The organism is Desulfoscipio geothermicus DSM 3669 (genome assembly GCF_900115975.1).
GTDB classification, from domain to species: domain Bacteria; phylum Bacillota; class Desulfotomaculia; order Desulfotomaculales; family Desulfallaceae; genus Desulfoscipio; species Desulfoscipio geothermicus.
Genome location: NZ_FOYM01000009.1, coordinates 1 through 57,671, shown reverse-complemented (window position 1 = coordinate 57,671; position 57,671 = coordinate 1). Strand labels below are relative to the sequence as shown.

Sequence of the window (57,671 nt, the reverse complement as noted above, 5' to 3'; positions counted from 1 at the left end):
GGACAACCCCCTGCCCAATTCCTATCGGGTCAAAACCAGGGAAGCCCGGATGGTGCCGGATGCGGCGCAGCAGCTGGCTGAACTGGATGGCGTGGAACAGGTGCGCTACGGGCAGGGTGTGGTGGAAAAACTGCTGGCCCTGACCCACTGGGTGCGCATTTGGGGTACGGTGCTGCTGGTGGTGCTGGGGGCCGCGGCGGTATTTCTCATCGCCACCACCATTCGCATGTCGGTGTTTGCCCGGCGGCGGGAGATCGGCATCATGAAGATGCTGGGCGCCACCAATTTATTCGTGCGCATGCCGTTTATGCTGGAGGGGATGATTATCGGACTGGTGGGCGGCCTGGTGGCCGTGCTGATCATCAATTTCGGCTACCTGTCACTGCTCAACAAGGTGATAATCACCCTGCCGTTTATTCAACTGGTTGACGATCCGGTAACGCTTTACCGGGTGCTCGGCGGCATGCTGGGGCTGGGCTTCGGCATCGGTGCCGCGGGCAGCGCCATTTCGCTGCACCGTTTTTTGCGGGTGTAATATTAAAATCCGGGTATATGGAGGGGCTTGTCTTGCGATCTGGTTGGAAGAGGAAAGTAACGGCCATCGTGTTGACCGCCGCCCTGGTTACAGGTTACGGTACGGCTTACGGGGCCGACCTGGAGAATTTGCTGCAGCAGACCAGGCAAAAGCTGGACCGGACCAAGCAGCAGGAAAGGGAAAAGAAGCAGGAAGTAAGTTCTTATTCCAGGGAGGTTCAGGCCCTGGACAGGGATATTGCATTGAAAAACCGTGAAATTAACAATCTCAGTGCGCAGCTGGATTTAGCCCTGGCCGGGCTGGAAAAAAACAAGCAAGAACTGGCGCAGGCCGAGGCGGAACTGGAGGACAGTACGGAGGAACTGCACCGGCGGGTGCGGGGTATGTATGAAAACGGAACCGTCAGTTACCTGGAAGTTTTGCTGGCTTCCCGGGATTTCGGCGATTTTTTGAACCGCTACGAATTGCTCAAGCGGGTGGTGACCAGGGATGTCAGGGTTGTGGAAGAAGTGGAGTCCTTGAAGGAGGACCTGGAAAAACGCAAGGAGGCGCTGGAACAGCAGAAGGAAAGCATTGCCGCCCTGATGCGCCAGCAGCAAGCGGCGCGTTTGGACCTGGCCTCCCGGCACGCGGCCAAGCGGGAACTTTTGGCCGATGCCAAGAAGGATTTGAGCAGATACCAGGCCGAGGTAGAGCGGCTGGAGCGGGAAGAAGAGTCCCTGATCCAGCAGATTACCCGTCAAAACGCCGGGCAGACGCCTGCAGCGACGGGAGCCTATCAATGGCCGCTTCCCGGGCATACATACATTTCGTCGCCTTTCGGCTATCGTATTCATCCCATTTTAAAAACCCGGCGGCTGCATACCGGCATTGACATCCCCGCGCCCATGGGCACCACTGTGCAGGCCACCCAGAGCGGGCAGGTAATTAACGTCAGTTACATGACCGGCTACGGCAAAGTGGTGATTATCGATCACGGCGGGGGAATCAAATCACTTTACGCGCACATGTCCGCGCAGTTGGTGGAAAACGGCGCCGTCGTTAATAAGGGGCAGGCCATCGGTAAGGTGGGCAGCACCGGCATGTCCACGGGACCGCACCTGCACTTCGAAATCAGGAAAAACGGTACGCCGGTAAACCCCAGGAATTATGTTTAGCGAAAAATGGGACAGACTTTCATGCAGCTAATGCGGCATCGGTAGAAGGATGAAAAAGTCTGCTGGGGGGCCGGTGGCTCCCCGCAAGTGATGTACGAAAGCGACGGTAACAGCACCCGGCGAAGCGCCGGTCAAAACCGGACGAGCGGGCGTGATGCCCGCGAGAGCCCGAATTGAGCTAGGATGGCGAATTAAGGGCGTTCCGGTTTTGACCGGCGCAAGCCGTTGGTGCTGTCGGCGCGGAAGTTCTGAATGCAGCGGGGACCACCGGCCCTAAAAGGAAGATACTATTTTTCAGGAAGGCAAAAAAGGGGGACAGGCACCATTTTCAAAATGCGAAAATGGAGCAAAAAAGGGGACAGGCACCATTTTCAAAATGCGAAAATGGAGCCAGTCCCCTTTTTTGCCGCCCCTTTTTTGGATTAGTGTTTTACCAATACTTGTTGTAATTCAACTTGCCATGATGTAGTATAATATGGTATGAATTTTTAACCTGATAATGGCAGGTGGCTAGACATGTACGGATATAACAGACGTAGAAACAGCGGTATTTCCCGCTGGCTGGCGGTATTGGCGCTCATTTTTTTTATTTTCTTCGTGCTGGTCGGGGGTATCCTGGGCAGCAATTACAAACATATCGGCAATCTGATCAAGGTGGTATCCCTGATCCGAACCCAGTATATAGAGCCGGTACAGACCACATCTCTGGTGGACGGGGCTATCCGGGGGATGGTGGAATCGCTGCATGACCCCTATTCCGTGTACCTGGATGCCCAAACTTACAGCCAGTTTTTGGAACAAATTCGAGGGGCTTCCTTCGGCGGCCTGGGCGTTCTGGTTGGAGTCAGTAAAGACGGGCTGCTTACCGTGGTACGGGTTTACAAGGGAACACCGGCCGCCGGGAAGGGGGTGCAAGCCGGGGACTTCATCGTGGGTATTGACGATAAGGACGTCCGGGGGATAGACCTGGAAACCGCCATCGGGCTCATGCGCGGGCCGGTGGGTACGAAAGTGAAGCTGAGCCTCGCCCGCGAAGGTCTGGAAAAACCCCTGGAGGTGGAAATCGTCAGAGATGAAATCAGCGTGCCCACAGTGGAGGGCAAGCTGTTGCCCGATACCCGCATTGGCTATATTTCCATAGACCAGTTTTCTGAAAAGACCGGTGATGAAGTATTGGAAGTGCTGGCTGATTTGCGCAAGCGGGGCATAAAGGGAATTGTTCTGGATTTGCGCAACAACCCCGGCGGCGAGGTGATTTCTGCCACCCGGGTGGCGGACGCTTTTATTCCCAAGGGCCCGATAGTGTATATACAAAACCGTTTTGGGCAGGAAGACATGTGGGAAGCCGATGAAAATTATCTGAACCTGCCCCTGGCTGTGCTGGTCAACGGGAACAGCGCCAGCGCGGCGGAAATTCTGGCCGGTGCCATCAAGGACACCGGGGCCGGAGTGCTGGTGGGAACCCGCACTTTCGGCAAGGGCATTGTGCAGACTTTGTTCCCTCTGGATAACGGAGCCGGCGTGAAACTGACCACCGCCCGGTATTTAACCCCGAACAAACATGACATCCACAAGAAGGGCATCCGGCCCGACGTGGTGGTGGAAGACCAAAAAGATCTGCCCGGCGACGAGCAACTGGATAAAGCCGTCGAGCTGGTGAAACAGAAGCTGTAGGCGGGACTTATTCCGACAGACTTTCATGCCGCTATTGCGGCACCGGCAGAAGGATGAAAAAGTCTGCCGGGGGGGCGGTGGCTCCCCGCAAGTGATGTACGAAAGCGCCGGTAATAGCACCCGGCGAAGCGCCGGTCAAAACCGGACGAGCGGGCGTGATGCCCGCGAGAGCCCGAACTGAGCTAGGATGGCGAATTGAGGGCGGTCCGGTTTTGACCGGTGCAAGCCGTTGGTGCTGTCGGCGCTGAAGTTCTGAACGCAGCGGGGACCACCGGCCCTCAACCACAATATTTTCAGGGCAGTCACAGCGGTCAATAACGAGTTTTTTTAGGGAGAACCGGCTTGACAGACCGCTTTATGCGAAAACTGCACTATGAGAGTAATGTTGCACCCGAGTTGAGGTGATGCAGTTGTTCCCCTTTGGTGATATTTTCCCCATTATTTTGATGAACATCGAGATTATGCTGCGGGAGCCCATCTTCTGGCTGGTGGTGGTCCTGGTGGGCATGCAGTACCGCCGCATGCAATCCCTGCGGGAAGAGTTTTACGGCGTGCCGCTGAAGTCCAACTGGAATGAAATAGGCACCGCCATCATCCTGGGGTTGCTGGGCGGCTTGTTGGGCAGCATCATCATGGTCTTTATCGGGGTGACGCTCACGGGTTCGGGGCTCATGTACATTTGGCCCCTGGCCATATTGCTCATGCTCATCAACGCGCGGTTTATCTGCTTTGCCTACGCCGGGGGCATTCTGGCGCTTGCCAAGATTTTATTCGGCTTTCCACAGGTGAATGTTCCCCAGGTGCTGGCCCTGGTGGCCGTGCTGCACATGGTGGAAAGCGTGCTGATTTTTTTCAGCGGTCACCTCGGAGCGATTCCCGCTTTTTTCCGGGACCGGGCCGGCCGGGTGGTGGGCGGGTTTACTTTGCAGAAGTTCTGGCCCATTCCCATAGCCGCCCTGGCATTTGTGGCGGGCATGGAGGTTCCCCCGGGCAGCATTGATATGCCCGAATGGTGGCCGCTGATCCGGCCCGAGGCGGCGAATGCGGAAAATATTATCTACACCCTTATCCCCGTAGTGGCCGCGCTGGGATACGGGGACATGGCCATTGCCCGGGATCCGCGCCGGAAAAGCCGGATTTCCGCCGGCTACCTGGCCCTGTACAGCGCCGCGTTGCTGGTGCTGGCGGTGCTCTCCGACCGCTCCACGCTGCTGGCGGTGGCGGCGGCTCTGTTTTCACCCCTGGGCCACGAAGCGGTGATTAACATCGGGCGGCGGCTGGAGTTGCGGGACCCGCCCGTTTACGTGCCCCACCCGGAGGGATTGGCGGTACTGGACGTGGTTCCCGAGTCCCCCGCCTGGAATGCGGGGATGCGCTCGGGTGACCTGGTGCTGGCGATAAACGGTGTGCCGGTGCGCAGCCGGGCCGACCTGGCGGCCATGTTGTATGCGATTACGCCGCCCCTGCAGGTGGATTTTTGGAGCCGGCGGGGACGGCGTTCCCGGCGCGAGTTGCTTGCTTACGACGACGAGGGGCAGCCGCTGGGCATCATGCCGGTGCCCGAGGGTCACGAAGAGGCGGGCGTTATGGAAATGAGCACCGCCGGGCCCCTGGGTCGCTGGTGGGGCGACTTTTGGCGGCGTTTGCAAAAATAAATCGGTGCCACAAATTATACGTTGACACCTTTCCCCGCCGGGGGATATAATTTAACCAAAGCGGGCCAGGGAGGCCCTGGGGCGAACGTTAAATGACCACGGAGGTCGAAGCGCCGCGTATATGCGTGTGACCGAGGTGGTCTTATGGCTTTTTACGGGTATTTTTACTGGAGGTGAATATTTATGTGCGAAGCCAATGCTTACCTGCGTCAGGAAGGTAAAGAGGAAATGTTTATGGAAATGGTGGATAAGGTGACCCCCGGGGAGGACGGGCTGGTGCTGGAAGATATTTTCGGTCGCCGCAAGATTATCAAGGCCAGGATTGCCGAGCTGGCCCTGGTGGACCATCGGATTATCCTGGAAAAGCAAGAATAAACGGACTGAACGGACCTGACCCGCCGGCGGCAATTCAACCGCGGCGGGTTTTCGGTTTTTGAGTGGAGGATTTTTGCATCACGGGCAGAAGATTTAAAAGTAGCCTGTAAAATAACTGAACTAAGCAACCTCAGTGTAGAATCGCAACATTTCAACACCCGGCACCAAATCAGGCCAACGGGAGAGAATCAAAAACCATGCTTAAACCGATGCGTTTTGTCACCAGGAACCGGCAAAAGATTATTGAATATGAACAACTGCTGGCCCCCTATGCATTTATTCCCGTGGAACTCAATGTCCGTGAGCCCCAGGGGGATGACCAGCGGGAAATAGTGCGCGGCAAGGTGCTCATGGCCTTTGCCGAAAAGCGGGCCCACCTTTTCGTGGACCATACCGGGATCAGTATCGAAGCCTGGAACGACTTGCCGGGGGGGCTGAGCCGGGAAATATGGGGCCAACTGGGAGTGTCCGGTTTTCTGAGGCTGATGCAGTGTGAAACCAACCGGCGGGCCGTGGTGCGGACCATCATCGGTTACTGCTGCAGCCGGCGCATCCATATATTCGAGGCCGAGATGCAGGGCACCATCGCCACCGAGCCGGCCGGACCCGCTGATACCTGGGAATGCCTGTTTATCCCCGAAGGTTATGATAAGCCCCTGGCTACCATACCGTTGGAAGAAAAGAACCGGATTTCGGCCCGCAGCCGGGCGGCGCAGCGTTTTAAGGAATTACTGGCTCGCAAGGCGGTGAGACCGTGATGAATTACGACAAATTGATGGATGAGCTGGCCCAGGACATCCGGGAAAAGAAAATCATTCCCTTTGTGGGCGCCGGCATGTCCCGCAATCTGGGACTGCCGGAGTGGGAAGTGTTGATGGCCAAAGTGGCCGAGGACCTGGACATTGATCCCGATATATTGGCCCTGCACGGGGATTTTCTGCAGATTGCCGAGTATCACATCATATGCCATGGCGGGAGCAAAAACCGCATCAGCAAGATCATTGACCGCAACCTGCGTTCCATTGAAGTGGACATCGGCGCTTCCAAGGTACATAAATGTCTGATTGACATGAGCTTTCCCAAAATATATACCACGAACTTTGATGAAATGATTGAGATGGCCTTCCGGTATCACGGCGTGCCGTATTGTGTGATTGCCACCCTGGATGATATCCTGAACGCGCCGGACAACGGGACCCAGATCGTCAAGTTCCACGGCACCCTGGACCTTGATGAAACCCTGGTGATCAGTGAAACCGATTACCATAACCGGCTGGATATGGAGGGGCCCTTGGACATAAAGCTGCGCGCGGACTTGCTGGGCAAGACCGTGCTGTTTTTGGGTTACAGCTTTCGGGATCTCAATATCCGCTACATGTGGAGCAAATTGTTCCGGGTGATGCAGGCCAACTGCAAGGCATACATGGTGACCATGAAACCCAACTACGTTTTTGAAACGATCTACGGCAAAAAGGGTATGAAATTCATTTGCCTGGATTCGGATAATTTTTCCGCCGACTTCACCGAGTTTATGCAGGACCTGCGGGACCGGGTGCTGCAAAAGTAAGGTGTTTGCCAATGAACGATAAACTGACCAGGTGGAACGAGGTTAAACAGGTGTGCCTGCGGTGCCGGGCCTGCCCGCTGGCGGCCCGGCGCACCAATGTGGTGTTCGGGGAGGGCGTGCTGGAGTCGCGGGTGATGTTCGTGGGTGAGGGGCCGGGGGAGCAGGAAGACCTGCAGGGCCGCCCGTTTGTGGGCCCGGCCGGGCAATTGCTGGACCGGATGCTGGATGCCATCGGCCTGGACCGGCAAAAAAACGCCATGATCTGCAACATCGTCAAGTGCCGCCCGCCCGGCAACCGCACGCCCACCGTTGAAGAGGGGGAAAGGTGCCTGCCCTTCTTGAGGGCGCAGGTGGACATAGTGCGGCCCGGTATCATTGTCTGCCTGGGGGCCACGGCGGTGCGGCACATCATCCACCCCGAGGCGCGCATTACCAGGCTGCGGGGGCAGTGGACCGAACGCAAGGGATTCTGGATCACCGCCACCTATCACCCCGCCGCTCTGTTGCGGGACCCTTCCCGCAAGGCCGAGGCCTGGGCGGATTTGCAATCCATCCGGGCCAAGATGGAGGAACTGGGTTTGGTATAGGCGCGTAGATTCGCAAGCGCAGCGGGGAACAAACCGATCCCGCAGGAAAACCGCTTTCAGGTTAATACCATTTATTTTAAAAATTTGCTACCTGCTTGTGGTGAGAAGACTCGCCGGGTTTGGTCTCTCCGGCGACAGGGTTGTCATTGTCTTCAAAATGGCCGGGCCAGGCCGTTACCCCCTCTCTTTTCGCCTGGTCAATCAGCGCCATGTAGCGCCGTTCCGTAGCGTTAATATGATGCACGGCATAATCTATTAAACTGCTGTCCACAAAGTTCAAATCGTGCAGGGCCTGCTTCCAGGCCCTTTTGGCTTCATTGACGGCCTCCGGCAGCCCGGGGGGTTCTTTTTTTAACGGGGTGAGCCATAGTAAAAAGCGGTCCAGGTATTTTTTATACATTGAAAGCACCTCCCAAAAAATACCTATGCGGTGGTTAAGTGGTTTAGAAGGACCTCTTAATGGGGCTTTGTGGAAATTTTTGTTGTATGGCGCTGGAGATGCTGAAGCAATGGCAACCAGAAAATACCTGTTTTAAAAAGTGATTATTTTTCTTTTACGGGTGCAGCATATATAAGGATAGCATTTTGGTGGTCGGTGGTCAGTGATTGGTGGTCAGTGGTCGGTCATGGGTTTGGGAAAACGGCCCTGGAGGCAAGTGTATGAACAGGATTAAATTGCTATTCTTATTGGTCTGTGTCCTCATTTTTGCACTTTTGTCGGCGGGCTGCAGCAGGGAACCGAAGCGCAAGCCCGCCGAGCCGCCGGTGAAGATTGCCTTCGCCCTGGCGGATATGAACCGGGACGGCAATAAAACCATAAAAAAAGTAGTGGATGAGCAGAAGAAAAGGGCAAACGTCAACGTGACCTGGCTGGATGCCCGTAACGACCCGGCAGAGCAGCAAAAACAACTCGATGAACTGGCCAAGAAAAAAGTGAAGGCGGTGGTGCTGCAGCCGGTGGACCCCGGAACGGCGCCGGCGCTGGTGGAAAAGTTGGCGCGGTCGGGGATTAAAGTGGTGGTATTGGAGAATTTGCCGGTCAGTACGCCGCTGGACGGTTACATAGCTTCCGACCACAATATGATCGGGCGGCTGCAGGCCCGGTTCGTCCTGGAGGCGCTGCGCCGGGCCGATGAGGTGCAGAGCGGCAAGATGACTCCCCCGCCGGCGGGCGGCCAGGGCGGGCAGGGGGCGGCACCCGGTGCGGTGGATTACAGTGTTTTGGCCCAGTTGCCCAAGCAGCGCCCCCTGAACGTGGTAATATTGCGGGGTGACCCGCGGGACCAAATGGCCCGGGAAATTACCGCCGCCAACCTGGCCGCGCTGCAAGGGGAGAAAGATATCAAAATTTTGGGGGTTTATGATCATCCCCGCTGGGACCCTGCTGCAGTTCCCGCCGACCTGGCGGAAATTATGGGCCGGGGTGAACGCATCGATGTGATATTGGCCAACGACAGCACCCTGGCCATGGCGGCGGTGGAGTACCTGAAACTGGGCGGTTATGAGAAAAATGTTTTGACCGCGGGCGCGGGGGCCGATGAAAAAGCGTCCCGGGCGCTGGTCAGCGGCGAACACGATGCCGAGGTGGACGTGCAGCCTGAAATGCTGGGGCACTTTGCCCTGGAAGCGGCCGGTGATCTGGCCCGGACCGGCCACTGGCAGTACAGCGCCCGGGTGGAAAACGGGGACTACAGTGTGCCGGCCCGCATTGTGCCGGTGCGGTTGGTGACCGCGAAAAACGCTTACCTGCTGGAGCAGCGCTGGAAAGAACTGAAAAAAGCCCGGAAAGAGGAAGAAAAACCGCAGCAGGAGCAGCAGGGTCAACAGCAAGGCGGGCAACAGGCACAGCAGGGCGGTCAGCAAGGGCAGCAGGGCGGCCAGGGTCAGCAAGGCGGAAAAGGCAAAACCATTTTGAAAATAACCACCCAGGACGGTAAAACCATGGAAGTTGAGATTGACGGCGAGGTCAAGAAAATAGAATCAGGCCAACAAAAACAGGGCGGCCAGCAGGGCCAGTGAAGTAAAAGGGGACAGGCTACTTTTTGTGGCAAATTTACCCAGCAAAAGGGGACAGGCTACTTTTTGCGGTAAATATTACCATGAAAAGTAGCCTGTCCCCTTTTGCTGGTAAAATTATCCTGGAAAAACAGCCTGTCCCCTTTATGCATTTTTTGCCATTGCCCGTTGTGATATAATTTAGCCGGGGTGAATGATAAATGCAATTTCAATTGAAATCCTCCTACGAGCCCCGGGGCGACCAGCCAAAGGCCATCGACCGGCTGGCGGAGGGGCTCAATGACGGACTGAAACACCAGACCCTGCTGGGGGTGACCGGCAGCGGCAAAACATACACCATGGCCCAGGTGATCCAGCGGGTGCAGCGCCCCACCCTGGTGCTGGCCCACAATAAGACCCTGGCGGCCCAGCTGTGCAGCGAGTTCAAGGAGTTTTTCCCCGATAACGCGGTGGAATATTTCGTCAGCTATTACGACTATTACCAGCCAGAGGCGTATATTCCCCAGACCGATACCTATATCGAAAAGGACTCCTCCGTCAACGACGAGATTGACAAGCTGCGCCACTCGGCCACCTGCGCTCTGTTCGAGCGCCGGGACGTGATCATCGTGGCCAGCGTATCCTGTATTTACGGCCTGGGCGACCCGGAGCAGTACAGCACCCTGGTGCTTTCCCTGCGCAAAGGCGGCGAATACGACCGTGATTCTGTGCTGCGCCGGTTGGTGGACATCCAGTACGAACGCAACGACGTTAACTTTACCCGGGGCACCTTCCGGGTGCGGGGCGATGTGTTGGAAATATTCCCGGCGGGCAATTCCGAGCGGGCCATCCGGGTGGACTTCTTCGGGGACGAAATTGAGCGCTTGCTGGAGTTCGATGTGCTCACCGGCGAGATCACCGGGGAGCGGCACCATGTTTCGGTTTTCCCCGCCAGCCACTACGCTATCTCCCGGGAGCGGATGGAGAGTGCCATTGCCCGGATCGAGGAGGAACTGGAGCAGCGGCTGGTTGAATTACGCCAAAAGGACAAGCTGCTGGAAGCCCAGCGGTTGGAACAGCGCACCCGGTATGATATCGAGATGATGCGGGAAATGGGCTTTTGCAGCGGCATCGAAAACTATTCCCGGCACCTCACCGGGCGCCGGCCCGGCGAACCGCCCTACACGTTGCTGGATTATTTCCCCGATGATTTTTTAATGATGATCGACGAATCCCATGTAAGCATTCCCCAGGTACGGGCCATGTACGCCGGGGACCGCTCCCGCAAGGATTCGCTGGTGGAGCACGGCTTCCGCCTGCCATCGGCCTTCGATAACCGCCCGCTGACTTTCGAAGAATTCGAGCGGCGGTTGGGGCAGGTCATCTACGTGTCCGCCACCCCCGGCCCTTACGAACTGGAACACAGCGACCAGGTGGTGGAGCAGATCATCCGGCCCACCGGGCTGGTGGACCCGGAGCTGTTTGTGCGGCCCACCCGGGGGCAGATTGACAACCTGATCGGCGAGATTAACCGCCGGGTAACCGCCAACGAGCGGGTGCTGGTGACCACCCTGACGAAAAAGATGGCCGAGGACCTCACCGACTACCTGCGGGAAACGGGCATTCGGGTGCGCTACATGCACTCGGAAATCAACACCATCGAAAGGATGGAGATTATCCGGGACCTGCGGCTGGGCGCCTTCGACGTGCTGGTGGGCATCAACCTGTTGCGGGAGGGCCTGGACTTGCCCGAGGTCAGCCTGGTGGCCATACTGGACGCCGACAAGGAGGGTTACCTGCGTTCCGAGCGCTCGCTGATCCAGACCATCGGCCGGGCGGCCCGCAACGTGAACGGGCGGGTGATACTCTACGCCGACCGGATTACCGATTCCATGCGCCGGGCCATTGATGAAACCGAGCGCCGCCGCAAGCTGCAGCAGGAGTTTAACATGAAGCACGGCATCACGCCGCAAACCGTACACAAAAACGTGCATGAGGTTATCGAGGCCACCAGGGTGGCCGAAGCGCCGGCGGTTTACGACACCGGCAAGAAAAAGGGCAAACTTACCAAAAAGGAAATCAAACAGGTGCTGGCCCGGCTGGAGAAGGAAATGCGCGAGGCCGCCCGGCGGCTGGAATTCGAGCAGGCCGCCCAATTGCGGGACGCCATCATCGAGCTGCGCCTCGAACTGCGCGGCCGTGATAAACGCATAACCCCGGCGGTGGGCGACAATTAACCCTGGTGCCGGGTGTTGAAATGTTGTGATTCTCTGATAAAAACCGGAGCAAGGTTGATTCCATAAATTTCCTTTGGTATAGTAAGGAAAAGAGTAAGAACTACGGGGTCGGACTTAAACTTAATTAAACTAACTACAAAAACAATATATTTTGATAAATAGATTATTTCGTCATAATTAAGCCTGACCCTGTTATGAAAGGAGAATCCGCCTTGCAATATGAACTGGTTAAGCTCACCAGCAAGGGGCAACTCACCCTGCCCAAGGAATATCGCGACAAGCTGTGCCTGGAAAAAGGCTCCCACCTGGCCGTGGCCATGAAGGGCGATACGCTGATGCTGAAAAAAGTTTATACTGTAAAGCCTTTAAGTGACAGTGACCCTATTTGGGACATGGTAGGGATGTTTGAGGATTGCAGCGGCGCCGCCGGGGTTGCGGCGGATCACGACGCCTGTGCCGTGGAAGGGGTGACGGCCGGATGGAAAAAATACTGATGGACTCGGGGGCGGTGTTTGCCCTGCTCTGCCGCAGTGACAAAAACCATGCACCCGCCCTGGCCGGCCTGCGTAAATTGCAGAAACAGCGGGCGCTGCCCGTCCTTACCAATTATTTGCTGGCGGAAACCCACGCCTTGCTGTCCGCCCGCCTGGGGCCGGACGCGGCCCGGATGTGGGTGCGGCACAACATTTGGCCGGTGGAGCGGGCCACCGAAGAGGACGAAAAACGGGCCCGGGAGATACTGCTTAGCGGCCGGGGCGGGGACTGCACTTTCACCGACGCGGTCAGCTTCGCAGTAATGGAGCGGCTGGGTGTAGACACCGCTTTCACCTTTGACGAAAACTTCGCCCGCTACGGCTTTAACACGGCGGAAACGGTTTAAACTTTCTTAATCTCGTACTTACAGACCATCAAATAACTGAGCAGCATCATGCCCAGGGCCACCAGGTAAGGATGAATGCCCATCCTGGTTTGCCACAGCGTCAACAGGGCCATCAAAAAACCGGCCACGGTTATCGGCAGGCCGACAAAAATGTCGGTATAATTGAGAATGTTGAACCGGGCCAGCCGGTAAACCCCGCAGGTAACAAAGATGATGGTCGCAATAAAGCCCAGCACGGCTGTTTCGGTGAAACTGACCATGAATATGGTGATGGCCGGAGCAATACCAAAGGTGATTGCGTCAGCCAGTGAATCCAGTTGTTTACCCATTTCACTGGTTAACTGGTATTTACGGGCCACCTGGCCGTCCAGGCGGTCGAATACAGCCCCGATAATGATGAACAACCCGGCCAGGCTGAAATACCCGTAGTAAGCGGATATTATGGCACCTATTCCCAGGTTTATATTGCATAAAGTCAATATATTGGGCAGCGAGTTAATCATTATTCAACACTCCTATGACGGTTATTCCCGCTTGCACTTTTTGCCCGGTTTGCACCCGGAGCTCGACGCCGGCGGGAACAATTATTTCCGTGCACGAGCCGAACTTAATCAGGCCGAAAATTTGGCCCTGGTGCAAAAAATCGCCCTTTCGGTTGTAGAAAACGATCCGCCTGGCCACAAAACCGGTAATCTGGTGTACCAGCACCTTTAGACGGCTGTTTTCTATGCCCAGGGTGTTTCTTTCATTCAGTTCGGAAGCGTGGCTTTTAAAAGCCGGCAGGTACTTGCCGGGCCTGTATTCGGTGTAGGTGATTTCCCCGCTCACCGGGCTCCGGTTGAAGTGTACGTTGAAAATGGACAGGAAGATGCTTATTTTTATGGCCCTGCCCTTTATGAAGCCGGGCTCGTCGATTTCCTCGATGTACTGGACCGTACCGTCGGCCGGGGATAAAATATGGGTATCATCGGGGGTGACTTGTCGCGGAGGATTGCGGAAAAAAAATAATATGAACACCAGAAGAATGGCCGGTAAAACGGTCAGAACCGGCCAAAGGACATAAAAAACAAGGATGAGTGCTGAAAATATTAAGACATAGGGAATACTTTCCTTGGCAATCATTATATTATAGGTCCCCCTGTTAAAATATATGTTTTTTAATTTTACCACAATGCACACAAAAATGTGTTTAAATGTTTACGTTAAATTTTGCAACGGAGGCAAATCATGCAGGACAAAATAGTGGTCCGGGGCGCCCGCGCTCATAATTTAAAAAACATTAACGTGGAAATCCCCCGGGACAAGCTGGTGGTAATCACCGGCCTGTCCGGGTCGGGCAAATCTTCCCTGGCCTTTGATACTATTTATGCAGAGGGGCAGCGTCGCTATGTAGAATCCCTGTCGGCTTACGCCAGGCAATTTCTGGGGCAGATGAACAAGCCCGACGTGGATTACATTGAGGGACTGTCTCCGGCCATTTCCATTGACCAGAAAACCACCAGCCACAACCCCCGTTCCACCGTGGGCACTGTCACCGAAATTTACGACTACCTGCGCCTGCTGTACGCCCGGGCGGGACGCCCCCATTGCCCGCAGTGCGGCAAGCCCATTGCTCGCCAGACGGTGCAACAAATAGTGGACCAGTTGCTGGAAATGCCCGAAGGCACCCGTTTGCAACTGCTGGCCCCGGTGGTGCGGGGCAAAAAGGGCGAGCACGTCAAGCTGCTGGAGGAAATACGCCGGGAGGGTTTCGTCCGGGTGCGGGTGGACGGCGAGGTGCTCGACGTCAATGAGGACATCAAGCTGAATAAGAATAAAAAGCATACCATTGAAATCGTGGTGGACCGGGTGATTATCCGTCCCGGTTCCGCCAAGCGGCTGGCCGATTCCCTGGAAACCGCCCTCAAACACGGGGGCGGCGTGGCGGTGGCCGCTGTGGTGGACGGCGAGGAAATTGTGTACAGTGAAAATTTCGCCTGTGTCGACTGCGGTATAAGCATTCCGGAAATTGCCCCGCGTCTTTTTTCGTTTAACAGCCCCTTCGGAGCCTGCCCGGATTGCACCGGCCTGGGGTTTAAGATGGAACTGGACCCCGACCTGGTCATTCCCGATAAAAACCTGTCGGTGCGCCAGGGGGCCATCGAACCGTGGCTCAAGAGCCTCAACGGCATGCGTTACCTGGAGGCCGTGGCGGATCATTACGGCTTCGACCTGGACACCCCCGTGCGGGAGATGAAACCCGCCCACCTGGACAAACTCTTGTACGGCACGGGCCGGGAAATTATCAAAATTAATCTGACTGATTCATTCGGCAACAAACATACCTACCGGGTGCCCTTCGAGGGGGTCATCAACAACCTGAGCCGGCGCTACCGGGAAACAAATTCCGACTACATGCGCGAGGAAATAGAGCAGTATATGAGCACCCGGGCCTGTCCGGCCTGTAACGGGGCCCGCCTCAAGCCCGAGGCGCTGGCGGTGAAGATAGGCGGCCTGGCCATTAACGAATTGACCGCCATGCCGGTGCTGGAGGCGCACCGTTTCCTGCAGGAACTGGAACTTTCCGAGCGGGAGCGGTTGATCGCCCGGCAGGTGTTGAAGGAAATCGACGCCCGGCTCGGTTTTTTGATCAACGTGGGCCTTGATTACCTGACCCTGGACCGGGCCGCGGGCACCCTGTCCGGCGGCGAGGCCCAGCGCATTCGCTTGGCCACCCAGATCGGCAGCGGGCTCATGGGCGTTCTGTACATTCTGGACGAGCCCAGTATCGGCCTGCACCAGCGGGATAACCGCCGCCTGTTGGAAACGTTGGAGCGGATGCGGGACCTGGGCAATACCTTGATTGTGGTGGAGCACGATGAGGAAACCATTTATACCGCCGACCACATTATCGACATCGGCCCCGGTGCCGGGGAACACGGCGGTCGGGTGGTGGCCAGCGGCACGGTGGAGGACATCATGGCGGTGCCCGAATCCATCACCGGCCAGTACCTCAGCGGGAAAAAAAGCATCCCCGTGCCCGTGGCCCGGCGACAGCCCAACGGCAAATCGCTGGCGGTGCTGGGGGCCACCGAACACAACTTGAAAAATATCGAAGTGGAAATCCCCCTGGGACTGTTCATTTGTGTCACCGGGGTGTCGGGTTCGGGCAAGAGCACCCTGGTGAATGAGGTCCTGTATAAAAAACTGGCCCAGGAGTTGCACCGGGCCAAGGTCAAACCCGGGGCCTGCCGGGAAATCAAGGGTCTGGAACACCTGGACAAGGTCATCGAGGTGGACCAGTCGCCCATCGGGCGCACGCCCCGCTCCAACCCCGCCACTTATACCGGGGTGTTTACCGATATTCGGGACCTGTTTGCCCAGACCCCGGAGGCCCGGGCGCGGGGCTACCGGCCGGGCCGGTTCAGCTTCAATGTCAAGGGCGGGCGCTGCGAGGCCTGCCGGGGCGACGGTATCATTAAAATAGAAATGCACTTTCTTCCCGACGTTTACGTGCCTTGCGAGGTGTGCAAAGGGCAGCGGTACAACCGGGAGACGCTGGAGATAAAGTACAAGGGGAAAAGCATCTCCGATGTGCTGAACATGACGGTGGAGCAGGCCCTGGAGTTTTTCAAGCACCTGCCCAAAATTCAGCGCAAACTGCAGACCCTGTACGATGTGGGGCTGGGCTATATTCGCCTGGGCCAGCCCGCGCCCGAACTCTCCGGGGGCGAGGCGCAGCGGGTGAAGCTGGCCACCGAGCTGTCCCGGCGGTCCAACGGCAAAACGCTGTACATTCTGGACGAGCCCACCACCGGGCTGCACATCGCGGACATCCACCGCCTGCTCAACGTGCTGCACCGGTTGGTGGACGCGGGGGATACCGTGCTGGTGATCGAGCACAACCTGGATGTCATTAAAACCGCAGATTACATCATCGACCTCGGACCCGAGGGCGGCGACCGCGGCGGCGAAGTTCTGGCCACCGGCACCCCGGAACAAGTCGCCCAATCCCCCGTTTCCCACACCGCCCGCTTCCTCCGCGCCCTCCGGGGTCAGACTTAAACTTAATTAAACTAACTTGCATATTTTGATAAATATACATGCATGCACCCTTTTTTATTAGGAACATATGTACTATAATATAGAGAAAATTACTTTGCGGGGGTGTGTGCATGCCGCGCCGGCCAAGATTGCACATTGCAGGAGCGTTTTATCATGTAATGGCCCGGGGGAACCGCAAGCAGCAGATTTTTTACGGTGATAAAGACTATGAGGTTTACCTGCGACTGATGCGTAAATACAGCCAGCGATACAATGTGGAAGTGCATGGTTATGCTTTGATGCCCAACCATGTACATATGCTGCTAAGAATGGGTGCTGTGCCGATTGCCAAGTTTATGCAGGGATTACAGCAGTCTTATACGCAGTATTTCAACAAGGCCCACTTTACGGTGGGGCATGTTTTCCAGGGGCGCTACAAAAGCCTGTATGTCGATCATGATGAATACTTGCTTGAATTGATACGCTACATCCATATAAATCCCGTTAAGGACGGCCTGGTGGAGGAACCTACCAAGTACCGGTGGTCCAGTCACCGCAGTTATTTTTTAAATAAACCGACTTTTGTTAAGACATCCTATATCAAAAATCTGCTGGCGGAATATGGCGGCACGGTGATTGACGATTACCGGCTGGTGCCCGAGTCGCTTCCCCGACCGGCAGGCGCACCGGATGATTCCGCTACAGTTTCTTGCCGGCAGCTGTTTTTTTCACCTCCCGGTTTACCCGAAATATTGAATGAACTGTGTATGGTGACTAATATCGAACCGGGAGTGGTTTTGAGTTCGGGGCGCACCCAGCAGGCGGTGCTTGCCCGGCGTTTGTTTGCTTACCTGGCCTGCCGTATGGCCGGTTATCCATTAAAGGATGTGGCTGATTATTTAAGCTGCAGCGTAGTTAGTGTTTCCAAATCCCTCAGATGGGTGGAGGAAACTATGGCATCCGATGCAGGAAGCCATATCACAAAAGACATAGAGAGGGTCAAACTTAAACTTGTTTAAACTAACTATAAAAATGATATATATTAATAATTAGGTTAGTTTAAACAAGTTAAAGTCTGACCCCCGAAAAAAAGGGGGGTTGGTGTGCGGGAGAAGCTGGGGAAGTTGCCGGACTGCCCGGGGGTGTATTTGTACCGGGACGGCGACGGGAAAATTATTTACGTGGGCAAGGCGGTGTCTTTGAAAAACCGGGTGCGGTCTTATTTCGGGGCTGCGGCGGCCAAGAACCCAAAGGTGCGGGCCATGATGGAACGGGCCCGGGACCTGGAGTATATAACCACGGACTCGGAGGTTGAGGCGCTGATCCTGGAGTCCAACCTGATCAAGGAGCACCGCCCCCGTTACAATGTTTTTCTCAAGGATGACAAGAGTTATCCTTATTTGAAGGTGACCCTGAACGAGGAATATCCCCGGGTGTTTATCACCCGCCGGGTGGTCAAGGACGGGGCCCGGTACTTCGGTCCTTACACACAGGTGGGGGCGGTGAACGAGACGCTGCGGCTGCTCAAGCGTATTTTCCCGCTGCGCACCTGCAAACAAAAGGAGCCGGCGCCGCGGAGCAGGCCCTGTTTGAACCAGCATATCAAGCGCTGTTTGGGCCCCTGCTGCGGGCTGGCCACCCGGGAGGAATACCGCCGGGTGGTGGACGGGGTGCTGCTGTTTTTGGAAGGTAAGCAGGATGAACTGGTGAAAGACCTCCGGGCGCGCATGGAGCAGGCGGCGGAGAACCTGGAGTTCGAGCGGGCTGCGGAGCTGCGGGATCAGCTGCAGGCGGTGGAGAAGGTTGTGGAAAAACAAAAGGTTGTAATGGCGGACCATAATGACCGCGATGTGATGGCCATGGCCCGCGGTCGGGACGAAGCCTGCGTGATGGTGTTTTTTATACGGGGCGGCAAGCTGATCGGCCGGGAGCACTTTATCCTGGACGGCACCGGGGAGATGGGGCGGGATGAGGTGATTACCGCCTTTATCAAACAGTATTACCTGCAGGCTGAGTTCATCCCCCGGGAAGTGCTGGTGGAGGACGTGGTCCCCGGGGAAATTGAGGTACTGGAACGCTGGCTGACGGAAAAACGAGGCGGGCGGGTTTACCTGGCCAGGCCGCAGCGGGGCGAAAAGAAACAGCTGGTGGACCTGGTGGGCCGCAACGCCCTGCTGGTGCTGCAAGAGGTGGAGGCCGGCCGGGCGGCCCGGAAGGAAGATTTGCGCAAAGCGCTGGAGGAATTGGCGGGTGTGCTGGACCTGAAGGCGCCGCCCCGGCGACTGGAGTGCTACGATATATCCAACACCCAGGGGGCGGAGCCGGTGGCTTCCATGGTGGTGTTTGAGGAAGGCAAGCCTGTGCCGCAGCAGTACCGGCGGTTTAAGATAAAAACCGTGGCCGGCCCGGACGACTTCGCTTCCATGCGGGAGGCGCTGGGCCGGCGCTTTGCCCGGGGCCGGGAGGAAAGGGATTTGGTTAATACCGGGCAAATGTCCACCAAGCAGGCCAAATTTCACCGGCTGCCCGATTTGGTGGTGGTGGACGGCGGCAAGGGTCAGCTTTCCTCCGCGCTGGCGGCCCTGGAGGGGCAGGGCTTCGGGCATATTCCCATCTGCGGGCTGGCCAAGGAGGAAGAATTGATATTCCTGCCGGGTCGGCCCGAGCCCGTGCGCTTGCCCGAAAGCTCGCCGGCTTTGAAAATGCTGCAGCGCCTGCGGGACGAGGCGCACCGCTTTGCCGTGACCTATCACCGCCGGCTGCGGGGCAAGCGCAACTTGAAATCCATGCTGGAGGAAATTGAAGGGGTCGGGGCCAAGCGGCGCAAGGAGCTGCTGCGGGTGTTCGGATCGGTGGAGAAAATCAGGGAGGCCGAACTGGAAGAACTGGCGGCGGTGCCGGGTATGAATCGCCGGGCGGCCCGGGCGGTGTATGATTTTTTCCGGGAGTGACGGGGGTACCGGGTATTGTTGAGGGTACCCGGGGCCGCGGCTGGCTGGCAAAGAAAGAAAAAGGGGACAGACGCCGGTAAAAGGGGACAGGCACCTTTTTCAAAAGGCGAAAAAGGAGCCAGTCCCCTTTTACGGTGCCTGTCCTGAAAAGGTATATTGGGTGCGGGGCGGGTTGTTCCCCGCAAGTGATGTATCGGAGCGTCGGTAACGGGACTTGGTGAAGCTGAGGCTGCCGAATTGGCGGGACGAATCGCGCAGGAACCACTGGCATGGCTTGCAAAGAGAAAGCTATTGTAAATAAATGATTCAGAATAACTACCCGTACTGCGCAATATGTAGGACCGCCAAATTCGGCCCGAAGCGAACCTTAGTCCCGTCGACGCGATAACGTGTAGTTGAACGCAGCGGGGAACAACCCGACCTGCACGTAAAAGGGGGACAGGCACCATTTTCAAAAAACGAAAAAGGAGCCAGTCCCCTTTTATTGATGGTGCCGCGATAGCGGCATGAAAGTCTGTCCCCCTTTTATCGGAGCCAGTCCCCTTTTACGATGACAGTTTTATGTTGACCAATTCTGTCAATAGCAGTATACTGTTTTATGCAGTATGCTGCTATTTTAATGTGGAAAGGAGTTAACTCTTTGGCGGCCAAATTGAGAAAAGGGAAAAATTACCGTCATTTGCCCGCGTTTTTACTTTTATTTTTAGCGGAAAACCCCGCGCACGGAGGCGCTTTATTGACATTGCTGCAAAAGCGTTTACCCACGCCGCATGTGGACAGCGGTGCGGTTTATCGAGCACTGCAGGACCTGGAAAAAAAAGGTGCTGTGGATTTCCGGTGGGATACGAAAGACCCGGGTCCCGCAAAAAAAATTTACACAATTACCGCCAAGGGGTGGGATATGCTGGCTGATTTTGAAGCTGATATCGTCATGCGCGTCAAGAATTTAACCTTTTTCCTTGAAACATACCGCTCTTTAAAAACAACTGAGTTTTCTTGAACTGAGTTGCTTGAATAGAGTTTACTTGAACTGAGCCGAATTTAAAAAACAGAATTGGAGGAAGTCAGATGAAAAAAAACGGACTGAGATTAATAACTTTAACTGTATTATCCGTTGCCCATTTGGTTAATGACATGTATAACAATTTTTTACCTCAACTATTGCCCTTTTTGGTTGCTGCAGCGGGTTTTTCAGTGGTAAAAGCCAGTTCACTCGTTTCAGCTTTTACCATTACTTCATCACTGGTACAGCCATTATTTGGTTATTTGGTCGACCAAAAGAACCAGCGCTGGCTGGTCTTTGCGGGCACAATATGGATGGCAGGGGTTTTAAGCTTGACAGGGTTAACCATCAACTACTGGCTTTTATTGGTAATGGCGACGTTGGCCGGTTTGGGTACAGCTGCCTTTCACCCTCAGGCTTCAGCCATGATATCATCGGTTAGCGGTAATCGCAAAGGCCTTATAATGTCGGCCTTTGTGGCTTCGGGGAACGTTGGTTGGGCTGTGGCGCCGGTGATTTTAATTCCTCTTTTTACATATTACGGTACCAAAGGAACCATTATTATGGTTGTTCCGGGTGTTCTTGCGGCATTCTTTCTTTATATATTTGCGCCCAGGAGTAATAGTCCCAATGTACCCAAGAAGAGTTTGAGCAAGATAATTGTTTCAATGAAACCCGCAATGGGGGAATTAAGTAAATTAATGGCCGTGGTAGCCCTGCGTTCACTGGCGTATACCGGCTTAATAACTATGCTGCCTCTGTATTTTAAAGCTGAGAAAGTAGACGCCGGTAAAACCAGCGCCCTGTTGTTCCTAATGCTTTTTGCAGGAGCCATTGGCGGGCTGATCGGTGGTTTTGTTTCGGATAAGTACGGTCGGAGGCCTTTAATCATCGGCTCCCTTGCTTTAGCTACTCCTTTCTTTTACGGGTTTATATCCACCGGTGGCATATTAAGTTATGTATTTCTCGGCCTGGGTGGCGCTGCTTTACTGGCATCATTCTCAGTGACCGTGGTGGCCGCCCAGGAAGCCATACCGGATAACAAAGCCATGGCTGCCGGTTTAAGTATGGGGTTTGCCATTGGCATGGGGGGGCTTGCAGTTACTTTAATTGGTAAAATTGCCGATATTTATGGTTTATTTTTGTCCATCAACCTATTGTTTTTGTTGCCCTTTATTGCCGCCCTTATTGCGCTGTATTTAAAGAAAGATTCGACCGGTAAACAGCTGGGCTGTGAAACAGCACGTTAAAGATGTTCAGCATCGTATTCATTCCACAACTGTGGCATAATTTAACTTGTAGGCACCGGCTGTTAATACTGCAATCAAAACGGAGGTATCGTATCTTATGAACAAATATAAACTGCTGGCCTTGGACCTGGATGACACGTTGCTGGATAAAAACTTGCGCTTGCCGGAAAGCTCCCGCCGGGCCGTGGAACTGGCGCGGCAGGCCGGGGTGCGGGTAACCCTGGCCACCGGGCGGATGTTTCGCTCGGCGCTGCCTTACGCCCGGGAACTGGCGGTGGAGGATTACCTGATCACTTACCAGGGGGCCCTGGTGAAACACGCCGTGACAGGGGAAGTTTTATTGCACCGCCCGGTGCCCCTTGAACCGGCCCTGGAAGTGATTGACAAGGTAAACCGTTATGGCTATCATATCAATATTTACCTGGATGACAACCTGTACGTGGCGAAACATACTAAGGAAAGCGAACTGTATACCAGAATTTCGCGCATTCCCATGGAAGAGGTGGGTGATTTGATTGCCTTTCTGCGGGAGCGGCGGCAGGCGCCCACCAAGGTGCTGGTGGTGGCCCGGGAAGAATTGTTGGATGAGCTGGCCGCAGAGGTGAAGCCTGTTTTCGGTGACCGGCTGCATATTACCAAGTCCAAACCCCACTTCCTGGAGTTTTCCCACCCGCAGGGCAACAAGGGCGACGCCCTGGCGGCCATCGCCGGGCATTACGGCGTGGAGTGGGAAGAGGTCATAGCCGTGGGGGACAGCTATAATGACATAGAAATGATTGAATTTGCCGGGCTGGGCGTGGCGGTGGGCAACGCCCGGGCGGAAATCAGGGACCGGGCTGATTTTGTCTGCCGCTCCAACGAGGAGTGCGGGGTGGCCGAAGTGGTGGAAAAATTTATCCTGGGGTGATGATTGGCATGCAGGACCTGGTGGCGGGCGTGGACCTGGGCGGCACCAAAATTCTCACGGTGCTGGCCGACCGGGAGGGGAAGCTGCTGGCGCGGGTGAAGGTGCCCACTGAAGCTGCCCTGGGGCAGGGGCACGTGATAGATAAAATTGTGGAATCGGTGCAAACAGCGCTGCGGGAGGCCGGGGCGCCGGCCGACTCCGTCAGGGCCGTGGGCATGGGCGCCCCGGGGCCGCTGGACCCGTCGAGGGGGTGGCTGCACTTTGCGCCCAACCTGGGGTGGCGGGACGTTCACCTGGGCGAAATGCTGGGCAGCCGGCTGGGCCTGCCCGTTTACCTGGACAACGATGCCAACCTGGCCGCCCTTGGCGAATACGTTTACGGCGCGGGTCGGGACACCGGCGACATGGTTTACATAACAGTGAGCACCGGCGTGGGCGGCGGGCTCATCTTGGGCGGGCGGATTTATCACGGCGCCGGCGGTGGAGCGGGGGAAATAGGGCATATTACCGTGGCCGCAGACGGCCCGCCGTGCGGGTGCGGCAATACGGGGTGCCTGGAGGCGGTGGCTTCGGGGACCGCCCTGGCCCGGCGGGCCGCGGCCCTGGTGGAGGACGGGCGCGGCGCGGGCATACTGGCCGCCGCCGGGGGCGATACGGGGCGGGTTACGGCCCGGACGGTGGTGCAGGCCGCGCTGGCAGGCGACCCCGAGGCGCTGGTAATCGTGCGGGACGCCGGCCGGTATCTGGGTATTGCGCTGGCGGGGCTGGTTAATCTGCTGAATCCGGCGGCGGTGGTGCTGGGGGGTGGGGTTATCCAGGGAGATGCCCCCCTATGGGAAGCCATGCTGGAAGAGGTGCACCGGCGCTCCCTGGAGTCGTCCCGGCAGGCGGTGCGCATTGTGCGGGCCGGCCTGGGCGGCGATGCCGGGGTGATGGGTGCCGTGGCGCTGGCCATCGAGCGGGCCGGCGGCGAACTCGGCCGGCCTTGAACTGCGCCCCGTATTTCAACTTTCAACACCGGTACCCGGCACCTCTTTCAACACTTGGTAGCTATTCCAATTTGAATATCCGGCGTTCCTGGTTGTACTGTTCCACCGCCTGCTCGTATTCCGCGCGCCGGTGGCTGTAATCCTGCCGGCCCATCAGGGAGTAGGTGATGTTTTTGCCTTCCTCCACTCCGGGCTGGTCAAAGGGGTTGATGTTCCACAGCCCGGCGGTATAGACCGTCAGGGCTTCGTAAAAGTAAAACAGGGCGCCCAGGGTGTCGGCGGAAATGTCCTTCAGAGTAACGCGGTAGCAGGGCCGGTCGGCCTTGACCAGGCTCATCTCCGTGGACAGCTGCTCGATGTGCAGTTGCTCGCCCATGGTATGGCCGGCAAAGTAGGCGTACTCTTTTTCGGTGGAAAATTCATTGGGGATTATGACATCCTCGGGCATGTTGTTGACGCGCACAAAGCCGAAGACCTTGTCGCCGGGTCCTTCCTTGAAGAGCTGCAGGATGGAGTGCTGGTCCGTGGCCCCCAGGGAGGTGAGCGGCGTGGTGCCTGCGTTGACCACGTCCCCGTCCAGGGATAATCTTTTCCCCAGGCTCTCGGCCCACAACTGCACGAACCACAGGCCGAATTCCGACAAAAAGCTGCTGTAGTTGAACAGCACGTGAATGGATTTGCCCTTCCGGGCCAGTTCATACAGGCAGGTGCCCAGGGCGAACAGGGCGTTTTCCGGCGGCGGGCTGTCGATAATGGATTGATGGGCCAGCGCTGCGCCTTCCAGCAGTTGCCGGGCGTCGATGCCCGCCACCTCGGCCGGCAGGAACCCCACCGGCGATAAAACGGAATACCGCCCCCCCAGGTTGCGGGGAATATGCAGCAGGTGGCACCCCAGGTCCCGGGCGATGCGGTTGATGCCGTTTTCCCCCGGGTCGCAGATAATCACGATATCCTTTACATTGCCGCCCGCTTCCTTGTATTTGTTGTAAAAGTAGATGAATTGCGCCGCTGTTTCCGGGGTGGAACCGGACTTGCTGGTATAGACAAGGGCGGTTTTGCGCATGTCCGCCAGCTCATCCACTTTGCGCACCAGGGCCGGGTCGATGTTGTCCAGGATAAACAGGCGCGGCCGGCCGTGTTTTTCCAGGTTGTAAAAAGGCCCTTTGAGAAACTGTAAAACGGTCCTGGCACCCAGCGCCGAGCCGCCGATGCCCAGGAGCAGGACATTGGCATATTTTTCCGACAGCTCCCGCGCCAGTGACCGGATGCGGGGAATATTTTCTTCTTCGGCAAATGACAGGGTGATGGGGGACTGCTTTTCTTTCAGTGTGGATTGGAATTCCATAAAGGCTTCGCCGTATTCGGCGGCAAAGTTTTCAAACGCAGCCAGCGGGACAAAGCCGGTCCGTTCTTCCCGGCTCAGCAGGTGGCCGATGTCCACATTGATTATTTCGTTCATGAAATCACATCCTTACATCATTTATTTAAATTTGCTTTAAAGCATTTTTCCACGGTCAGGTGAGCCAAAGTTATTATAGCCTTTATTTACCAACGATATGAATTATTTTACCACTTTTGCGTAAATTATTTGAAAAAGTTGTTATAAATTATATACGGATTATTGGCAGGAGTTGCAAATTAATTATTGAAAAATAAGGAGCAATCAGACGATGGAACTTTTTGCGGATTGGCATACGCATACCAATTACAGCGACGGGCGTGCCACCGCCGAGGAAATGGTGGCTGCGGCGGCCCGGCGCGGGCTGGCGCAGGTGGCCCTGACCGACCACGGTCCCCGGGCTATGTTTATCGGTGTCAGGGATGCCGGGGTTTACCGGGAATTAAAAAAACAAGCGGCCCCGCTGAGCGAAAAATACGGGGTACAGGTGCTGGTGGGCGCCGAGGCCAATGTAATCAGCCTCGACGGGGAAATAGACCTGCCCCCGGAAATCATCAAGGAACTGGACATACTGATTGCCGGCCTGCATCCCCAGGTGTGGTGCCGGCCATGGTGGAAAACCCTGAACTGGATACTGCCCAACCGGCTGGGCAAATCTATCTACCAATTGCGCGAAATGATGCGTAGGGACAATACCCGGGCACTGGTGGCGGCGGTGCACAGGAATCCGTTGACCTTTGTCGGCCACCCCGATCTGGTGATGGCGGTGGACCTGGACGAGGTGGCCCGGGCCTGCGCCGTCGCCGGGTGCGCCATGGAAATAAACACGGGTCACCATTACGACCGGGACGGGGTGGTGCAGGCGGCATTGCGCCGGGGGGCGTCCCTGGTGGTGAACAGCGACGCTCATTTCCCCGGCAGCGTTGGCGATCTGGCCGCGGGCGCCGCCCTGCTGGACAAGTACCGGGTGCCGCCGGAACGGGTGCTGAACGCCCGGCGGGCGCCGGGAAACAGGCCGGATTTCCCTTTTAACGAAACCGACGCCCCGGGGAATTATGTGTTTCTGCATTGAACAGTAAAGGAATACCGTCACCCGTGGTGAATCTATAACACGTGCTTTATTTGATACTGCATTAGTATTTGAAAGAGGTGGGTAACTTGCCCGCAAACATGGTGATCGTTACCGGTCTTTCCGGGGCCGGGAAAACGCAAGCGCTGCGCATTCTGGAGGACCTGGGTTATTTTTGCGTGGACAACCTGCCGCCGACATTGATTCCAAAATTTGCTGAGCTCTGTGCACAATCGGCCCGGCGCATTAATAATATAGCATTAGTGGTGGATATCCGCGGCGGTGAGTTTTTCCGGGCTTTGACCGACGTAATGGATGAGTTGGAGCAGCGGAAAGTGGAATTCGAGGTATTGTTTTTGGAAGCGTCGGATGAAGTGCTGGTGCGGCGTTACAAGGAATCGCGCCGGCGTCATCCCCTGGGCACGCACGGCGAGGTATTGCGCAATATCCGGGAAGAACGGGCGCTCCTGGAGGAATTAAGGGGGCGGGCCGGCAAGATAGTGGATACTTCTAATTTCAAACCGCAGCAGCTCAGGGATAAGCTGGTGGAGCTTTTCGGCGCCGACAAGGAAGTATCCCAGCTGCTGGTCACCGTGGTTTCCTTCGGGTTCAAATATGGCATTCCCCTGGACAGCGATCTGGTAATAGATGTGCGTTTTTTGCCCAACCCGCATTATGACCCCGTAATGCGCCCGCTTACGGGTGAAGACCCGGCGGTGCGGGATTTTGTGTTCAACTCGCCGGTAACCCGTGAATTCATGGCCAAGTTCACCGACTTGATCAAGTTTCTTATTCCCTGTTATATAAAAGAAGGCAAGACTACGTTGATGATCGCCATCGGGTGCACCGGCGGCATGCATCGCTCGGTGGCCCTGGCCAACCGGCTGGGGGAAATCTTAAATGAGATGGATTACCGGGTAACGGTGCATCACCGGGATATCGGCCGGGTGGGCTAGCTTTTTGGTGGTCGGTGGTTGGTGGTTGGTAAAAAATATTCAGTTTGGAAGCTGTTACCCTGTTGGGGGGTGTTATTTTGATCAAGTGGTTTTACCCGGGCATGCATATTAAACGCTGGTTCTTTTTGGCCCTGCTGGGGGTGCTGGTGACCGTTGCCGGCGCGTTGATGACGGTGGCTTCCGTTTACCCGGACGTGCTGAAGCTGCCGGCGGTTTGGTACGGCCCGGCAGCCGGCGGGCGCAGCCTGTGGGTGCCCGGCGCAGCGTGCATGGCGGGCGGGGTTACCCTGCTGGTGTTTGGTATGTGCAGGGTTTTTCGTTCGGTGATCAACGCCGTTATGCCCGGGGAAAATAACCTGGTGGATATTATTTATTCGCGGCGCTACCTGGAAAAGGGGCCCCGGGTGGTGGTTATCGGCGGCGGAACGGGTATACCGGTTTTATTGCGCGGGCTCAAGGAGTATACCGGCAATTTGACGGCCATTGTTACGGTGGCCGACGACGGCGGCAGTTCGGGACGGTTGCGGGGGGACCTGGGGATCCTGCCCCCCGGCGATGTGCGCAACTGCCTGGTGGCGCTGGCCGACCGCGAACCTCTGATGGAAGAACTGCTGCAGTATCGTTTCCCCACGGGGGAACTCCGGGGGCATAACATGGGGAATCTCCTGCTGGCCGCCCTGTGCGGCATCACCGGCGGCTTTGACCGGGCGGTGCGAAACTTCAGCCGGGTGCTGGCGGTGCGGGGACAGGTGCTGCCGGCCACCCTGGCGGACGTGAAATTGTGCGCGGTAATGGAAGACGGTTCGGTGGTACGCGGGGAATCGCATATTCCCGCCTGCGGCAAAAGAATCAAGCGGGTTTTCCTGGACCCGGGAAACTGCTTTCCCACTGAGGAAGCGCTGCTGGCCATCCGGGAGGCCGACGCCATCATCATGGGGCCGGGCAGCTTGTATACCAGCATTTTGCCCAACCTGCTGGTGCAGGATATTCCGGAGGCCATCGCCCGGTCCCAAGCGGCTAAAATATACGTTTGCAACGTCATGACTCAGCCCGGTGAAACGGACGGTTATACAGCTTCCGATCATTTGCGGGCCTTGACCGACCATGCCGGTCAAATAGTTGATTATATGGTTGTGAACACGGAGAGCATTCCCGCTCGGCTGGTGGGCCGGTATCGCCGGGAGGGCGCTGTGCCTGTGGAGGCTGACCTGGAGGCTGTCCGGGAAATGGGAGTGATTTCCGTTACCGGCAAACTGGTGCAACAGGGGGAAGTGGTAAGGCATCATCCCGACCGGCTGGCCCGCTTGCTGATCCGGCTCATCAGCGACGACCGCCGGCACCCGGAGCGGGTGGTGTTTTTGAATAATTACCTGCGGGAAAGGCAGGATCGAAGCAGCCCCAACAGCGCGGTGCCGGGTAGTAAATAAAAGTGTTTTTATGCTCTGGAATTTTTATAAGTACCAGGGCTTTTTTTTGTTGTTAAGCCGGGCAAAAAAGGGGGACAGACTTTCATGTCGCTGTTGCGACACCATCAGTAAAAGGGGACAGGCACCATTTTCGTTTTTTGAAAATGGTGCCTGTCCCCTTTTACTGTGCCTGTTCCCTTTTTTGCCGGTGCCATGCCATTATCTACAGCGTATTTTTCATTTCGGGGGCGGGTACCACTACATTAGAAGTGATTTTAGCCGGCATTTTTACATTATGCAGCAATAATTTTCAGGGAGGTGGGAGTTTTGTTTGACAGGGAAGTATCGCCGGCCGGTTGGATTACGCTGACCCTGACATCTATAGCTTTAACCGTTCCGTTTATTTTTATTATGAAAAACATGGCTGATTCACTGCACACCATAGCGGAACACAAAACAAGAATAAGCCGGATAAAAAAGTACGGTATGTAAAACAGGCGCGCCGGTAAATCACCCGGCGCTTTTTTTTAAAATAAGAAAAACATACGCAAAAAAGGGAGTGGTTCAGGTAAAAGGGGGATAGACAGGCAAAAAAGGGGACAGGCACTTTTTTCAAAAAGCGAAAAAAGAGCCAGTCCCCTTTTATGGTGCTCTTTTTTATTTTTTTACAGAGGAAAATAATTAACAATATTGAATATTTAAGCAATTGGTCTTTTAATTTGATTAAATTAAATATAAGGGGGGGGATAAGTGCATATAGTGATAATCGGGAACAGCGCGGCCGGGCTGGCTGCGGCCCGCACTGTGCGCAAGGTGGCCGCCGGGGCCCAAATCACCGTCATTTCCGACGAACCCGGGCCGGCTTACGCGCGCTGTCTGATTCCGGAGGTGCTGGCCGGGTCCAGGGACTTGCCCGGGATTGGTTACGTGGGGGCGGACTTTTACCGGCAGTACGGGATAGAGCTGTTGGCGGGGCAGACGGTAACTTCGCTGGATGTGGAGAAACGTGAACTTACCACGGCAAACGGCCGCTCTATCGGTTATGACCGCCTGTTGCTGGCCACCGGGGCTTCGCCGGTGGCACCGGATTGGCCCGGGGCGGATTTACCCGGTGTTTTCACCCTGCGCAAAGCCGACCAGGCCGCTGCGGCGGGCCGGTGGGCGCGGGACTGCGCCTCGGCGGTGGTGGCGGGCGGGGGCCTGGTTAGCCTGAAAGCTGCCTACGCCCTGAAAGAACGCGGCTTGCCCGAGGTTACGGTAGTGGTAAAAAGTCCGCATGTGCTGATTAAACAATTGGATGCACAAAGCGCGGCATTGGTGGAAAAGGAGTTGGCCAAAACCGGTATAAAGTTTGTTTATGGCGTTGAGCCGGTGGCTGCGGTTAAGGGGCCGCAAGGCGCCGTGCAGGCCGTGGAACTGGCGGACGGGCGCCGGCTGCCCGCCGGGTTGGTAATGGTGGGCAAGGGGGTGCGGCCTAATGTGGAACTGGCCCGCCGGGCCGGCGGCAGGGTGGACAAAGGCATAGTGGTCGATGACAACCTGGCCACTTCGCTGCCCGGGGTGTACGCCGCCGGGGACTGTATTGAAGTAACGGATATGCTGACCGGGGATAAAACGACTTCCGGCCTGTGGACGCTGGCGGTGGAACAGGGCCGCTGCGCCGGGTACAATCTGGCCGGCCTGCCCGGAAGCTACCCACCGCCCCTGACCCGCCTCAACGCCGCCCAGTTCGGCGCGCTGCCCTTTATATCGGCGGGTGATGTGCGGGGCGGCGATGAAACGGCCGTGTATCAAGACGGCGGGGTGTATCGCAAGGTTTGCTTCAGGGATGGCCGGCTGGTTGGTTTTATTATGGTGGGCAAGGTGGACCGGGCCGGGGTTTATACCGCTTTAATTAAGCAGGCCCGGCATATTGCGGGGCGATTGAAAGACAAGGTGGCGGGCGGTACGGTAACCGGGGCCGACATCGTGTATTCCCGGACCGTGCCGGTACGGTAAAAGAGTTACCCAGTAGTTTTAATGAGGTTTGCAGCCATAACAAAATTTCACAAGGAGGGTGATGAGGTGCAGGAAGTGCTGGTCGATAAAGAACGCTGCCTGGGCTGTCGTTCCTGTGAACTGGCCTGTGCCGTGGCTCATTCGGCAAGTAAAACGCTGCTTGGGGCAGTGGGCGAGGCAAAAAAGCCGTTAAAAAGAATTTTTGTGCATCAAACCGAAGCCGGTAAAATACCCCTGAACTGCCGCCATTGTGCAGAAGCCCCCTGCATTGACGCCTGTATCGCCGGGGCCATGCACCGCACGGCCGAAGGGGTGGTGACCAATACCGGCGGGCCGGCGGAATGTACGGGCTGCTGGATGTGTGTCATGGTTTGCCCGTACGGGGTTATTCGCAGCGAAATCGCGCAGCGATTAGCCGTCAAGTGCGACCGGGAATGCCTGGACGAGGCGGGTGAACCGGCCTGTGTGCGGGCCTGCCAGACCCGGGCGCTTAAATATGTTGAGGTGGATGATTTCAGCCGGGAAAAAAGGGAGCGTTTTTTGATTTCATTAAAGTCTTAAGCAAATCTTAAGCGAAGGTGCGGCCGGGTAAAAATTCGGGGCTCCAAGCCTTGACGCGGCGGTCCGCGTCAATGAAGATGCGCCGGTGAAGAGTTGTGTTTTTTTTGGTTGAAAGGAGGAATTAAAATGGTTGAAAAGAGCATAGATCAGGCCACTCTTAAGATGTTGAAAAAAGCCCAAAGGGATGGTATAGAAACTGTTTGGGACCGGCTGGCGGCCCAGGAACCCCAGTGCGGTTTCGGGCAGCTGGGTATTTGCTGCCGTAACTGCAACATGGGCCCCTGCCGTATCGACCCCTTCGGGGACGGCCCGTCACAAGGAGTGTGCGGGGCAGGCGCGGATACGATCGTGGCCCGCAACCTGGTGCGCGCCATTGCCGCCGGGGCGGCGGCGCATTCCGACCACGGCCGGGGGATTGCTTCCACGCTTCTGGCCTCGGCCGGCGGCGACACCGCCGATTACCCGGTGCGGGACGAGGCCAAGTTGCAAGCCCTGGCCGCCGAATACGGCATTGCCGTGGAAGGGCGGGCAACGGCGGAAATTGCCCGGGATTTGGCCAATGCGGTATTGGAGGAGTTCGGTACCAGGAAAGGCGCCCTGCAATTTATCAACCGGGCGCCTGAACAAAGAAGGGCGGTATGGGATAAGCTGGGCATCACTCCCCGGGGCATCGACCGCGAAGTGGTGGAGAGCATGCACCGCACCCATATGGGGGTGGATAACGATCCCGTCAGCTTGATTTTGCAGGGCATGCGCACGGCTTTAAGCGACGGCTGGGGCGGTTCAATTGTCGCAACGGAACTTTCGGATGTTTTGTTCGGCACTCCCAGGCCCGTTAAAGGCTCCAGTAACCTGGGTGTTTTAAAGGAGGATCAGGTTAATATCATCTTGCACGGGCACGAGCCAACCCTTTCGGATATTATCGTGCACGCCGCCAGGGACCCGGAACTGCTGCAGGAAGCCCGGGCGAGGGGGGCGGCGGGGATCAACGTATGCGGCATGTGCTGCACCGGCAACGAAATATTAATGCGGCACGGCGTGCCCGTGGCCGGGAATTTCCTGCAGCAGGAATTGGCCATAGTGACCGGCGCCGTGGAAGCCATGATCGTGGATATCCAGTGCGTCATGCCCGCCCTGCCCCAGGTGGCCGGGTGCTACCACACCAAGATAATTTCCACATCGCCGAAAGCTAAGTTTCCGGGGGCCGAGCATATTGCCTTCGATGAGCACAATGCCATGGAGACGGCCAAAAAGATCGTCCGGATCGCCGTGGAGAATTACTCCAACCGCCGGGCGGAAAAGGTAAACATCCCCGCGGATCAAATGGAGTATATGGCGGGTTTTAGCGTGGAGGCTATTCTGGAGGCTCTGGGCGGCTCCCTCAACCCGTTGATCGACGCCGTTAAATCCGGGGCGGTCAAGGGAATCGTGGGTGTGGTGGGGTGTAACAACCCAAAATACATCCAGGATAACAGCCACCTGGTTTTTGTGCGCGAGCTTATTAAAAACGATATCCTGGTGGTGGGCACGGGCTGTGCGGCCATCGCCTGCGCCAAGGCCGGTCTTTTGCTGCCCGCGGCGGCGGAACAGGCCGGGGATGGCTTGCGGGGCGTTTGCACCGGTCTGGGCATCCCGCCGGTCCTTCATATGGGTTCCTGCGTGGATATCAGTCGGATTATGACGGTGGCGGCGGCCATGGCCAATGCCCTGGGGGTGGATATAGCCGACCTGCCCCTGGCCGGGGCGGCGCCCGAGTGGATGTCCGAAAAGGCTGTCTCCATCGGCACCTATGTGGTCAGCTCGGGTATTTTTACCATTTTGGGCACGGTTCCCCCGGTGCTGGGCAGCCAAAACGTGGCCGAACTTTTAACCGGCGGTGCCGAAAAGGTGGTAGGCGCGGTCTTTGCCGTGGAGGAAAACCCGGCGGCGGCCGCCAAACTGGCCATCGATCACATTGCCGCAAAAAGAAAAGCGCTGGGGTTATAGCAAATAAGCATTTTATTTAGATGGTATGTTTGTTATAGAGAGAAAAAAGGACAGGCAAAAAAGGGGACTGGCTCCATTTTCGTTTTTTGAAAATGGTGCCTGTCCCCCTTTTACGTGCAGGTCGGGTTGTTCCCCGCTGCGTTCAAAATCTCCGCGTCGACGGGACTAAGGTTCGCTTCGGGCCGAATTTGGCGGTCCTGCATATTGCGCAGAACGGGTAGTTATACTGAGTCATTTATTAACAATAGCTTTCTCTTTTCAAGCTATGCCAGTGGTTTTTGCGCGATTCGTCCCGCCAATTCGGCAGCCTCAGCTTCACCAAGTCCCGTTTCCGACGCTCCGACACATCACTTGCGGGGAACAACCCGCCCCGCACCCAATATACCTTTTCAGGACAGGCACCGATTCACAAAGCGAATCGAAGCCAGTCCCCTTTTACGCTGCTCGTCCCCTTTTTTATTATTTCACTAAACCGATTGAAACCTGTTGTTTTTCCGCGTCCCAGCTTACTTCGGCGCCGAAGGCTTCGGCCACCCGGCGGATGGGCAGGAAGTCAACCCCGCCGGCGGTAAAGGGTGCGGCGTCGATTTTTTGCTCCTGATTGTTGATCTTTATCATAGGTTCACCGACAGTTAACTGTACGGAAGTGTCCGGGCCGGTAAGGGTGATGATTTTACCCGCTTTGGTCAGTGTAACTTCCAGTCCCTCGGCCAGGGCGTCCGCCGGGGCGAAGCTGCGACCGTCTTGTTTGACGGGTGCTGACGGCAAATCTATCGTGGCGGCATTATTTATAATTTTGATGCTATATTTAGTAAATCCTGCAATTATTGTTAATTTTCTTGTTTGTCCGATAATGCAAATGTGGGCTTTTACTGCGCATATTACCGTAAATCCATTATCTTGCTTGACGCTGCCGGGTTTGCGGTATACTATGAAATAATATGAAGGTTAAGTCATTTAAGGAAGTGCGGTGTAACAGTGCGTGAAGTCTATCTTGACAACAGTGCCACCACCCGGCCTTACCCGGAAGTGGTCCGGGCGGTGGTGGAGGCGATGGAAGAAAACTATGGTAACCCCTCTTCGCTGCACCGTAAAGGGGTGGAGGCCGGCCGGGCGGTTACCCGGGCGCGGGAGACGGTGGCGGCCGGTTTGGGTGTGGCCCCGGGTGAAATTGTGTTTACCGGCGGAGGCAGCGAGGCCGTCAACCTGGCTGTCAAAGGCGTGCTACCGGGCCGGCGGGGCCGGCACGTGATAACCACGGCGGTGGAACACCCGGCCGTTTTAAACGCCTGCGGACAGCTGAAGGAACGGGGTATTGAAATAACGGTGCTTCCGGTGGACGGCGAGGGTGTGGTGGACCCCGGGCATCTCCGGGCTGCTTTGCGGGACGATACTTACCTGGTGGCAATAATGCACGTCAACAATGAAGTGGGCGCGGTGCAGCCGCTGGACGAGCTGGCGGCGGTTATTGCCGAATTCCGCCGGGCCGGGCGGCGGCTTTTATGGCACGTGGACGCGATACAGGCCTACGGCAAGTTGCCCCAGCGACCGGCGGAACTGGGGGTGGACCTCCTGTCAGTCAGCGCCCACAAGGTGCACGGCCCCAAGGGAGTAGGGGCGCTCTATGTGGCGCCGCGCACTCAGCTGCAGCCGCTGGTGGCCGGCGGGGGACAGGAGGCCGGCCTGCGTTCCGGCACCGAGAATGTCCCCGGCATAGCGGGATTCGGCGCGGCCGCCGCGGTAATCGCCCGAGAGGCACGCGACAGTAATACCGCGAAAAAGCTGTTTGCCCTCAAAAAAAGGTTGGTGGAAGGCATCCTGGCGGCCGTGCCCGGCGCTGTGTTGAACGGACCGGCGTGCCGGGAGGACAATCCCCGCTGCGCCCCGCATATTGCCAACATTTCCTTTCCCGGCCTGCGCGGGGAGGTATTGCTCCATTCCCTGGAGGGGCGGGGTATTTATGTATCCACCGGCTCTGCCTGCGCCTCCCGGAAGAATCCCGGCAGTCACGTGTTAAAGGCCATGGGACTGAAGGGAGAGCTGCTGGAGGGAGCCATCCGGTTCAGCCTGTCCTACACCAATACGGAGGAAGAAATAGATTACGCCGTGGAAAATACCGTGGCGGCAGTTGAGGAACTACGGGCGCTGTACGATTAGAACACGGGATACAGGACGGTATATAATATCGCGAGGTGCACAAATGTACAATACATACATGATCCGTTACGGTGAAATCGGTTTAAAAGGTAAAAACCGGCCGGCATTTGAAAAACGGTTGATGGGCAACATCAGCCGGGCGCTGAAAGATACCGGGCCGGCCCGGGTGCAGCGGGTGTACGGTCGGATTCTGGTGGAAAGCGCTGCCGATCCGGCCAGGGTGCTGGACAAGTTAAGCAAGGTTTTCGGCATTGTAGGCATCGGGCCGGCGCTGCGCTTGCCCCTGGATGAGGAAGCCATTTGCGAGGGGGCGCTGGCGGCTTTGAAAGACGCCGCCGCCGGCATAAAAAAAACTCCCGGGACCCCGCTTACCTTCAAGGTGGAGGCCCGGCGTTCCAACAAACAGTTCCCCCGGACGTCGCCGGAACTGAACGGCCTGATCGGCGGTTATTTATTAAAGAACTACCCGGGGCTCACAGTTGACGTACATAACCCGCAAATCAGGGTGCGGGTGGAAATACGCGAGAAAAACGCCTTCATCTACGCGGCCGACATACTCGGCGTGGGCGGCTTGCCCGTGGGGGCCAGCGGCAAGGCGCTGCTGCTCTTGTCCGGGGGTATTGACAGCCCGGTGGCGGGCTGGATGGCCATGAAAAGGGGCATTGAAATCGAGGCGGTGCATTTCCATAGCTTCCCCTTCACCGGGGAAAAATCACTGGAAAAAGTGCGGGACCTGTGCCGGGCGCTGACTGCCTACACAGCACGCATCAAGCTGCACGTGGTGCACTTTACCGACATTCAAAAGGATATCCAAAAAAACTGTCCAGAGGAATTACGGGTAACCATCATGCGGCGCATGATGTTTCGCCTGGCCAAGCGCATCGCCGGGCAGCAGGAGGCGCTGGCGCTGGTGACGGGCGAAAGCGTGGGCCAGGTGGCCAGCCAGACCCTGGAGAGCATGCGGGTGATCAACCAGGTCATTGACCTGCCGGTGCTGCGTCCCCTGGTGGGGATGGACAAACTGGAAATTATTCACAGGGCACAGGAAATCGGCACTTATGATATTTCAGTGCTGCCTTACGAGGACTGCTGCACGTTGTTTTTGCCCAAACACCCGGCCACCAGGCCCCGGTCGGAGCAGGCCGAGGAAGCTGAAAAGCCGCTGGCCGTGGAGGATTTGCTGGCCGGCGCCCTGGAGCGTACCGTGGTGGAGGACATAGGTCGTAAAGTTTAATTCCGGAGGTGAGCCGTCTTGAGTTTTTCCATGCTGACCAAGAATGAACTGGCCCGGGTGGCGGACGCGCGGCGTTGCTGCAAGCTGGCCGAGCTGGCCGCCCTGGTGAAAATGGACGGCTCCCTCCAGATCAGCGGGCGCCGGGTTTCATTGAACATATTTAATCATAACGCCGCCGTAGTACGGAAAGTTTTCAAATTGATCAAGGAAATTTTCAGTTTGCAGGCGGAAGTGCTGGTCAAGAAAAAAATGCGCTTGCATAAAAATAATGTTTACGTGGTGCGTATTCCTCCCCAGGAAGGGCTGCGCGAAATGCTGGTTCAACTGGGCATGGTGAAATCCGACGGTGCGCTGCGGGAAGGGGTACCCGGTGACCTGGTCCGGAACGAATGCTGCCGCCGGGCCTACCTGCGCGGGGTTTTCCTGGGCGGCGGCTCGGTTAATAACCCGGGGGGCACCTATCACCTGGAGGTTATCACCGGCAAAGAACGCCATGCCGTTGATATATGCCGTTTGCTGAAAAAATTTAATTTTTCGGCCAAAGTCAGCCAGCGTAAAAGCTGGTATGTGGTGTACCTTAAAGAAAGCGAGCAGATAGTGGAGTGCTTGAACAACATGGGCGCCCATTCGGCGCTTTTGGAATTCGAGAATGCCCGGATATATAAAGATATGCGCAACCGGGTGAACAGGCTGGTAAACTGCGAAACGGCAAATTTGAACAAAACGGTTAACGCCTCCCTGCGCCAGGCGGAGAATATTCGCTTGATTGCCCGTTTCCTGGGAATGGACAAACTGCCCCCATCGCTGCGGGAAGTGGCGGAATTGCGGATTAATTTCCCCGACGCCAGTTTAAAAGAGCTGGGGGAGATGGCCAACCCGCCCCTGGGTAAATCCGGCGTCAACCACCGGTTGCGCAAGCTGGATAAAATTGCGGAAAAATTACGTACAGGGTCTGATTTCCCGGAATCCGCGGCGCCGGAGGTTGAAAGTGAATGAGAAGGATCAAGCGCTTTCCCGTGTCCGGGGGCAACTCCCTGCACGGTTGGTACCGGCGGGTGGGTTTTTTCCGGGTGGTATATAATTTTTTGTTGATCGTGCTGGCCCGGTACCTGCCTTCGCTGCGGGTAAAAAATTTTCTGTACCGGATGGTGGGTATTCGGGTGGAGCGGGGTGTTTCGGTGGGATTGATGGCCATGATGGACGTTTTTTACCCCCAGTACATCTCCATTGGGGAAAACAGTGTTATCGGTTACAATGTCACTTTGCTGGCCCATGAATTTTTGGTGCATGAATACCGGCTCGGCCCCGTGGAAATTGGTAAAGATGTTATGATTGGCGCTAATTCCACGGTGCTGCCGGGAGTGCGGATTGGCGACGGCGCGGTGGTGGGGGCCGGCTCGCTGGTAAACCGGGACGTTCCACCCGGCGCCCTGGTTTGCGGTGTCCCCGCAAGGGTCAAAAGTAAGAATTCAGAATACAGAATTCAGGAGTTAAGGAATGAAAGATAGAATTCAGAATACAGAATAAAGAATTCAGCAGTTGAAGATTGGATAAATTTGCCTTTGAGAAAACCGGCATTGCAAGCAAAAGTGCCGTAAAAAATATTCTGACTCCTGACTTCTGAATTCTATTTTTATCTTAATTTATAACTATTCACCAAAAAACATTGACTGCTGTGGTATTGCCCATTAGCAAACGACTTGCGTAGCGCCGGTAACAGCATCCGACGAAGCTTCGGGTAACCGGATAGCGACGCGAAATCAGCGGCTCACTAACAGTTTGTAATTAAGTATAATGAGCTTTAAAGATAATATTTCAGAAATAAGAAAACATATTGCGCCGCCTTTGCAGCGCCGCTAATCCGGTCCGAAGCGAGGCGTGGTGCTGTCGGCGCGAAGCACTGGAGTGAGCGTTGGGCAATACCACAGCGGGCTTGCTGAATAGTTACCTTTATCTTAAACAAAGGAAGGCTTTCTTGCAACAATGAGATTAATGAGCGAATTACTGTCCGAACTGTGGCGGCGCCCGTGGCGTTCCAGCCTGGTCTGGCCGATCATTATCACCAATATCCTGGGTTCTGTTTACGGTTTTTACTGGTACCGGGCGCAGCTGGCGGAAACGCCTCGTTACCTGTGGGCCCTGGTGCCGGACAGCCCCCTTTCCACCACCTTGTTTGCCTTGGCTTTGCTGCTGGTGCTGGCCGGTAACCGGCCCGGGTTGATTACGGCAGTGGCCTGCGCCACCACCATAAAATACGGTTTGTGGGCGGTGGGAATGATTACCCATTACTGGGCGCTGGGCGGGCCGGTCAACTTTACGGAGGTAATGCTCTGGCTGTCGCACTGGGGCATGGCCCTGGAAGGGTTTATATTTTTACGCACGGTGCCGGTTCCGGGCCGGGCGCTGCTGGGCGCGTCGCTGTGGATGATATTTAATGATTACATGGACTATTTTCGAGGGCTGCATCCGTACCTGTTCAGTCCACTACAGGAAAATTTCGCTCTCTGGCTCGCTGCCGGGTTGACCATTGTCGCATTTATTGCCCTGGTTCGGGCCTGGGTCTGTAATCATTTGCCTGTTAACTGAATATATTGGTTTATAAAAACAGGCAGGAATTTTGCTAGTGTATGTAGAAATATATTTTAAAAAATTTGAAAATTTATTTGAATTTATAGGAGGAATCTATTGGCTATGCGCATGGGTTACGGGCTGAACGTCGTGCAGACACAAAAATTGATCATGACCCCTGAATTGCGCCAGGCCATTGCCGTGCTGCAACTTTCCTCCCTGGAACTGAGCAGCTATGTGGAGCAGCAGCTCCAGGAAAACCCGCTGCTGGAAATCGGGGAGGATCAGTCTGAAAGGATAGATACACCGGACCAAAAGCATGAAGAAGAGGGTGCCGGGGAAAACCAATACGATATAGATTGGCAGGATTACTTTCACGACAGCAGTGATTTGGGAATGCCCCGGTCGGAGGTATCCCGCGACCGGGAAGAATACAGTTACGAAAACTTTGTTTTCCGCGCGCCCGATTTGTTGGAGCATCTTTTAAGCCAACTGGGCCTTATTCGCTGCAGTGACCGGCAGCGTGCTATAGCCGAGTATATTATTGGCAATATCAATCGCAACGGTTATCTTGGTTGTTCAACTGAAGATATGGCTAAACAGTTGAATACATCCACGGAGGAAGTTTTGGATGCTTTGCAAATAGTACAGTCGCTGGATCCTCCGGGGGTGGGTGCCCGCTCGCTGCAGGAATGCTTACAGTTACAGTTGAATTACCTGGGCATTGATGATGAATTAGTGCACAACGTGGTGGAAAGACACCTGATGGACCTGGCCGACGGCAAGTACAGCCGCATGGCACAATTGTTGGGCGTACAGGCGCAGGATATTCAGCGGGTGGCCGACCTGCTTAAAACGCTGGACCCCAAGCCGGGGCGAAATTTCGGCGGCGCGGGCGACAACAGATACATTGTGCCGGATATCGTGTTGAACAAGGTGGACGGGGAGTATGTTATCATTATCAACGATGTTTCCGTGCCCCGCCTGACCATTAACAATACTTACCGCGCGGTGCTTAGCCATGAGCAGGGTGACAACAAGACTAAAAAGTTTGTCGAACATAAGCTGAACGCCGCGGCCTGGCTGATTAAAAGTATTGAACAGCGACGCTTGACCCTGTACAAGGTGACCAAGTGCATCGTTGATTTGCAGCGGGAGTTTCTGGACTACGGGGTCAAATATCTCAAACCCCTGAACCTTAAAACAGTGGCCGATATGGTGGAACTGCACGAATCCACCGTGTCCCGGGCCACTTCCAATAAGTATATCCAGACTCCCCAGGGTGTTTTTGAAATGAAATACTTTTTCTCGTCCGGTCTGAGCAATGCCGGCGGTTCCATGGTATCCGCCGAAAGTATCAAAAAAACCATGCAGGAAATTGTAGAAAAGGAAGATTCCCAAAAACCGCTGAATGACCAGCAGATCGCGGATATATTAAGCCGCCAGGGCATTAAGATTTCCCGCCGCACCGTGGCCAAGTACCGGGATGAACTGGGTATACCGCCGATTAGAAAAAGGAAAAGGTATTAAATAAAAATATTTTTGCGGGAAGAGGTATCGCATATGTCGATACCTCTTAATTTTTTATAATCTTGTATACACAAAAGGAGGAAACAATTTGAAGATTGGCGAATAGAGTATAACATAATTAATTAATTAATGATTACTAAGGCATACTATTGAAAGGAGTGGGTATAACAATGGCGGTAAGAGTGGGGATTAACGGTTTCGGCAGGATTGGACGTTTGGTAATGCGAGCAGCGCTGCGCCATCCTGAAATTGAGGTGGTGGCCATTAATCATAAATCCCGCAGGTTGCCGGCTAACGATGTATTCGCTCAGACGCTAGCCCACACGTTAAAGTATGATTCCGTACACGGCAGGCTTGACGCTGATATAACCGGTTACAATGATATTATTGCGGTAAACGGCAAGGAAGTCAAGGTCCTGGCCGTGGGAGATCCGGCCGAGTTGCCCTGGGGCGACCTGGGGGTGGATATAGTGGTGGAATCAACCGGTAAGTTTCGTGATCCGGATGAGGCCGCCGCGCACCTGCGGGGCGGGGCGAAAAAAGTTGTCATCACCGCGCCGGCCAAGGGTGAATGCCTGACTGTGGTCATGGGAGTTAACGAAGAGCAGTATGATCCCGCCGTGCACCACGTGGTGAGCAACGCATCCTGTACCACCAACTGCCTGGCGCCCGTGGTCAAAGTTTTGTTGAAGAATTTCGGTATCGTTAAGGGGCTCATGACTACTGTACATGCGGTGACCAACAACCAGCAAATACTGGATATGCCCAACAAAGATTTGCGCCGCGGCCGGGCGGCCGGCAATTCCATTATCCCCACCACCACCGGAGCGGCCAAGGCGGTGTCGCTGGTGCTGCCGGAATTGGCGGGCCGGCTGAACGGCATGGCCATGCGGGTACCCACCCTGAACGTGTCCGTGGTGGACCTGGTGGCGCAATTACAAAAAAAGGCAACCCGGGAAGAAGTAAATGCGGCCCTCAAGGATGCATCTGAAGGTGCATTAAAGGGTATACTGGCATACAGCGAACTACCGCTGGTTTCCGCCGATTATAACGGTGATCCCCATTCTTCTATTGTTGACGCCCTGTCCACCATGACCATTTATGATGACATGGTGAAGGTAGTGGCCTGGTACGACAATGAGTGGGGTTATTCCAACCGGGTGCTGGATTTGGTAAAATACATTGCCAAACAGGGATTTTAATATTATCATTAAAAGACGTGGTAAAAGATTCCTAGGGGGGGGTAACATGGCCAAAAAAACCGTACGGGACATTGATGTTTCCGGAAAACGGGTATTGGTGCGGGTTGATTTTAACGTGCCCCTGGACAGCGCAGGAAATGTGACGGACGACACCCGGATCAGGGCGGCGCTGCCCACCATTAAATACCTGATCGGGGAACGGGCCAGGGTTGTTTTAATGTCGCACCTGGGGCGGCCCAAGGGCAAAGTGGACGAAAGGTACCGGATGGGGCCGGTGGCCGATCGCCTGGCGCAGCTATTAGGCGCCCCGGTGCGCAAAATGGACGAATGCATCGGGGATCAGGTGCGGCAGGCGGCGGATAGCCTGGGGGAAGGGGATGTAATGCTGCTGGAGAACGTTCGCTTTTACCCCGGGGAGGAAAAAAACGAACCGGATTTTGCCCGCCAACTGGCCGCGCTGGGTGACATCCTGGTGAATGACGCCTTCGGCACGGCGCACCGGGCCCATGCCTCCAATAAGGGGGTGGCGGAATTTATCCCCGCCGTGGCCGGTTTTCTCATGGAAAAGGAAATATCCATGTTGAGCCGGGTATTGAGCGAACCGGCCAAACCCTTTGTGGCTATTATCGGCGGGGCCAAAGTGTCCGACAAGATCGGCGTCATTGACAACTTGCTGCAAAAGGTGAATGCGCTGCTGATCGGCGGCGGCATGGCCAATACTTTTTTAAGGGCCGGCGGACTGGAAACGGGCAAATCCTTGCTGGAAGAAGACAAAGTGGACCTGGCCAAACAGTTGATGCGGCAAGCTAAAGAGCTGGGCGTGGCCATGTTGCTGCCCGTGGACGTGGTGGTGGCTCCGGAGGCTTCGCCGGGGGCCGAATCCAAAGTGGTTGCGGTGCAGGAAATCCCCGGTGACGCGATGGCCCTGGATATCGGGCCGCAAACTGTACAAAACTTCGGGGCCCGGATTAAAGACGCCGCCACCGTGGTCTGGAACGGGCCCATGGGCGTGTTTGAAATGGAGCCCTTTGCCGGCGGCACCGTGGCCGTGGCCCGGGCGCTGGCGGACAGCAACGCCGTGACCGTGATCGGCGGCGGGGATTCGGCCGCCGCAGTGGAGAAGGCCGGGGTGGCGGATAAGATCACCCATATTTCAACGGGCGGGGGCGCTTCGCTGAAATTCCTCGAGGGCAAGGAACTGCCGGGCGTGGCGGCCCTGCAGGATAAATAGGAGTGATATGCTTTATGCGTGAACCCATCATAGCGGCGAACTGGAAAATGTACAAGACCGTCGGTGAGGCGGTCAATTTTGTGCGCGGATTTACCGGGCTGGTGGCCGGGGTGACCGGGGTGGAGATGGCGCTGTGCCCACCTTTTACGGCCTTGGCAGCGGTGGCGGAGCAGTTGGCCGGGACGAACATCGCCCTGGGCGCCCAGAACATGTACTGGGCGGACGAGGGTGCCTTTACCGGGGAAATTGCGCCGGGCATGCTGAAGGAAATCGGCTGCCGGTATGTTATACTCGGCCACTCCGAACGCCGGCAGTATTTCGGGGAAACGGATGAAACGGTGAATAAGAAGGTACACGCCGCGCTTAAATACGGGCTGAAGCCCATCGTCTGTGTGGGTGAACGGCTGGAAGAGCGAGAGTCCGGCACCACCGAGTCAGTGGTGCGCAGCCAGGTGGAGGGTTCGCTGGCGGGGCTGACGGTCGAGCAGGCCGCCGGGCTGGTGGTGGCCTACGAGCCGGTGTGGGCCATCGGCACGGGGCGCACGGCTTCAGCGGAGGATGCCCAGCAGGTGAATGCCTTTATTCGCGGGCTGCTCCGGGATATGTTCGGCGACGCGGCGGCCGAGGCCGTCAGGATTCAGTACGGCGGCAGCGTCAAGCCCGGCAATACGGCCCGGCTTATGGCCCAGCCCGACATTGACGGCGCCCTGGTGGGCGGCGCCGGCCTGCAGGCAGACAGCTTTGCAGAGATAGTAAAGAACTCGCTGGGGAAGTAATTATTTGGAAAATAAAGGGGACAGGCTTTCATGCCGCTAGCGCGTCACCACGGTAAAAAGGGGACTGGCTCTGTTTTCGTTCTTTGAAAATGGTGCCTGTACCCTTTTTACCGGCGCAATCAGGGAATGGAAATAATATCCACGAAAAGTAGCCTGTCCCCTTTTTTGTAAGGGAGGATATTGTTTTGGCTTCCAAGAAGCGGCCCCTGGTGCTGATAATTTTGGACGGCTGGGGCCTGAATGAGAGTAACGAAGGCAACGCCATCGCCATGGCCGCCAAACCCAACATGGAAAGTTTGCTGGCCCGCTATCCCAACACCGTGCTGGGCACCTCCGGGGAAGACGTGGGTTTGCCCGCGGGGCAGATGGGCAACTCCGAGGTGGGGCACCTGAACATGGGCGCCGGGCGGGTGGTTTACCAGGAACTGACCAGGATCAGCCGGGCCATCCGGGACAGGTCGTTTTACGACAACCCGGTGCTGCTGGAGGCGGTGGAAAAGGTGCGGGAGCGAAAAACCGCCCTGCACTTGATGGGGCTGCTGTCCGACGGTGGTGTGCACAGCCATATTGAGCATTTGTATGCCCTGCTGGAACTGGCCCGGGACCAGGGGCTGTCGCGGGTTTTCGTGCATTGCTTCCTGGACGGGCGGGATGTGCCTCCGGCCAACGCCCGGGAATATATAATTTCGCTTGAAGAGCGGATGAAAAAAACAGAAACCGGTAAGGTGGCCACGGTGATGGGCCGCTATTACGCCATGGACCGGGACCGGCGCTGGGAGCGCACCAGGGATGCCTATTACGCCATGGTCAAAGGCGAGGGTATCAAGGTTCCCTCGGCCCTGGCGGCGGTGGAACAGGCTTACGGGCGGGGGGAAACCGACGAATTCGTCAAGCCGTCGGTAGTTGCCGACGAACATAGTAACCCCGTGGCCCGGGTGGAGGACGGGGACGCCGTCATTTTCTTTAATTTTCGGCCGGACCGGGCCAGGCAAATCACCCGGGCTTTTGTGGACGAAGATTTAACCGGTTTCCCACGCCCCGCCGGCCGGCCGCACGTGCATTTCGTGTGTATGACCCAGTATGATAAAACCATTGCCGCGCCGGTGGCCTACCGGCCCCAGGTGCTGGTTAACACCCTGGGCGAGGTGCTTAGTTATCACAACCTGAAACAGCTGCGGCTGGCGGAGACGGAAAAATACGCCCACGTAACCTTCTTTTTCAACGGCGGGGTGGAAAAACCCAACCGGGGTGAAGACCGGGTATTGATTCCTTCCCCCAAGGTGCCCACTTACGATCTCCAGCCCGAGATGAGTGCCGTGGAGGTTACCGATACCCTGGTTAATAAAATACGGGAGCAAATTTACGACGTAATCATCGTCAACTATGCTAACCCGGACATGGTGGGGCACACCGGGGTGCTGCCGGCGGCGGTGCGGGCCGTGGAAACGGTGGACAACTGTATCGGCCGGGCGGTGCAGGCCGTTAAAGAAGCGGGCGGGCTGGCGATTATCACCGCCGACCACGGCAACGCGGAAGTTATGCAGGATGACGCGGGCGAACCGTTCACGGCGCATACCACGGACCCGGTGCCCTTTATCCTGGTCAGCGACGATCACCGGGACGCCCAACTGCGCCCCGGTCGCCTGGAGGACGTGGCTCCCACCGTATTGGGCCTGCTGGGAATTGACCGGCCACCGGAAATGACGGGACAAAGTTTGCTGGATGCGGGTATACATAAAAGCTGACGTGGTATTACTTTAATAGTATATTTTCATGAGGGGGTATTTTTGTGTCTACTACCATTATAGACGTTACGGCCAGGGAGATTCTTGATTCCCGGGGCAATCCCACCGTTGAGGTGGATGTTATCTTGGAAGACGGCACCTTGGGCCGGGCCGCCGTGCCCTCCGGTGCATCCACCGGGGCCTACGAAGCGGTGGAACTGCGGGATGACGACCCGGGCCGCTACAAGGGTAAAGGCGTTACCAAAGCGGTGCTGAACGTAAACGAGCAAATCGCTCCCGAGATTGTGGGTTTTGATGCCATTGACCAGGCCGGGGTGGATCTGACCATGATAGACCTGGACGGTACGCCCAACAAGGGTAAGCTTGGGGCCAACGCCATCCTGGGCGTTTCCATGGCCGTGGCCAGGGCGGCTGCCGAAGTGCTGGGGATTCCGCTGTACCGCTACCTGGGCGGTGCCGGGGCCAGGCTGCTGCCCGTGCCCATGATGAACATTTTAAACGGCGGCAAGCACGCCGACAACAACGTGGATATTCAGGAATTCATGGTCATGCCGGTGGGGGCGCAGGATTTTGCCGGTGCCCTGCGGATGGGTGCGGAGGTTTTCCATACATTAAAGAGTGTGCTGAAGAAAAAAGGGATGAACACCGCTGTGGGTGACGAGGGCGGATTCGCCCCCAACCTGGGTTCCAACGAGGAAGCGCTGGCGGTAATCGTGGAAGCCATTGAGGCGGCCGGCTACCGTCCGGGCGAAGATGTGGCCCTGGCCATTGACGCGGCGGCCACGGAGTTTTACCAGGACGGCAAATATGTACTGGCGGGGGAAGGGGTATCTTACTCGGCGGCGGAAATGATCGAGTTTTATGCCCGGCTGGCGGAAAAGTACCCGATTATTTCCATTGAAGATGCTCTGGCCGAAGACGACTGGGACGGCTGGAAGCAGCTGACGGAGCGTATCGGCGGCAAGGTGCAGATCGTAGGGGATGACCTGTTCGTCACCAATACCGAGCGACTGGCCCGGGGAATTGAATCCGGGGTGGCCAATTCCATCCTGATTAAGTTGAATCAAATCGGCACCATCACTGAAACCCTGGCCGCCATTGAAATGGCCAGGCAGGCCGGCTATACCGCGGTGGTGTCGCACCGTTCCGGGGAAACCGAAGACTCCACCATTGCCGATCTGGTGGTGGCGGTAAACGCGGGGCAAATCAAGACCGGCGCGCCCTCCCGCACTGACCGGGTGGCCAAGTACAACCAGTTGCTGCGCATCGAGGAGGAACTGGCCGGCACGGCTTTGTTCAAAGGCCGCCGGGTGTTTTATAATTTAAAATAGACCGACCAACAATCACAATTAACTAAGCGCCATTAAATGCTTGCTTTCTCTGTCAGGGTATATTAAAATGTTTACAACCGATAAGGAGGAGTAAGTAGTGGTTGCTAAAGTTATTTTAACTGTTTTACACGTTTTGTTCAGTCTGGGGCTGATAGCGGTAATACTGTTGCAATCCGGTAAAAGCGCCGGGCTGTCCGGGGCCATAGCCGGCGGAGCGGAAACTTTTTTTGGCAAGAAAAAAGGTCTTGATGAACTGCTGGGGAAAATAACAGTTTACATGGCCATTGCCTTCGCTGCTACTTCGCTGGTTTTAGTGGTGTTGTCGAGATAAAATCCGGGGCGTAAGGCCCGGATTTTTTTATTCGCCAGGAATTTAAAACAGCAAAATGTTTCGCTGGTTATATAGTATTAATTATATAATTGTCAATTTTTACTCCCTATGCTATAATTTTTATGGACAAAACAAAGGGGAGAAGGAGGTGAATTCGGCAAATTCCCGGTAGCATTGATGGGAGTATGGCGTTGTTTGTGAAAAAACTATTTATTTGGGGAAGAGGAGGGTAATAATAAGTGGAAGAGTTCAACATCACGTTGGCGTATTACGCTGCCGGAGCAGGCGCCCTGGCGTTGTTGTTCGCCCTTTTCACCATGTCCCAGGTGCTTAAGGAAAGCATGGGCACACCCAAGATGAAGCAGCTTTCCGAGGCTGTTCAAGAGGGTGCCATGGCGTATATGAACCGCCAGTATAAAACGCTTGCGCCTTTTGCAATTGTAATTTTTGTTATTCTCTGGGCATTGCAGTACATGATTGAGATTCCTGAAGGTTCTCACCTGCCCGTAGGTCCGGCATCCGCCATTTCTTTCCTGGTGGGCGCGATTTGTTCCGCCATTGCCGGTTACCTGGGTATGAACAGTACCACCAAGTCCAACGCCCGTACCGCTGAAGCTGCCCGCAGCCACGGTCTGGGCAAAGCCCTGCAGGTTTCCTTCCGCGCCGGTGCCGTTATGGGTCTTTCCGTGGCCGGTCTGGGTCTGCTGGGTGTTTCCGTCCTGTTTATTATCTTCAAGAGTCCGCTGATCATCAACAGCTTTGCGTTCGGTGCATCCGTTATCGCCTTCTTCGCCAGGGTCGGCGGCGGGATCTACACCAAGGCCGCTGACGTGGGTGCGGACCTGGTGGGTAAAGTGGAAGCGGGTATCCCCGAAGACGACCCGCGCAACCCCGCCACCATCGCCGACAACGTTGGTGACAACGTCGGTGACACCGCCGGCATGGGCGCCGACTTGTTTGAGTCTTATGCCGCTACAACCATCGCTGCCATGCTGATCGGTAACGCGCTGTTCGGTTTCCCGGGAGTAATCTTCCCGCTGCTGGTCGGTGCTGCCGGTATTGTTTCCGCTATCCTCGGTACCTTCACCGTGCGTACCGGTGAAGGCGGCAACCCGCAGGCTGCTTTGAACGTGGGCCTGTGGACTACCAACGTGCTTACCGCTATCGCTACCTGGTTCATTGCCAAGGCTACTTTTGCCGATCCCAGCTTCGGTAATGTTTCAACCGGTATCTTTATGGCTGTTTTAGCCGGTCTTATTGTTAACGTAGCCGTAGGTTACCTTACCGAGTACTACACCTCCAACCTGAAGCCCCCGGCGATCAAGATCGCCGAAGCTTCCAAGTCCGGTCCGGCCACCAACGTTATTCACGGTCTGGCGGTGGGTATGGAGTCCACCTTCATTCCCATGCTGGTGTTTGCCGGTTCCATTTACTTCGCTTTCTGGGCTGTTATGTCCAATTCTCCGGAAGGCCAGGGCGGCCTGTGGGCTATTTATGGCATCGCCATGGCGGCTATGGGTATGCTCTCCACCGCCGGTATGGTTGTGGCCATGGACTCCTTCGGCCCGGTGGCTGACAACGCCGGCGGTATTGCTGAGATGGCCGAACTGCCGCCTGAAGTGCGTGAGAAAACCGACAAGCTGGATGCCGTTGGTAACACCACTGCGGCTATCGCCAAGGGCTTTGCCATCGGTTCCGCTGCCCTGACAGCCCTGGCTCTGTTCAGCGCTTACGTTGACGGCGTCAAGCATAAGTTTGGTCTGGAAGAGTTTGTTGTTAACCTGACCGAGCCCATGGTTCTGGTAGGTGTGTTCATTGGCGGCGCTGTGCCGTTCCTGATTGGTGCCCGCACCATGCGCGCCGTGGGTGAAGCTGCTTTCGGTATGGTGGAAGAAGTTCGCCGCCAGTTCCGGGAAATCCCCGGCATCATGGAAGGTACCGGCAAGCCTGACTACGCCCGCTGCGTGGACATTGCCACCAAGTCCGCCATCAGCAAGATGATCTTCCCCGGCGTTGTAGCCGTTATCGTGCCGATCATCGTCGGTTTCGGCCTTGGCGCCAAGGCTCTGGCCGGTTTTCTGGGCGGCCTGACCACCACCGGTGTGCTGCTGGCCCTGTTCCTGGCCAATGCAGGCGGTGCTTGGGACAACGCCAAGAAATACATTGAAGGCGGCGCCCTGGGCGGTAAGAAGAGCGAACCGCACAAGGCTGCCGTTATCGGTGACACCGTAGGTGACCCCTGTAAAGACACCTCCGGTCCGGCCATGAACCCGCTGATCAAGGTTGCAGGTACTATCTCCCTGATCCTTGGTCCCCTGCTCACCAGATTATAAGAGCAAATAACCAAAAAGGGGACTGGTTCTTTTTTCGCATTTTGAAAAAAGTGCCTGTCCCCTTTTGGGTTTTTTTACCCCCTCCTTGGGGTCAGACTTAAACTTGATTAAACTAACTGCATTATTAAAATAATACGATTATTTCCCGTTAATTACCGGTGCGAACATGGTCAGCGCGGCGGCGATTACCAATAGAGCCAGGGTGATCAAGCGCCAAACGCGCACCCCCTTGCCCCGGACTTTCGCTTTGCTCATGGGAATAAGGCTGGCGGCAAAGATAAAAGCAACCACTGCCACTATTAATTGTAAATTATCCAATCAATTTCCCTCCCGGATTACCGTAATACTTGCAATGTTAGATTAATTATAACCTGCCTTGATTCTGAACGCCACCGCCCGGCTTTATAAAATGGCGTTTGAAAATTAGCGTTTCTGATTGGCGGGTACATGCGCATATTTCTGTAAATTGCGGGAAAAATGTATTTAAATATTAGTAACCGGAGGGATGTCAGTTGGATTACAGCGATCCCGGGCAGCGTTACAAAAAGGGCATGACATACGATGAAAAAGTAAATTTTTCTTACGAGTTGGAACAGGAAATCGTGGAAAATAAAAAGGAACTGGCCAGGTTGCAAAGTGCGGGTGCCGGTGATACCCGCATCAAAGAGCTGGAAGAGCGGATCAGCAAAAATGAAAAGCTATTGCAGACAGTGCAGAATGATATACACGGATTGCAAAATGTTTTTTAATAAAAATTTTTCATTAAGCAGGCTGTATTTGCACAGCTTGCTTTTTTTTGACTTACCGGCAACGGGTGTCAAGTCTTGCCATAATGGGTTATAATATGTAAAAATAGAGTCCGGGGGGAGATCCAGTGCAAAATAGAATTAAGGGCAGCGATCACATGTGCTTTGGCTGCAGTGAGAGAAACCCCATCGGTTTCAAGCTGAAGTTTACCATGGACGGCGACATCTGCCGCACAGAGTTTACGGCCGGGGAAGAGCACCAGGGTTGGAACGGTTACATGCACGGGGGGTTGATTGCCGCTATACTTGATGAAACCATGGCCTGGTGGCTCTGGTTGAAAGATATATCCATCATGACCGTGGAAATGACTATCCGTTATAGCCTGGGAGTGCCGGTACATACCAGGCTGCGGGTGGAATCATGGTGTGAGGAGGAAAAGCGAGGTAAACTTTTTCACATGGCCGGCCAAATAATACTACCTGATGGTAAGGTGGCGGCTAAAGCCAGAGCCAAGTTCATGAAAATTGACCCGGCGCAGTTTTAAAAGGATAAACGGAGGGAGATTATGAACAGGGAAGAAGCCTACAGCCTGCTGAAAAAACATTTGAAAACCAAGAATTTAATTAAACACTCACTGGCGGTGGAGGCTGTTATGCAGCGCCTGGCCCGCCATTTCGGCGAAGATGAGGAAAAATGGGGCCTGGCGGGATTACTGCACGATATTGACTATGACCGGACTAAGGATGACCCGGGCCGACACAGCTTGGAGGGGGCCGAATTACTGGCGGAACAGGGCCTGCCCGGTGATGTGGTTTATGCGGTCAAGGTGCATAACGAAGCTCACGGGCTGCCGAGAAAAACTTTAATGGACAAGGCGTTGTATTCAATTGACCCGCTGACCGGCTTGATAGTGGCGGCAGCTTTGATTAAACCCGAGAAAAAGCTGTCTGCTATTGATGTCGATTTTTTAAAGAAAAAATTCGGAGAAAAATCCTTTGCCCGGGGTGCCAACAGGGAAATTATTGCCGCCTGCTCGGAAATGGGGCTGGAATTGGATGAGTTCCTCGGGTTGGGGCTGGAGGCCATGCAGGGCATCAACAAGGAAATGGGCCTGTAACCCATTGACAAATGTGTAGTTAGTGGTATAATAGTTTAATGCTGTGGTAAATAAAGTTGCTGTTGTTCTTAAAGCCCTCTCCTTTAAGGAAGCAGGGCTTTGATTATCGAGGTGATAAAGATGGCCGCCAGAACTATCACCAACCGCAAGGCCCGCCATGAATACCATGTGGATGAAACTTACGAAGCGGGTATCGCCCTGACCGGAACGGAGATAAAGTCTATCCGGGCCGGCAAGGCCAACCTGCAGGACAGTTACGCCCGAGTTGAAAACGGCGAATTGATTTTATATAATATGCATATAAGCCCTTATGAACAGGGTAACCGGTTTAATCACGAACCCAAGCGCCCGCGCAAACTGCTCATGCATAAGCGGGAAATTATGCGACTGTTGGGGCAAACCCGGGAAAAGGGATTTTCGCTCATTCCGCTGAAACTGTATTTTAAGAACAGCTGGGTCAAGGTGGAACTGGCCCTGGCCAGGGGCAAAAAGAAATATGACAAGCGCGAAGACATTGCCGCCCGCGACGCCAAGCGGGAAATGGACCGGGCTATGAAAAACAGGCATAGAGAGTAAGGTATAATAAGGGGGCGAAATGGTTTCGACGGGGGAAGTTGTGGCAGGATAAGCGAGCCGGGGTTCCATCAGCCCGTTAAACGGTGGACAGTTAATTATAACTGCCAACGAAGAATACGCACTGGCTGCTTAATTTAAAGCAGCCCATCCCACCTGCTCTTGCCTGTGGAGCGGGACTCGGGGTGTCGACTTAGCAGGCTCGCCTTTAAATCAATTCTCGGAGGTTTAAGGGGACATTCATCGAGATAGCTCTAAGCGGAGCCTGGTTGTGGGCGCCGGAGGGGCGAAACTCAAAACACAACCTACGCTCGTAGAAGGTCTTGTGGCTCTTCCTTCGGACGGTGGGTTCAACTCCCCCCGCCTCCACCAGTCGTATGCACAGACACCATTAGGTTAACTTCAATGGTGTCTGTATTGATTTTAACGTCTTTAACAAACCTTTCGATGACTTGCTTAACAACAAGCGGGTCATCACTGTTAAGTGCTTGTCTATAAGTATTTAAAACCTCTAAAATTTTTTCTTTAGAAACAATTTGTTCTTGTTGTTTAATAAGCCATTCCTGGTAGCGGCTCTCCAGGGTGGTTTTTTCATTTTCCAGCGACTTGAGTTTTTCGGCGAAGGCCCGAATTACAACAGTACCTTCGGCAATGGCGTCAACAATATTTTTTATCTGCCGGTCAACTTTATCCAATTCCTTTTTAAGATAATCGCCTTCGCCGGCGGTTTCCTTCTTTATGTTTGAATAATGGGTATATAATTTTTCAGCCAGCCCGGTCATGGCCTCTTCACTGAATATCCCTTGCTTAAGCTTGTTTATCACATATTCTTCAATAGTGCGTTTATTAATCTTCTTATTGATACAGGTTTTTGTGCGATCAGCGTTGTTGCACAAGTAATAATAACGCTGCCTTGTTTCTCTTGTTACCCTGGTCTTATATGTGCTGGATGATCCTACCATCCTTTTGCCGCATTCACCGCACCAGATTAAGCCTGATAGTAAATAAACGACTTTTGCTTTGTGGCCACCTGTAGACCTAAGTTTCTTGTTTTGATTCATTTTATTTTGTACCCTCCAAAAGAGATTTTCAGGAATAATGGCCGGAATGGCGTTGGGTATTTCAATCACCTCTTCGGGACTTTTTGATAAATGATTATTCCTTTTTCCGTCAGGGGTTTTGCTGGCCGAACGATTGAATACATACGTGCCAATATATTTTTTATTGCGTAGTATTTCATGGAGGCTGTTTTTACCAAAAGGTTTTCCAAGTTTGGTTTTATAACCATGCTTATGTAAAGCATCCCGAATACTGTTATATCCATGGCCGGCGTCACGCATTTCAAAAATCATGCGCACGGCAGGTGCTTCAGATTCATTTATAATATAATTTTTATCTTTATCCACATCAAACCCCAGTGGAGGGAGCCCCCCGGTATGTTTGGCCTTCAGGGCTGTTTCTCTCATGCCCTTCATAACTTCGCGGGCCAAGTTTTTACTGTAATATTCAGCCATACCCTCCAATACAGACTCAAGAATTATGCTTTCCGGGCTGTCATCCAGGTGCTCAAGTACGGATTGAACTAAAACGCCGGCTTTGCGTAATTCTCGTTTATAAAAGGCGGAGTCATACCGGTTTCTGGCAAAACGGTCAATCTTGTGAACAATTAAAAAATCTGGTTTTACCAGGTTTCCTTTAATTTCGCTCATCATTTTAAGGAAGCCCGGCCTGTCGTCAGTCTGGGCCGACTTAGCTTCATCGGTATATATCTTGATAATCGAATGTCCGTTTCTTTCGGCATATTCCGTACATGCCCGGATCTGCGCGGTAATGGATTCTTCACGTTGATTGTCGCTGCTGTAGCGTGCGTAAATGACGGCTTTCAAGTTTATACCCCCATAAAATATTGTCGATAATTTTGGTGTGTAGGTAATTACTTGATTACTTTATAACGCATCATTTCTACTGGTAGCCCGACCCTGGCCGCAAAATGCTCCATGGATTCATTAAATTCCGGTTCTTCTCCCCAAGTAAGTAGTTCTACGGCAAACTTATTAGCCTCGTATTCAACCCGAGACTCCATAAATGTATGTTCTGCCATAAAGAAATATCCCATCCCCTGCGGAGACAACTGCCGATGGCCCAACTCATGGGCTAATACAATCCGTTTCAGCCATTCCGGGAGGTTCGAGTTGAGGACAATGGTAACATTTTCGGCTATTTCAAGTATCAGACCTTTAATCCGGCGAAAGGGGAATTCGTCTATGTCAATGCCTATGGCCCGGGCCAGGCGGTAGGGATCGTTGGTTTCATGTTTTTCTATTAATTGTTTGACGAATTGTTTAATGTAATCCATAGAAATCACCTGCTTGTCCATAAAAACAGTGTCGAAAAATGTCAAAATATCAAAATAAAACTAAAACCTGCTACTTTTGATTGTAGCAGGTTGTTTTATGTTCGCCCAAGTGGGCTAATAGCTGCACTTTACAGGTCGAGTTCTTGCTTGAGATCATCCCAGCTAACGCCTTCCTCTTGCCCCCCACTCAAGGCCGCTCTTTCGCTTTCAGGCCAGTCCAGGTAAATGTAGTCGCGACAGACGGGGCAAATGAATTCGTCATGCCAGACAGTCTCCCATGGCGCATTAGGATCATCTAATAAATCTGCAAGCACAAGGACGGTGCCGCATTTTTGACAGGTGGGATCAATATAAAAAGGTTTGTTATGTGATCGCGGTATGGCTGCGCTTTCTGGTTGTACGCTTTTTACCAGTTTTTCCAGGTACCTTTTGGCCTTTGCTACATTTTGTTCCGGAATCCTATCAATTAGGCGGTGGAGCTCTTCTTTGGGAGTGCCCACTAAAAATCACCCCTTCCCCTTTTCTCGCTTTTTCTTTTCCCGCTCCCACTTTACCTTCAAATAGGTAAGGATATCTTCTTTATCCTCCTCGTTCAAAGGGGCGCCGTCAAAATAAATGTTGGCGGACTTTAGAAAATCCTCTAGCTCGATGTCGGTGGGAGGCGTATTGCGGTGCCACCAGGAGGGAGTAGAGGGATCATTGGCACGGCCAAGAAGGTAGTCCACGGAAACATTAAAGAAATCGGCCAGCCGCTGGAGAGTATCGGGGTCGGGCCTTCTTGTTCCTTGTTCATAGTTAGCTATTTGACCGCGTGAATAACCCAGGGACTTCGCTAAATTATATTGGCTAAGTCCTTTGTCTTCTCGTAAACTCTTTAACCGTTGAGGTAGCAAGTATTTTTCCACATACATACCCCCATAATCAAATTATAAGACACGCTCTGTTTCTTTGCTATAATAGACACAAAAAGTTTCTAAATACACTTGACAGAAACATAATGTGTCTTTATAATCTGAAGCAAAGGACACGATACGTTTCCATAATGAAAAGGAGGGAAGGCATTGAAAAGGCGAGAGAAGTTAATTGCGTTACGAAACAATGTTCCCAGGCCAGAAATAGCAAAACAAATCGGTATTACGCCACAAATGCTCGGCATGATAGAGAGGGGGGAAAGAACCCCGTCACTGCTCTTAGCTAAGAAGATTTCCGATTTCTACGGAGTATCGGTTGAAGACATTTTTTTTGAAGCACAGAGAAACGATTTGTGTCTGGATGACCAAGCCGCCACCCCCGAGGCGGTTAACCAGTAAAGCTACATGGGCCGGGACACTGCCGAAATCGAGAATCTAAGTTTACAAACCGCCTGGCCCTTTAAAAACTATCATAAGCTGTAGTTTATCTCCTGACATTAAGGAATAGTAAAGGTATTTTTTATAAAATTCTGCGCAAATAGTCAAAATCCTACCAATAAATGGTATTGATTTTTATAGGTTAATTATTTAACCAATGGGCAGGTGAATCAAATGATAGCTTTGGTTAAATATGTTGCCAAAAGAGAAAAGGACCATTTGGAAACCATAAGCAGAGAAGTTGTGGAATTAATGCCTGGGAATTTAGAAGAAGAATACAGTGACCTGGCAAGAATTATATTGCCTTCGATAATGAAAATGTTAGAGGAGCAAGAAACCGATGGTGACGTGGCAAGCCGCTAAATCGGTGAAATACGAGGGGCGGGGGGATGGGGGGAGAAATAATCAGTCTATCTTGGCGGTAGGCCTCCGGGTAGGGCAACTGCTCGAAGGCGTGCCGTCAATAATCAATAATACGGCCTAAACTAAATCTAAACAGCGGAGCCGGCTTAAGCCGCAATGCCGGCGAACCAACTGTGGTCCTTGATAACTTAATACTGAATATAAGATAACCGTCGTCTATGTGTGGCATATTAGGCTATACTTGGATGTCGGAATGATTGTCTATAATCGTTTCATGGCTGGGCAGATATCGGCAAAGAGAGCCGGAAGGCCTCCGGCGAAGCAAATGGTAATGTGCTGTTATTTTGGGAATGTTCACTATAGTTGCGGCTATCTATATACATTTCCACCTTTAATGGTACGACCAGGCGCGTAGATGCTAAGAGCTCCCCCACCGTATTATTGTCTTTTAAGTAGCTCACCAACTCTGCATTGATTCACAAGGTGACGGCAACGGGGCTTGCCGAGCTCCCCGAACAGGGTCAAAGGATATCGCCTGCGGTTATCAGGCAATCAGTTTAGTGAAAAAAAAACAGCGTACTATTCATGCGCTGTCGTACGGAGCCGGAATAATACGTCCGGCTCCTTGGAGAGGGCATGGATATGGGCCTTACGCCTAGTGCCGAAATTCGCAGCTGTACGGTGAAAAGTATTTAAATCTTTGAATGGAGGTATGCCGGTTGACTGATATTTTGGGCAGTGTCAGTGAAATTAGGTTGACTTGGAGGCTAAAGCCGGAGTTAAGGGCAAGAATGGTTAGACACATGATGAAACGCCGCGGTCATGCCGGGGTTAGAGCTCTTGCCAGTGTACTAAAGCTGACTTACCGTGAGATTTATGAAATTGGCGGACTGGAAGGGTGGTTAAACAAACGCAAGTGCCAGCGGAGACAGAGGCGTAGTCGTCAGAGGACGAAGTTACGTGATTACAGTGTTGAAATTACATATGCAAAAGAACCGGTATCCAATGGCGGAGGGAAACTTGGCAAAGGCGGCGGCCTGCAGGATGCCGGTCGCCGGGCTATCATGCAGGCCGTAAGCGGGCAGTAGTTGTAGCCCTGGCACCGAAAGCGATACCATAAGCCCGCTTATAACGTTTGGGTGCGGAGTTATAACAAGGGATTATGGCTTTAGTGGTTGCGGCACAACCCCCATTTAATGTAAACTAAAACCAGATACAGAAGAATGCCTGAATCCGTGAAAATATCATAATTAGCAATAATAGCAGCAAAATAATGGAATTAACTGCCATAACATATCAATAAATATTTGCTGTATGTCATTAATTTTATTGCGTAAAATTAAGCCATTTTAACACCTCAACTTAAAACAGGATTTAGGCAATAACCAACAAGCCCAACCAAATAATATTCTTGGTAAGGTTATATCACACATTAATATCTTGCCAAGAACCAGTGTTTAGTTTAAAGCCAAGGCAATACGCTTGAAAGTCATAAACCACGGACTGTGGCAGCCAAAACGCAACTTATATTTTCTGGCATGGTAAACCATGCGCGATGCTAATGTAAT

Annotated in this window: 57 protein-coding genes and 1 other RNA gene (1 of these 58 running past the window's edge); 47 read left to right on the top strand and 11 right to left on the bottom strand. The window is 54.6% G+C overall.

Features of this window, described 5'->3' with window-relative positions:
- The 8 genes from ftsX to BM299_RS06985 form a co-directional block, all read left to right on the top strand.
- On the top strand, nucleotides 1–535 hold the 3' portion of the coding sequence (gene ftsX, locus BM299_RS07020) for a permease-like cell division protein FtsX (protein ID WP_092482759.1). The gene continues 353 nt to the left of window position 1, outside the view; the window shows 535 of its 888 coding nt (coding positions 354–888); the start codon falls outside the window, past its left edge; the stop codon is at nucleotides 533–535.
- A 32-nt stretch (nucleotides 536–567) separates the two neighbouring features.
- Nucleotides 568–1,692: a murein hydrolase activator EnvC family protein gene (locus BM299_RS07015; RefSeq protein WP_092482758.1), complete on the top strand. Its 1,125-nt coding sequence runs from the start codon at nucleotides 568–570 to the stop codon at nucleotides 1,690–1,692.
- 516 nt (nucleotides 1,693–2,208) lie between these two features.
- Nucleotides 2,209–3,366 (top strand): S41 family peptidase, encoded by a 1,158-nt coding sequence (locus tag BM299_RS07010; protein ID WP_092482757.1) that lies wholly within the window; start codon nucleotides 2,209–2,211, stop codon nucleotides 3,364–3,366.
- A 410-nt stretch (nucleotides 3,367–3,776) separates the two neighbouring features.
- The gene (locus BM299_RS07005; protein WP_092482756.1) at nucleotides 3,777–5,021 is read left to right on the top strand and encodes a PDZ domain-containing protein; all 1,245 of its coding nucleotides are present in this window, start codon (nucleotides 3,777–3,779) and stop codon (nucleotides 5,019–5,021) included.
- A 183-nt stretch (nucleotides 5,022–5,204) separates the two neighbouring features.
- Nucleotides 5,205–5,396, top strand: coding sequence for a CooT family nickel-binding protein (locus tag BM299_RS07000; RefSeq protein WP_092482755.1), 192 nt, complete (start codon nucleotides 5,205–5,207; stop codon nucleotides 5,394–5,396).
- Nucleotides 5,397–5,593: 197 nt separating this feature from the next.
- Nucleotides 5,594–6,154: a non-canonical purine NTP pyrophosphatase gene (locus BM299_RS06995; RefSeq protein ID WP_092482754.1), complete on the top strand. Its 561-nt coding sequence runs from the start codon at nucleotides 5,594–5,596 to the stop codon at nucleotides 6,152–6,154.
- Nucleotides 6,154–6,963 carry an SIR2 family protein gene (locus BM299_RS06990; RefSeq protein WP_092482753.1) on the top strand — a complete coding sequence of 270 codons (810 nt, stop codon included), beginning with the start codon at nucleotides 6,154–6,156 and terminating at the stop codon, nucleotides 6,961–6,963. The genes BM299_RS06995 and BM299_RS06990 overlap by 1 nt, the downstream gene beginning before the upstream one ends.
- 11 nt (nucleotides 6,964–6,974) lie before the next feature.
- The gene (locus tag BM299_RS06985) at nucleotides 6,975–7,550 is read left to right on the top strand and encodes a uracil-DNA glycosylase (RefSeq protein WP_092482752.1); all 576 of its coding nucleotides are present in this window, start codon (nucleotides 6,975–6,977) and stop codon (nucleotides 7,548–7,550) included.
- A gap of 76 nt (nucleotides 7,551–7,626) precedes the next feature.
- Here the strand turns inward: BM299_RS06985 and BM299_RS06980 are convergent, their stop codons facing one another.
- Nucleotides 7,627–7,950 (bottom strand): hypothetical protein, encoded by a 324-nt coding sequence (locus BM299_RS06980; RefSeq protein ID WP_092482751.1) that lies wholly within the window; start codon nucleotides 7,948–7,950, stop codon nucleotides 7,627–7,629.
- A gap of 260 nt (nucleotides 7,951–8,210) precedes the next feature.
- Between BM299_RS06980 and BM299_RS06975 the strand changes: the two genes are divergently transcribed.
- Entirely contained in the window at nucleotides 8,211–9,569 is a 1,359-nt protein-coding gene (locus BM299_RS06975; RefSeq protein WP_092482750.1) for a sugar ABC transporter substrate-binding protein, read from the top strand.
- 56 nt (nucleotides 9,570–9,625) lie between these two features.
- On the opposite strand, the gene BM299_RS19265 is transcribed toward BM299_RS06975, so the two are convergent.
- Nucleotides 9,626–9,778: a hypothetical protein gene (locus BM299_RS19265; RefSeq protein WP_165608218.1), complete on the bottom strand. Its 153-nt coding sequence runs from the start codon at nucleotides 9,776–9,778 to the stop codon at nucleotides 9,626–9,628.
- Here BM299_RS19265 and uvrB point away from each other — a divergent pair.
- From uvrB to BM299_RS06960, 3 genes are all read left to right on the top strand, one after another.
- Complete coding sequence (uvrB, locus tag BM299_RS06970; RefSeq protein ID WP_092482749.1) at nucleotides 9,767–11,782, top strand: excinuclease ABC subunit UvrB; 2,016 nt, start codon at nucleotides 9,767–9,769, stop codon at nucleotides 11,780–11,782. The two genes, BM299_RS19265 and uvrB, sit on opposite strands and share 12 nt — an antisense overlap.
- A gap of 212 nt (nucleotides 11,783–11,994) precedes the next feature.
- Nucleotides 11,995–12,276 carry an AbrB/MazE/SpoVT family DNA-binding domain-containing protein gene (locus BM299_RS06965; protein WP_165608217.1) on the top strand — a complete coding sequence of 94 codons (282 nt, stop codon included), beginning with the start codon at nucleotides 11,995–11,997 and terminating at the stop codon, nucleotides 12,274–12,276.
- Nucleotides 12,261–12,662 (top strand): type II toxin-antitoxin system VapC family toxin, encoded by a 402-nt coding sequence (locus BM299_RS06960; RefSeq protein ID WP_092482747.1) that lies wholly within the window; start codon nucleotides 12,261–12,263, stop codon nucleotides 12,660–12,662. The genes BM299_RS06965 and BM299_RS06960 overlap by 16 nt, the downstream gene beginning before the upstream one ends.
- Here the strand turns inward: BM299_RS06960 and pssA are convergent.
- Both pssA and BM299_RS06950 read right to left on the bottom strand, forming a co-directional pair.
- A complete protein-coding gene (gene pssA, locus BM299_RS06955) occupies nucleotides 12,659–13,165 on the bottom strand; it encodes a CDP-diacylglycerol--serine O-phosphatidyltransferase (RefSeq protein ID WP_092482746.1) in 507 nt (168 codons plus the stop codon). The two genes, BM299_RS06960 and pssA, sit on opposite strands and share 4 nt — an antisense overlap.
- A complete protein-coding gene (locus tag BM299_RS06950) occupies nucleotides 13,158–13,784 on the bottom strand; it encodes a phosphatidylserine decarboxylase family protein (protein WP_092482745.1) in 627 nt (208 codons plus the stop codon). The genes pssA and BM299_RS06950 overlap by 8 nt, the downstream gene beginning before the upstream one ends.
- Nucleotides 13,785–13,889: 105 nt before the next feature.
- On the opposite strand from BM299_RS06950, the gene uvrA reads away from it, so the two are divergent.
- From uvrA to BM299_RS06915, 7 genes are all read left to right on the top strand, one after another.
- Nucleotides 13,890–16,706 carry an excinuclease ABC subunit UvrA gene (uvrA, locus tag BM299_RS06945; protein ID WP_092482744.1) on the top strand — a complete coding sequence of 939 codons (2,817 nt, stop codon included), beginning with the start codon at nucleotides 13,890–13,892 and terminating at the stop codon, nucleotides 16,704–16,706.
- 110 nt (nucleotides 16,707–16,816) lie between these two features.
- The gene (locus BM299_RS06940) at nucleotides 16,817–17,704 is read left to right on the top strand and encodes a transposase (protein WP_092482743.1); all 888 of its coding nucleotides are present in this window, start codon (nucleotides 16,817–16,819) and stop codon (nucleotides 17,702–17,704) included.
- Between the two features lie 84 nt (nucleotides 17,705–17,788).
- Nucleotides 17,789–19,636, top strand: coding sequence for an excinuclease ABC subunit UvrC (gene uvrC, locus BM299_RS06935; protein ID WP_092482742.1), 1,848 nt, complete (start codon nucleotides 17,789–17,791; stop codon nucleotides 19,634–19,636).
- 619 nt (nucleotides 19,637–20,255) lie between these two features.
- Nucleotides 20,256–20,636, top strand: coding sequence for a PadR family transcriptional regulator (locus BM299_RS06930; RefSeq protein WP_092482817.1), 381 nt, complete (start codon nucleotides 20,256–20,258; stop codon nucleotides 20,634–20,636).
- A gap of 68 nt (nucleotides 20,637–20,704) precedes the next feature.
- On the top strand, nucleotides 20,705–21,889 hold the full coding sequence (locus BM299_RS06925) for an MFS transporter (RefSeq protein ID WP_092482741.1): 1,185 nt from the start codon (nucleotides 20,705–20,707) through the stop codon (nucleotides 21,887–21,889).
- Nucleotides 21,890–21,986: 97 nt separating this feature from the next.
- A complete protein-coding gene (locus BM299_RS06920; protein WP_092482740.1) occupies nucleotides 21,987–22,796 on the top strand; it encodes a Cof-type HAD-IIB family hydrolase in 810 nt (269 codons plus the stop codon).
- 8 nt (nucleotides 22,797–22,804) lie between these two features.
- Nucleotides 22,805–23,785 (top strand): ROK family protein, encoded by a 981-nt coding sequence (locus tag BM299_RS06915; protein WP_092482816.1) that lies wholly within the window; start codon nucleotides 22,805–22,807, stop codon nucleotides 23,783–23,785.
- Between the two features lie 61 nt (nucleotides 23,786–23,846).
- Here BM299_RS06915 and BM299_RS06910 read toward each other — a convergent pair whose 3' ends face one another.
- On the bottom strand, nucleotides 23,847–25,244 hold the full coding sequence (locus BM299_RS06910) for a phosphoglucose isomerase-related protein (protein ID WP_092482739.1): 1,398 nt from the start codon (nucleotides 25,242–25,244) through the stop codon (nucleotides 23,847–23,849).
- A 211-nt stretch (nucleotides 25,245–25,455) separates the two neighbouring features.
- On the opposite strand from BM299_RS06910, the gene BM299_RS06905 reads away from it, so the two are divergent.
- From BM299_RS06905 to cooS, 7 genes are all read left to right on the top strand, one after another.
- Complete coding sequence (locus BM299_RS06905; protein WP_092482738.1) at nucleotides 25,456–26,256, top strand: PHP domain-containing protein; 801 nt, start codon at nucleotides 25,456–25,458, stop codon at nucleotides 26,254–26,256.
- 98 nt (nucleotides 26,257–26,354) lie between these two features.
- Entirely contained in the window at nucleotides 26,355–27,209 is an 855-nt protein-coding gene (rapZ, locus tag BM299_RS06900; RefSeq protein WP_092482815.1) for an RNase adapter RapZ, read from the top strand.
- A gap of 101 nt (nucleotides 27,210–27,310) precedes the next feature.
- Entirely contained in the window at nucleotides 27,311–28,636 is a 1,326-nt protein-coding gene (locus BM299_RS06895; protein ID WP_092482814.1) for a gluconeogenesis morphogenetic factor MgfK, read from the top strand.
- Nucleotides 28,637–28,942: 306 nt separating this feature from the next.
- The gene (locus BM299_RS19260) at nucleotides 28,943–29,107 is read left to right on the top strand and encodes a hypothetical protein (RefSeq protein WP_165608216.1); all 165 of its coding nucleotides are present in this window, start codon (nucleotides 28,943–28,945) and stop codon (nucleotides 29,105–29,107) included.
- A 258-nt stretch (nucleotides 29,108–29,365) separates the two neighbouring features.
- Nucleotides 29,366–30,613, top strand: coding sequence for an NAD(P)/FAD-dependent oxidoreductase (locus tag BM299_RS06890; RefSeq protein ID WP_092482737.1), 1,248 nt, complete (start codon nucleotides 29,366–29,368; stop codon nucleotides 30,611–30,613).
- A 66-nt stretch (nucleotides 30,614–30,679) separates the two neighbouring features.
- On the top strand, nucleotides 30,680–31,174 hold the full coding sequence (locus BM299_RS06885; RefSeq protein ID WP_165608215.1) for a 4Fe-4S dicluster domain-containing protein: 495 nt from the start codon (nucleotides 30,680–30,682) through the stop codon (nucleotides 31,172–31,174).
- Between the two features lie 126 nt (nucleotides 31,175–31,300).
- Complete coding sequence (cooS, locus tag BM299_RS06880; protein ID WP_092482735.1) at nucleotides 31,301–33,160, top strand: anaerobic carbon-monoxide dehydrogenase catalytic subunit; 1,860 nt, start codon at nucleotides 31,301–31,303, stop codon at nucleotides 33,158–33,160.
- Between the two features lie 459 nt (nucleotides 33,161–33,619).
- On the opposite strand, the gene BM299_RS06875 is transcribed toward cooS, so the two are convergent.
- Nucleotides 33,620–33,934 (bottom strand): copper amine oxidase N-terminal domain-containing protein, encoded by a 315-nt coding sequence (locus BM299_RS06875; RefSeq protein ID WP_425429476.1) that lies wholly within the window; start codon nucleotides 33,932–33,934, stop codon nucleotides 33,620–33,622.
- A 204-nt stretch (nucleotides 33,935–34,138) separates the two neighbouring features.
- On the opposite strand from BM299_RS06875, the gene BM299_RS06870 reads away from it, so the two are divergent.
- From BM299_RS06870 to BM299_RS06810, 13 genes are all read left to right on the top strand, one after another.
- Nucleotides 34,139–35,317 (top strand): cysteine desulfurase family protein, encoded by a 1,179-nt coding sequence (locus BM299_RS06870; RefSeq protein ID WP_092482733.1) that lies wholly within the window; start codon nucleotides 34,139–34,141, stop codon nucleotides 35,315–35,317.
- A 43-nt stretch (nucleotides 35,318–35,360) separates the two neighbouring features.
- Nucleotides 35,361–36,551 carry a tRNA uracil 4-sulfurtransferase ThiI gene (thiI, locus tag BM299_RS06865; protein WP_092482732.1) on the top strand — a complete coding sequence of 397 codons (1,191 nt, stop codon included), beginning with the start codon at nucleotides 35,361–35,363 and terminating at the stop codon, nucleotides 36,549–36,551.
- A gap of 18 nt (nucleotides 36,552–36,569) precedes the next feature.
- On the top strand, nucleotides 36,570–37,547 hold the full coding sequence (gene whiA, locus BM299_RS06860) for a DNA-binding protein WhiA (RefSeq protein WP_092482731.1): 978 nt from the start codon (nucleotides 36,570–36,572) through the stop codon (nucleotides 37,545–37,547).
- On the top strand, nucleotides 37,544–38,059 hold the full coding sequence (locus BM299_RS06855) for an acyltransferase (RefSeq protein ID WP_092482730.1): 516 nt from the start codon (nucleotides 37,544–37,546) through the stop codon (nucleotides 38,057–38,059). Before whiA ends, BM299_RS06855 begins: the two co-directional genes overlap by 4 nt.
- A gap of 475 nt (nucleotides 38,060–38,534) precedes the next feature.
- Nucleotides 38,535–39,137 carry a DUF1405 domain-containing protein gene (locus BM299_RS06850; protein ID WP_092482729.1) on the top strand — a complete coding sequence of 201 codons (603 nt, stop codon included), beginning with the start codon at nucleotides 38,535–38,537 and terminating at the stop codon, nucleotides 39,135–39,137.
- A 105-nt stretch (nucleotides 39,138–39,242) separates the two neighbouring features.
- Nucleotides 39,243–40,649, top strand: coding sequence for an RNA polymerase factor sigma-54 (gene rpoN, locus BM299_RS06845; protein ID WP_092482728.1), 1,407 nt, complete (start codon nucleotides 39,243–39,245; stop codon nucleotides 40,647–40,649).
- 170 nt (nucleotides 40,650–40,819) lie between these two features.
- The gene (gene gap, locus BM299_RS06840) at nucleotides 40,820–41,851 is read left to right on the top strand and encodes a type I glyceraldehyde-3-phosphate dehydrogenase (protein WP_092482727.1); all 1,032 of its coding nucleotides are present in this window, start codon (nucleotides 40,820–40,822) and stop codon (nucleotides 41,849–41,851) included.
- A gap of 46 nt (nucleotides 41,852–41,897) precedes the next feature.
- Nucleotides 41,898–43,082 carry a phosphoglycerate kinase gene (locus BM299_RS06835; protein WP_092482726.1) on the top strand — a complete coding sequence of 395 codons (1,185 nt, stop codon included), beginning with the start codon at nucleotides 41,898–41,900 and terminating at the stop codon, nucleotides 43,080–43,082.
- A 14-nt stretch (nucleotides 43,083–43,096) separates the two neighbouring features.
- Nucleotides 43,097–43,858 carry a triose-phosphate isomerase gene (tpiA, locus tag BM299_RS06830; protein ID WP_092482725.1) on the top strand — a complete coding sequence of 254 codons (762 nt, stop codon included), beginning with the start codon at nucleotides 43,097–43,099 and terminating at the stop codon, nucleotides 43,856–43,858.
- A gap of 185 nt (nucleotides 43,859–44,043) precedes the next feature.
- On the top strand, nucleotides 44,044–45,603 hold the full coding sequence (gpmI, locus tag BM299_RS06825) for a 2,3-bisphosphoglycerate-independent phosphoglycerate mutase (RefSeq protein WP_092482724.1): 1,560 nt from the start codon (nucleotides 44,044–44,046) through the stop codon (nucleotides 45,601–45,603).
- A gap of 44 nt (nucleotides 45,604–45,647) precedes the next feature.
- The gene (gene eno / locus BM299_RS06820) at nucleotides 45,648–46,934 is read left to right on the top strand and encodes a phosphopyruvate hydratase (RefSeq protein ID WP_092482723.1); all 1,287 of its coding nucleotides are present in this window, start codon (nucleotides 45,648–45,650) and stop codon (nucleotides 46,932–46,934) included.
- A gap of 97 nt (nucleotides 46,935–47,031) precedes the next feature.
- Nucleotides 47,032–47,265 (top strand): preprotein translocase subunit SecG, encoded by a 234-nt coding sequence (gene secG, locus BM299_RS06815; protein ID WP_092482722.1) that lies wholly within the window; start codon nucleotides 47,032–47,034, stop codon nucleotides 47,263–47,265.
- 239 nt (nucleotides 47,266–47,504) lie between these two features.
- Nucleotides 47,505–49,598: a sodium-translocating pyrophosphatase gene (locus BM299_RS06810; protein ID WP_092482721.1), complete on the top strand. Its 2,094-nt coding sequence runs from the start codon at nucleotides 47,505–47,507 to the stop codon at nucleotides 49,596–49,598.
- Nucleotides 49,599–49,736: 138 nt separating this feature from the next.
- Here the strand turns inward: BM299_RS06810 and BM299_RS06805 are convergent, their stop codons facing one another.
- On the bottom strand, nucleotides 49,737–49,916 hold the full coding sequence (locus BM299_RS06805; protein ID WP_092482720.1) for a hypothetical protein: 180 nt from the start codon (nucleotides 49,914–49,916) through the stop codon (nucleotides 49,737–49,739).
- A gap of 194 nt (nucleotides 49,917–50,110) precedes the next feature.
- Between BM299_RS06805 and BM299_RS06800 the strand changes: the two genes are divergently transcribed.
- From BM299_RS06800 to ssrA, 5 genes are all read left to right on the top strand, one after another.
- Entirely contained in the window at nucleotides 50,111–50,347 is a 237-nt protein-coding gene (locus tag BM299_RS06800; RefSeq protein WP_092482719.1) for a hypothetical protein, read from the top strand.
- A 125-nt stretch (nucleotides 50,348–50,472) separates the two neighbouring features.
- A complete protein-coding gene (locus BM299_RS06795; RefSeq protein WP_092482718.1) occupies nucleotides 50,473–50,889 on the top strand; it encodes a PaaI family thioesterase in 417 nt (138 codons plus the stop codon).
- 21 nt (nucleotides 50,890–50,910) lie between these two features.
- The gene (locus BM299_RS06790; protein ID WP_092482717.1) at nucleotides 50,911–51,462 is read left to right on the top strand and encodes an HDIG domain-containing metalloprotein; all 552 of its coding nucleotides are present in this window, start codon (nucleotides 50,911–50,913) and stop codon (nucleotides 51,460–51,462) included.
- Nucleotides 51,463–51,582: 120 nt separating this feature from the next.
- A complete protein-coding gene (smpB, locus tag BM299_RS06785; RefSeq protein WP_092482813.1) occupies nucleotides 51,583–52,038 on the top strand; it encodes an SsrA-binding protein SmpB in 456 nt (151 codons plus the stop codon).
- Between the two features lie 10 nt (nucleotides 52,039–52,048).
- Nucleotides 52,049–52,407: a transfer-messenger RNA gene (gene ssrA / locus BM299_RS06780) on the top strand.
- Here ssrA and BM299_RS19255 read toward each other — a convergent pair.
- The 4 genes from BM299_RS19255 to BM299_RS06745 all read right to left on the bottom strand — a co-directional run bounded on the left by BM299_RS19255 (nucleotide 52,386) and on the right by BM299_RS06745 (nucleotide 55,296).
- Nucleotides 52,386–53,921 (bottom strand): recombinase family protein, encoded by a 1,536-nt coding sequence (locus BM299_RS19255; RefSeq protein WP_165608213.1) that lies wholly within the window; start codon nucleotides 53,919–53,921, stop codon nucleotides 52,386–52,388. The two genes, ssrA and BM299_RS19255, sit on opposite strands and share 22 nt — an antisense overlap.
- A gap of 47 nt (nucleotides 53,922–53,968) precedes the next feature.
- Entirely contained in the window at nucleotides 53,969–54,391 is a 423-nt protein-coding gene (locus tag BM299_RS06755) for an ImmA/IrrE family metallo-endopeptidase (RefSeq protein WP_092482714.1), read from the bottom strand.
- 128 nt (nucleotides 54,392–54,519) lie between these two features.
- Nucleotides 54,520–54,891 carry a hypothetical protein gene (locus BM299_RS06750; RefSeq protein WP_092482713.1) on the bottom strand — a complete coding sequence of 124 codons (372 nt, stop codon included), beginning with the start codon at nucleotides 54,889–54,891 and terminating at the stop codon, nucleotides 54,520–54,522.
- A gap of 6 nt (nucleotides 54,892–54,897) precedes the next feature.
- Nucleotides 54,898–55,296, bottom strand: a complete 399-nt coding sequence (locus BM299_RS06745) for a helix-turn-helix domain-containing protein (RefSeq protein WP_245779680.1) — start codon at nucleotides 55,294–55,296, stop codon at nucleotides 54,898–54,900.
- 156 nt (nucleotides 55,297–55,452) lie between these two features.
- Here BM299_RS06745 and BM299_RS06740 point away from each other — a divergent pair, with 156 nt between their 5' ends.
- The 3 genes from BM299_RS06740 (at nucleotide 55,453) to BM299_RS06730 (ending at nucleotide 57,191) form a co-directional block, all read left to right on the top strand.
- A complete protein-coding gene (locus BM299_RS06740) occupies nucleotides 55,453–55,701 on the top strand; it encodes a helix-turn-helix transcriptional regulator (RefSeq protein WP_114340119.1) in 249 nt (82 codons plus the stop codon).
- Between the two features lie 213 nt (nucleotides 55,702–55,914).
- Entirely contained in the window at nucleotides 55,915–56,103 is a 189-nt protein-coding gene (locus BM299_RS06735) for a hypothetical protein (RefSeq protein ID WP_092482712.1), read from the top strand.
- 719 nt (nucleotides 56,104–56,822) lie between these two features.
- Entirely contained in the window at nucleotides 56,823–57,191 is a 369-nt protein-coding gene (locus tag BM299_RS06730) for a hypothetical protein (RefSeq protein WP_092482711.1), read from the top strand.
- The last annotated feature ends 480 nt before the right edge of the window (nucleotides 57,192–57,671 follow it).

What these genes read in the sequence shown, in the direction of transcription:
- BM299_RS07010 (WP_092482757.1), top strand. Translation starts at nt 2,209, where the DNA reads ATGTACGGATATAACAGACGTAGAAACAGCGGTATTTCCCGCTGGCTG.
- BM299_RS07000 (WP_092482755.1), top strand. Translation starts at nt 5,205, where the DNA reads ATGTGCGAAGCCAATGCTTACCTGCGTCAGGAAGGTAAAGAGGAAATG.
- BM299_RS06995 (WP_092482754.1), top strand. Translation starts at nt 5,594, where the DNA reads ATGCTTAAACCGATGCGTTTTGTCACCAGGAACCGGCAAAAGATTATT.
- BM299_RS06990 (WP_092482753.1), top strand. Translation starts at nt 6,154, where the DNA reads ATGAATTACGACAAATTGATGGATGAGCTGGCCCAGGACATCCGGGAA.
- BM299_RS06985 (WP_092482752.1), top strand. Translation starts at nt 6,975, where the DNA reads ATGAACGATAAACTGACCAGGTGGAACGAGGTTAAACAGGTGTGCCTG.
- BM299_RS06980 (WP_092482751.1), bottom strand. Translation starts at nt 7,950, where the DNA reads ATGTATAAAAAATACCTGGACCGCTTTTTACTATGGCTCACCCCGTTA.
- BM299_RS06975 (WP_092482750.1), top strand. Translation starts at nt 8,211, where the DNA reads ATGAACAGGATTAAATTGCTATTCTTATTGGTCTGTGTCCTCATTTTT.
- uvrB (WP_092482749.1), top strand. Translation starts at nt 9,767, where the DNA reads ATGCAATTTCAATTGAAATCCTCCTACGAGCCCCGGGGCGACCAGCCA.
- BM299_RS06960 (WP_092482747.1), top strand. Translation starts at nt 12,261, where the DNA reads ATGGAAAAAATACTGATGGACTCGGGGGCGGTGTTTGCCCTGCTCTGC.
- pssA (WP_092482746.1), bottom strand. Translation starts at nt 13,165, where the DNA reads ATGATTAACTCGCTGCCCAATATATTGACTTTATGCAATATAAACCTG.
- BM299_RS06950 (WP_092482745.1), bottom strand. Translation starts at nt 13,784, where the DNA reads ATGATTGCCAAGGAAAGTATTCCCTATGTCTTAATATTTTCAGCACTC.
- uvrA (WP_092482744.1), top strand. Translation starts at nt 13,890, where the DNA reads ATGCAGGACAAAATAGTGGTCCGGGGCGCCCGCGCTCATAATTTAAAA.
- BM299_RS06940 (WP_092482743.1), top strand. Translation starts at nt 16,817, where the DNA reads ATGCCGCGCCGGCCAAGATTGCACATTGCAGGAGCGTTTTATCATGTA.
- BM299_RS06930 (WP_092482817.1), top strand. Translation starts at nt 20,256, where the DNA reads ATGTGGAAAGGAGTTAACTCTTTGGCGGCCAAATTGAGAAAAGGGAAA.
- BM299_RS06925 (WP_092482741.1), top strand. Translation starts at nt 20,705, where the DNA reads ATGAAAAAAAACGGACTGAGATTAATAACTTTAACTGTATTATCCGTT.
- BM299_RS06920 (WP_092482740.1), top strand. Translation starts at nt 21,987, where the DNA reads ATGAACAAATATAAACTGCTGGCCTTGGACCTGGATGACACGTTGCTG.
- BM299_RS06915 (WP_092482816.1), top strand. Translation starts at nt 22,805, where the DNA reads ATGCAGGACCTGGTGGCGGGCGTGGACCTGGGCGGCACCAAAATTCTC.
- BM299_RS06910 (WP_092482739.1), bottom strand. Translation starts at nt 25,244, where the DNA reads ATGAACGAAATAATCAATGTGGACATCGGCCACCTGCTGAGCCGGGAA.
- BM299_RS06905 (WP_092482738.1), top strand. Translation starts at nt 25,456, where the DNA reads ATGGAACTTTTTGCGGATTGGCATACGCATACCAATTACAGCGACGGG.
- rapZ (WP_092482815.1), top strand. Translation starts at nt 26,355, where the DNA reads ATGGTGATCGTTACCGGTCTTTCCGGGGCCGGGAAAACGCAAGCGCTG.
- BM299_RS06895 (WP_092482814.1), top strand. Translation starts at nt 27,311, where the DNA reads ATGCATATTAAACGCTGGTTCTTTTTGGCCCTGCTGGGGGTGCTGGTG.
- cooS (WP_092482735.1), top strand. Translation starts at nt 31,301, where the DNA reads ATGGTTGAAAAGAGCATAGATCAGGCCACTCTTAAGATGTTGAAAAAA.
- thiI (WP_092482732.1), top strand. Translation starts at nt 35,361, where the DNA reads ATGTACAATACATACATGATCCGTTACGGTGAAATCGGTTTAAAAGGT.
- BM299_RS06855 (WP_092482730.1), top strand. Translation starts at nt 37,544, where the DNA reads ATGAGAAGGATCAAGCGCTTTCCCGTGTCCGGGGGCAACTCCCTGCAC.
- BM299_RS06850 (WP_092482729.1), top strand. Translation starts at nt 38,535, where the DNA reads ATGAGATTAATGAGCGAATTACTGTCCGAACTGTGGCGGCGCCCGTGG.
- rpoN (WP_092482728.1), top strand. Translation starts at nt 39,243, where the DNA reads ATGCGCATGGGTTACGGGCTGAACGTCGTGCAGACACAAAAATTGATC.
- gap (WP_092482727.1), top strand. Translation starts at nt 40,820, where the DNA reads ATGGCGGTAAGAGTGGGGATTAACGGTTTCGGCAGGATTGGACGTTTG.
- BM299_RS06835 (WP_092482726.1), top strand. Translation starts at nt 41,898, where the DNA reads ATGGCCAAAAAAACCGTACGGGACATTGATGTTTCCGGAAAACGGGTA.
- tpiA (WP_092482725.1), top strand. Translation starts at nt 43,097, where the DNA reads ATGCGTGAACCCATCATAGCGGCGAACTGGAAAATGTACAAGACCGTC.
- BM299_RS06790 (WP_092482717.1), top strand. Translation starts at nt 50,911, where the DNA reads ATGAACAGGGAAGAAGCCTACAGCCTGCTGAAAAAACATTTGAAAACC.
- smpB (WP_092482813.1), top strand. Translation starts at nt 51,583, where the DNA reads ATGGCCGCCAGAACTATCACCAACCGCAAGGCCCGCCATGAATACCAT.
- BM299_RS06755 (WP_092482714.1), bottom strand. Translation starts at nt 54,391, where the DNA reads ATGGATTACATTAAACAATTCGTCAAACAATTAATAGAAAAACATGAA.
- BM299_RS06735 (WP_092482712.1), top strand. Translation starts at nt 55,915, where the DNA reads ATGATAGCTTTGGTTAAATATGTTGCCAAAAGAGAAAAGGACCATTTG.